The following is a 57671-nucleotide window of genomic DNA, read 5'->3' as shown; positions in this document are numbered from 1 at the left end:
TTCTTATCTAGAATACTCAATGTGACAGAGATGGTAACGCTACCGAAAAATAGTCCGAAAATATTAGCAAGTTTTAAGTTAAATATACCGTGGAATCCCCTGTGATAGATTAATTTATGGAGGTACGAGCAATGTCAAAAGGGAAAAGTATTCACGCGTTAATTATTTTATTATTTACCCAGTTCGTTTCTGGAGGGGTGACGAATACAAAGGGGATTGTGCTTGATAAAGTGGAAACGGATATTGGACTTGATATGAGTCAATTCGGATTAGTTGTCTTGATATTCCAACTAGGATTTACGCTAGCGAGTTTGATTTTCGGTTATTTAACAGATAAAAAAGGGTTAAGAATAATGGTGATCTTTGCAACGATTGTCATGGGACTTGGTTTTGCAGGTACCGGATTTGCCCCAAACATTACATTCTTCTTAGGTTTCTATATGTTAATTGGGTTCGGGCTTGGAGCGCTTGGTGTTGCTTCCAATGCGATTGTACCGGCTGCATATCCTGAGAAGCAGAATCAAATGTTCAATTTAGCGATGGGGATCTATGGACTTGGGATGATCGTCTTTCCACAAATCCTTAATTACATGTTCCAATTTGCATCATGGCGATATTTCTATCTTGCTATTGCCATCTTAAATATTCTCGTTATTTTTTATGTCACATCGGTTAAATTCCCTGATGGAAAAGCAGAAAAAATCAATTTAAAAGCATTTGTACCAATGTTAAAAGATGCACAAATGATTTTCTTAATGTTCTTCTTAATTTTCGAAGTATCTGCAGAAGTTTCGTTTACTAATTTCTTCCCGCCTTACTTAAAATCACTTGAATTAGGAGGCATATCTACCGAGGCAAAATCGGATATGGTTGCAACGATTCTATCACTCTTCTCAGTATTCTTTATGATTGGGCGCTTAGGAGTGGCTTATCTTGCGAATAAAATCAACGAACGATTGATTATGATTTCTTTCTCATTAGGATCCGTCATTATCGTAGCGGTCAGCTTCTTCTTTGCGAACCAGGTACCTTATTTATTTGCTGGAGCAGGACTTTTCTTCTCTACATTGTTTCCAACCGCTACGGCATTTGGAACGACTATTTCAAAAAATCCCGGTACTGCACTAGGTTTAATCTATGTAGCATCTGGTATTGGTGGTGGTATCGCAGGATACATCATTGGAATTGTTTCAGAAGCTTTCGGAGAGAAAGGTGGATTTGGTCTCGTCATTGTTTTCCTCGCACTAATGTTTATCGTTTCTCTATTCTTAAATTCAAATAAGACAAAGCAAACTGCAAGTGAATAATGCTCACACATAAAAAAGCCGCCGGTAGTTATACCGGCGGTAAATTTATATTCATCTATTGGGAATAGAGGAATGCAGTGTTAAGCTACTTGCGCTCGCTTTGCTGTTTTCGTAACAGCACTGTAGATGCGCGGTGAGATGAGAGCAGCTACTATTGATAAAATCACGTCTTTCGGCAGTGGAGCAACCATCCACATCCATGCCATTCCATAAGTAAATCCTTCAGGCGCTTCAGCCCAAAACTTGTATGCGTAGTACATATAGTTTGTTCCTAGAACATAATTCAAGATAAATCCAGTAAAGCTTGCGATCATAAATGTTCTTATAGTTGGTTTAGATTTTGATTCTACGATTTTCCCTGCAACATAAGCAACTAAAATGTAAGATAAAATAAATCCAAATGTTGGTTTAAATAAGACGGCAGGACCACCAGTAAACTGTGCAAAAACTGGTGCACCGGCAAGACCAACTAAGGCGTAAACAGTCAATGAAATAGCACCCAGTCGACTACCGAGTAGAAGGCCAGCTAAAATAGCGAAAAAAGTTTGGAGTGTAATTGGCACGCCACCGACAACAAGGAATTGAGCAATATTTGCTCCAACGGCCATTAATGCGGCGAACATTCCTGCGTAAACTAAATCAATTGTTTTCATTTTTCTCATGACTGATCCTCACTTTCGTTATCACTATAATGAATCGTAAAAGAAAAATCTATTTATGTCAACATAAATTTATATTCAGTTAACATTAATATTTGTGAGTGAATAAATCTAATTGGTTTTAAAGTTATTTAGTATTTAAATGGTTGATAAACAATTAAACGACACCCTTTATTTATTTAAAGTTAACATATTTTTGTTTGTGGAAACGAAAACTTCATTCAAGATCTCTTCAAGTGCGGTCAATGAATTGTTATTTTAACGAAATGTTTTTGCGGGGGAATGAAGACGATTATGAGAAAACGCACTACTCAACAAAAAATCTATGGTAAACTAAGAGCGAAAGTATGTTGAAAGGAGCCTCTGTATGAACTTGTTAAGAGGAACTCTTCTGTCTATTTTATTGCTATGTTTCGTACTTGCCGTTAGCACTGCTTTCGCGAATGGACAGGATGAACAGCTTGAAAATGTAACAGGTGAGGTTCAAAAAAAGATGATCCGCTATGAAGAACCAAAACTTACGAATGAGACGGATCAAAAAGATGAAAGTAATGCTGAAAATGAAGAAGATGTAACAAGTGAAAATGCAGAAGAGGCGACAAATACGCCAGTTGAAAAACCTTATTATTATCTTATTGTTAACGAAACTCCTTATTTAGCCGATAAATCTGATTGGGAGTCGGTTGAAGAAGGTCATATCGTTACGCTTGGTTATGAAGAAGGCAACGTGCATGTCGTGAAAACAATTGATGAAGAATAGACAATAAGGTACAATACGGTTCGATGTTTTTTTCTCTCCTGCCACTGTGCAGGATTTTTTAATACGGAAATAATCGTCGTTCTCATAGTGGGAAAACTTGAATGATCAAATAAAATCTTTTGCTAATAAAGCTTAGAGGAATCATTCCTTTTCTATTGAGACGCATTCAGTAAGAAGCTGTAAACCACTGCCTGGCTATTAAAATGACTGTGATGTGGCAATGCTTTAAAAAAAGGATAGGGTATAAGAAAATATAGAAACACCCGTTCTCATATGGTAGGCTAGTCTATACAGCAAGTTGAAAGGGGAAAAACATGGTAACAAAACAAAAGCAAGAGTATAGTGACGATTCAATCCAGGTTCTTGAAGGCCTTGAAGCGGTTAGAAAGCGTCCAGGTATGTATATAGGAAGCACGGACTCAAGAGGTTTGCATCATCTAGTTTATGAAATCGTTGATAATTCAGTTGATGAAGCTCTTGCAGGTCATGGGAATGAAATCAACGTTACTTTATATGAAGATAATAGTGTCAGTATAGAAGATAACGGTCGAGGTATGCCAGTTGGAATGCACAAACTTGGCAAACCAACACCAGAAATTATCCTTACGATTCTCCACGCTGGTGGTAAATTTGGACAGGGTGGTTATAAAACGAGCGGTGGACTACACGGTGTAGGTGCATCTGTAGTAAATGCTCTCTCTGAATGGCTTGAAGTGACCATTCATCGAGATGGATTCATCTTCAAACAACGTTTCGAAAATGGGGGTAAACCGGCAACAACTCTTGAAAATATTGGAAAAACGCGCAAAACGGGAACGACGATTCATTTTAAGCCGGATACATCGATGTTTAGCACGCTAAACTATAACTACGATACCCTTAGTGAACGTTTACGTGAAGCTGCATTTCTACTTAAAGGACTAAAGATTGAGCTGAATGATAAGCGTCATGACCGTAAAGAAGTCTTCTATTATGAAACCGGTATCGAGGCATTTATCAACTATCTAAACGAAGATAAAGAGACGCTTCATCCAGTTGTCACCTTTACCGGTGAGAGCAATGGTATTGAACTAGATTTCTCTTTCCAATACAATGATGGATTTTCAGAGAATGTTCTCTCATTCGTAAACAACGTCCGAACAAAAGACGGTGGAACACACGAATCTGGAATGAAAACAGCCATTACGCGCGTGATCAATGATTACGCTAAGAAAGTGAACCTCCTTAAAGAAAAGGATAAAAATCTTGAGGGGAACGATATTCGAGAAGGATTTACGGCCATTGTTTCTGTTCGTATTCCTGAAGAATTGCTGCAGTTCGAAGGGCAAACAAAAAGCAAGCTAGGGACAAGTGAAGCACGTTCAGCGATTGATGCGATCGTATCTGGTCAGATTTCGTATTTCTTAGAAGAGAATCCGTCCATTAGTGAAATGCTAATAAAGAAATCCATTAAAGCCGCTCAAGCTCGGGAAGCTGCAAGAAGAGCGCGAGAAGATGCACGATCTGGTAAGAAAGGTAAACGCAAGGAAACCATTCTAAGCGGAAAACTTACTCCAGCAACTTCGCGTAATCCCAAAAAGAATGAGCTTTACTTGGTTGAGGGAGATTCAGCTGGAGGCTCAGCTAAACAAGGACGCGATCGTCGTACGCAAGCAATCCTTCCACTACGAGGGAAAGTTATCAACACGGAGAAAGCGAAGTTGCAGGATATTTTCAAGAACGAAGAAATCAATACGATTATTCATGCTATTGGAGCGGGAGTCGGACCTGATTTTACTATAGAAGATTCAAATTACGATAAAGTAATTATCATGACGGATGCCGACACCGACGGCGCTCATATTCAAGTGCTTCTATTAACTTTCTTCTATCGCTATATGAAGCAGTTAGTTGAACACGGAAAGGTATTCCTTGCTCTTCCACCGTTATATAAAATTAGTAAAGGTAAAGGCAAGAAGGAAGTTGTGGAATACGCCTGGGATGAAGATGGCATGAAAGAGGCTATGAAAAAGGTTGGTAAAGGCTATACGATTCAACGCTATAAGGGTCTAGGTGAAATGAACGCCGATCAATTATGGGAAACAACGATGAATCCTGAGAGCCGCACATTGATTCGCGTAAAGATTGAAGACATTGCTCGTGCAGAACGACGCGTCTCTGTTCTTATGGGAGATAAAGTCGAACCGCGAAGACAGTGGATTGAATCCAATGTGGCATTCGGATTAAATGAAGAAACAAATATCATCGAGAATGAGAACATTTCCATTATTGAAGAGGAGGCGTAACATTGGCTAACGCAGAAAAATTCTTAGATCTCCCACTGGAAGATGTCCTTGGAGACGCTTTTGGTCGCTATAGTAAATACATTATTCAGGACCGTGCCCTGCCCGATGCAAGGGACGGTCTGAAGCCTGTACAACGTCGTATTCTTTATGCGATGCATCATGAAGGTAACACAGCAGAGAAAGCATTTCGAAAATCGGCTAAAACAGTCGGTAACGTTATTGGTAACTACCATCCACACGGAGATACGTCCGTGTATGATGCAATGGTCAGAATGACGCAGGATTGGAAAGTAAGGAACATCCTTGTTGAGATGCATGGTAATAACGGTAGTGTCGATGGAGATCCACCCGCTGCGATGCGTTATACAGAAGCTCGTCTTGCAGCAATTTCATCAGAACTTCTACGAGATATTGATAAAGATACAGTTGAGTTTGCTCCAAACTTTGACGATACACAAAATGAGCCTATTGTTTTACCAGCACGTTTTCCTAACTTGCTCGTTAACGGCTCAACGGGTATTTCAGCGGGTTATGCAACGGATATTCCTCCTCATAACCTTGGAGAAGTTATCGATGCTGCCGTTATGCAAATGGAGAATCCTGACGTAACACTTCAAGAGCTAATGGGCGTTATAAAAGGACCTGACTTCCCAACTGGTGGCATTGCTCAGGGAACAGAAGGCATTCGAAAAGCATTTGAAACGGGTAAAGGAAAATTCATTCTACGTGGCAAGGCAGAGATTGAAGAAGTTCGTGGAGGACGTCAACAAATTGTTGTGACGGAAATTCCATATGAAATCAATAAAGCGAACCTTGTCAAAAAAATTGATGAACTAAGAGTAGATCGAAAAATTGAAGGGATCTCAGAGGTCCGTGATGAAACGGATCGTACAGGTCTTCGATTCGTTATTGAGTTGAAAAAAGAAGCAGATGCTAACGGTATATTGAAATATTTATACAAAGCGACTGATCTTCAAATTACGTATAACTACAATATGGTGGCCATTTATAACAAAACACCGAAGCAAATGGGCTTAAAACAAATTCTAAAGGCTTATATTGAACATCAGAAGGAAGTTGTTATTCGTCGCTCAGAATATGACTTAAAACGTGCGAAAGACCGTCAGCACGTTGTAGAAGGTCTCATTCGTGCCATTTCTATTTTGGATGAGGTTATTGCTACGATTCGTTCCTCAAAGGATAAGCGTGATGCTAAAAACAATTTAATGGTTCAATACGAATTTACAGACGCTCAGGCCGAAGCGATTGTAAACTTACAGCTATATCGCTTAACAAACACGGATATCACAACGCTTCAAAAGGAATCTAAGGAGCTTAGCCAGCTTATTAACAAACTTGAAACGATTCTTGGAAGTGAGAAAAGACTCGTCAATCTTATCAAAAAAGAATTATTAGAAATCCGTAAGAAATATGCAGATGGTCGGATGACTGTGATCGAAGATGAAATTGAAGATATCAAAGTTAATCTTGAAGTCATGGTTCCATCTGAAGACGTGATTGTAACGGTGACAGAAGATGGCTATGTTAAGAGGACGAGCCCTCGTTCTTACGCGGCATCGAATGGAAAAGACTTCGGAATGAAAGAAACGGATACGCTGCTACGGCAATTTGATAGCAATACGACTCACACAATTTTGCTATTTACGAATAAAGGAAGCTATCTTTATTTGCCTGTCCATGAGCTACCAGAAATCAGGTGGAAAGATTTGGGGCAGCACGTTGCAAACATTGTTTCCATTGAATCTGACGAACGAATTATTGAAGCTATGGAAGTCAAAGAGTTTAAAGATGATCAATTCCTCGTCTTTGTGACTAAGCAAGGGATGATTAAGAAAACAGAGCTTTCTCAGTACAAAGCTCAGCGTTATTCAAAGCCTCTTATGGCTCTTAAGTTAAAAAAAGAAGACGAATTGATTGATATATACCGGACAAATGGAAGTAAAGAAGTCTTTCTAGCAACACACTTCGGCTACGGTCTTCGGTTTAAAGAAGAAGAGATAAGTCTTGTCGGGCAACGGGCAAGCGGAGTGAAGGGCATTAATTTAAAAGAAGATGATTACGTTGTGAGCGGAATTATTTATGAACCAACAGCTAAGCATGATATATTCCTTGTCACTCATAGAGGGGCAGTCAAGAAAATGCAGTTAAGTGAATTTGAGATTACCACAAGGGCCAAGCGTGGTGTCGTGATGCTAAGAGAATTAAAATCAAATCCTCATCGTGTCGTTGGTGTGGCCGCGACAACTAAACAAGACTTGATTATCGTTCGAACGAAAAAAGGTGAGCCGGTAGAAGTCGATCCATCTACGTACAGACCTAATGATCGCTATAGTAATGGTTCTTTTGTTTTAGATATAAGTGAAACTGGCGATGCCATCGAGATCAAAAAAATCGACAAACCCGAATAACCAACCAAAAGATCCGCTTCAGAGCGGGTCTTTTTTTAGTATTTGTGGTGATCGATTTGTGTTATACTTAATGATATGCGAACATATGATTGCACCCCCTCTAAAATGGCACTTTCCAACAATACGAACAAGAAAACACAGATAAAGGAGGAATAAAATGGAGGGGAAAACACACGCCATTGGTGGTATATGTCTTGGCGTAGCCGCTCAAAGCTACTACATAACAGATAAATTAGATGCACCAGGAATGATCGTCTTTTACGGAGCGTGTCTTTTTGGTTCACTTCTTCCGGACATATGTCATCCGGGATCATGGACGGGACGCAGGGCCAGGACATTATCCAAAGGGATAAGCAGGTTTTTTGGTCATCGTACCATCACCCACAGTATTCTTTTTATCATTCTAATCTACTGGCTTATGTCAACATTCAGCTTTCAATTCGACCACTTGATTCAAATTGGACTTCTAGTTGGCATCGTTAGTCATATTGTGCTGGATGCGATGACAGTGAGAGGTATTCAATTGTTTTATCCAATCCCTCTTCGCGTAAGGTTTCCGCTTTATCTGAAAACGGCATCGAAGGGCGAAGGTGTCGTATCAAGTAGTTTGATCATCCTAACGCTTTTTCTAGTATACAAACAAATGATGTAAGCCATGTTACAGCTAATTTCATGTTATTCAGGTAAGGTAGACATGAGAAGTGTTGAGAGAGGATGGGGAGATGAAACATCCAAAGGTATGGTTCAAGTGGTTTGCGATAGTCATCATTGTTGGTTTATTAATTTGGTTCAGCCGTTCGTACCTTGATTTTAAAGTAGAAGAGATCAGGGATTGGATATTATCGTTTGGTATACTCGCACCGATTGTTTATATGGTAATTTACACCATTCGTCCTCTTATTTTTTTTCCAGCCTCTGTCTTATCAATTGCAGGGGGGCTAGCATTTGGCTCATTGTTTGGAACCTTTTATACAGTGATTGGGGCAACAGGAGGAGCGGTGTTGTCATTTATTGTAGCAAGAAAGCTAGGTAAATCGATCGCAAATAAAGATTGGCAGGGAAAAGGACGTAAATTACAAGAACAGCTTGAGAAAAACGGATTCTTTTATGTATTATTCTTTCGGTTCGTTCCTCTTTTTAACTTTGACTTAATTAGTTATTCAGCAGGACTATCTAAAATTCGTTTTGCATCATTCTTTTTTGGTACGCTTATTGGTATCATTCCAGGGACATTCGCATACAACTTTTTAGGTAGTAGCCTAGTCTCAGGCGATCCAAAGATTATTGCCATTGCGGTAGGAGTTTTTATTTTACTTTCGGTTATTCCAATCCTCATTCGGAATCGAGTAACCAAAAAGGATCCGACGCTTGACGAGAATACAAAATAACAAAAGGAGCAGGTCGTTTACCGACGCTTGCTCCTTTTTTATTATGATTGAATTTCTTTACTTCGAGCATCATTTAACACTTTCTTTGTACGGCGCCGTTCCAGGATAAGGTAGATGATCGTTGATACGAGAACAATACCATGAGTAATACTAAACTCTGTACCATAGTAATCACGATTCCAATAAGAAACAACTCCAGGGATTACGGTATTGTTAATAGGATAGAAGATCGGCACAGCATCACTCACATGTGTAAAAAAGTCCACAAAAACATGTAAAAACCATCCCCATATAAACCCAGACAGAGGGGTCAGCTTAAAACCTCGATGAATGATCATGAGAAGAATAAAGGCAATGAACCAGATCACGATGGAATGACCAAGTTTCCGCAATACATCAACGACAGGGTGTTCAAACAAGCCGTGGATAAAATAATGGAGGGACAGTTGTATTTCTGGATTGATGATTTTCTGGATACTTCGTTCAACTAATAAGTACAAAAACATCACATAATAAATGATATCAGGTGCAATGCCACCTATAACAAGATACTTAACAGTACGCCTATTTTTTTTCCGAAAGAAAAAATAGCTCCAGAAGGCATGGTGTAATGTATTCATAATGAATTAACCCTCACTTTAAACATAGTATCTCAGTTATACCTTATTGAAATGGATATAAGCTATAACTATTCTTACTTTCATTCATTCTACCATCAACCTATGTTACTGTCTTTTTAAATTAAATGTACGATAAGATAGAGGGAAGCGCCGTCTCTGACAGATCGGATAAGTTTTGATAAAGTAAAAGATGGACTATTGAACAAATGGAGGCACACTATGAGCGTATTTGATGAACGAATTAACCGATTTGATACACATTCAGTAAAGTGGGATCACACAGATACCATATTTGAAAAGGAAAACTTGCTGCCAATGTGGGTAGCAGATATGGATTTTCGTGCTCCACAGGCAGTAATTGATGCTCTTACAAAGCGAATTCAGCATGGGATATTTGGTTACTCAATGCCGACAGAAGACACGAAGGGAGCGGTGCAAAGCTGGCTTAGTCGACGTCATAATTGGTCAATTGAACAAGATTGGATCGTTTTTACGCCAGGAGTTGTTCCAGCGCTATCCGCTGCTGTTAACACGTATACGAACAAGGGAGAGAAAGTGGTTATTCAATCGCCTGTCTACTATCCGTTTCGTGATATGGTTGAAAAGAGCGAGCGGGAAGTCGTTGATAATCCTCTCATACAAGAAAATGGCAAGTATGCGATGGACTTTGATGACCTCGAAACAAAGCTTAAAGATCCTGAAGTGACCATGTTACTACTATGTAATCCACATAACCCTGTAGGAAGAGTGTGGAAGAAAGATGAGCTTAGACAGCTTGCTGAGCTTTGTTTAGCGAACGATGTGCTAGTCGTTTCAGACGATATTCATTTTGATCTTATTTTCAAAGGGTATGAGCACACGCTTCTATCAACTCTTTCAGAGGAGATCGCAGCAAATACAATTACGTGCATCGCACCAAGTAAAACATTTAATCTTGCGGGCATGCAGCTATCGACGATCATTATTCCAGATGAGAAGAAACGGGAGCAATTTAACGGCTATATGGGGAAATTGGGTCTGTTTGCACCAAGTCCATTTGGTATTATTGCTGTAGAAGCGGCATACACTCATGGCGAGAAATGGCTTGAAGAGTTGATGGAGTACTTACAAGGTAACCTGTCGTATCTTACTCAATTTATTAATAAACGTCTACCAGAAATAGAAGTGATTGAACCAGAGGGTACTTACCTTGTGTGGTTGGATTTCAGTAACCTGTCGATGACACATGAAGAACTTGAACAATTCGTTCAGGAAGAAGCTAAGTTGGCTCTTGATGAAGGTTATATATTTGGGGAAGGTGGAAAAGGCTTTGAGCGCATTAATATTGCCTGTTCACGTTCAGTATTGCAAGAAGGCTTAGAACGTTTGGAGAAAGCCTTGAAATCAAAATAATGATTCAAAAAACGCCCTGGATCATCACGGGCGTTTTTTTGATTTAGAGGTAGCGGCTAACCTTAATACAGTTTGTTTACTGGACGTAAAGGAAGTTCAAGAACAGGTGTATAAGTTTTGGAGGCATTCACTGAAAAAATATGAATGGATTGAACCAAAAAGGGCTCGAATTCGTCTAGTGTTTGTTCTGCATCTCGTTTTATCTCATTGAATTGAATGGGATCTATTGGTTCATGTTGCTGAGTAATCGTTAAATGAGGAATAAAATCAGTTACTTCATAATACATTTTTTGTTCTTGTAGTGAAGGCTTAATAGCATCAACTAATAGTAAATGAAGCGAGATGATCTCCTTAGATAATACGCTGCTAAACAAGACATTTGACCCGAATGCAGCTGGGGCACCTAGCTTCAATTCAAAAGCGGGAAAGGTTCGACAAATATGCTCGATTTTTTCAAGCCAATCACTGGTTGCTGTTAAACCACTTTGAGCTTTTACTGTGATATGTGGTGGCGAAGGTTCATGATAATCCCATTTCTTTCGAAAGGAATGAATTCTCTCGATAATCTGGTGAGGAGGGAGGACTGCAATAAAAAATGGCATGGAATAATCTCCTTCGTAAGTAGATGAATAGAAGTGCTATACCGATTTAACAAGAATAGATGTACTATGCACTAATTCGCTATCCATTGTTTTACCCCTTTAATAGGATAAGATGATTACGAAAATAAAACAAAAGTACTATTAAAACGCTAAGAAAATTATAAAAAAACTCCCATAATTGAATGAAATATAATAAAAATTTGTTATGATGAAAGAGGTGAAGTGTTTAGGCATTTAACCACAGCATTAGCTGGAAAAGGAAAGCGGGTGATTTGTATGAAAAAAGCAACAAAAGGACTTCTAACCATCCTACTTTTCTCTGTTCTCGCATTTGGATATCTAAAAACAGCTGAAGTTTATATAGACTACAAAAATGATAAATATGCGCATACTGCAAGTGCCACAAGTCTTGAAAGCAGCTTGCATCAAAAGATCGATGAACAGAACATCTATGAAATACAGGTACATAGAAGCGATCAGCAAGAAAGTGAAGTTATCACGTCAAATGAGGATGAATCAACATTAGTTAGTTGGGTAAATAAACTAGATAACAATGATTTAACACAGTTACCGAATCATCGTGTTCAAGTTAAAGATGCTGATTTCATCATTTATTTAAAAACTGGCAAAGAACTTAGAATCAACCTAGATGAAGATACTGTTATTATTTCTAGAAACGATAATGAAAATAAAGAATTTCATTCTTATTTAATTAATAGCTATGATTTAAACGATGATCTAGCGCGTATTTTAAAAATCGGATAAAATTTCAATTCCGTCTCACTATCTTAAGTTTACTTAACGAATGAGACGGAATTCACTATTTCGAATTAACTTCCTATAATATATATTATGTAAACTTAAATAAAAATTTAGCAAAGGAGTACAAATGAACTTTTGTGTACTCCTCTACTTGCTTCATTTGGATTCATATCAATTCATTGAACGCTTATTTGCGATCTCGGTTTCGTTTTCGATCATGCAGTTCATCAGCTGTAAATGTTTCCTGAGCAAAAGCTTCATATTTACGTTTTAAATAAAGTGGCTTGTCATGATAAATCCAATCGGTGAATTGTTTAATTGGTATCCTGCCAGTAATAAAAACTCGGTAGTGTTTTCCATTTCCACTCATATATGGATCAAATCCATACTGCGTTAGCGTTGTTAGCAAAGTCTCCATATATTTACGTGACCATCGCCGTCAAAATATCCTCTTATAAAATAATGAATATATTGTTCTGATACAATCGGAAACGTGATATTGTAACTTTTCTAAGATGTAATATTAAATAGCGTTCGAAGATCGTTTTTCATAATTTTGCTGTGAAAAAGCAAACTGTATACCCCGATATTTTTATATAAAGTTTGATTTGAATCGAAAACGTTCTTGTTTTCTTCCAGAATAGTTGGATCTTTCTGCGTAAAAGCAATAGATTGTGATTGAGAGGCAATATATCCATAAAGGAGTATTTCCTTTTCCAGCTCCCTCTTGCTCGCTTTTCAACGCCATTAGTGGTCAGTAGCTGCCGAATGTGTCTGTCAGAAACTCCTGCTAATAAGCTTATTTCGCTAGTACTAGAACCGCTCTCTTAGAGAGATATCACTTCATTCATACTGAGTTTCATTTTAGACATTTTATAACCTCCTTTTCATCTATTTTATAGTATAAACACACGATAGAACAAACGTTCGCCACCTCGTAAAATTGGCACTTTTGTATCGAGAACGTCATATTTTACTAAATTCCACTCGTTTTTAGTAAAATAGCTCACCTTCACAAACTACTAAACAAATTCGACTAAGAACAAATGTTCTGTGTTCGTGAAAATGGCACTTTTTGATCTTATATCCTTCATATTTGTTATGAATTACAGTTCTTTTTCCAAAAAAGGTGCTTAGAAAACAAAAAAAGTCACTTATCTCTATTAAAATAAGTGACTTCCGCATTTATTAATTTCTATTTCAACACTGCTACATCCTTATGTACCGTCAATTCGTCAATATACTCAAGATCAGGCTCAAATCCTATACCCGGACCTTCAGGGATGTCGATATAACCATTGTTCATTGCTACTTCTGGTTTAATAATATCCCGCTTCCAGTAATGAGCTGATGGAGCTGTATCTCCTGGCAATGTAAATTGACTGAGTGAAGTGATGGCGAGGTTATGGGCTCGGCCAATCCCTGCTTCCAACATCCCGCCACACCACATAGGAATATGATGCTTTGTACATAGGTCATGGATTTTCTTAGATTCAGTTAAGCCTCCAACGCGACCGATTTTAAGGTTAATGATTCGACAACTTCCAAGTTCAATGGCTTTTCTCGCATCTTCATAAGTATGAATGCTTTCATCCAAACAAATAGGTGTATCCAATTGAGCTTGAAGTTTGGCATGATCAATGATGTCGTCATGAGCAAGAGGCTGTTCAATCATCATTAAATGGAACTGATCTAGCTTCTTAAGGTGTTCAATGTCATCGAGTGTATAAGCGAAGTTCGCATCGGCCATTAACTCGATCGTTGGGAATTTTTTGCGTATCATAGCTAGAATCTCAATATCCCAACCAGGCATGATTTTAATCTTAATGCGTTTGTACCCGCTCTGGAGATATTCATCTATTTGCTTTAAAATGTTTTCATGTGAAGATTGAATTCCTACGCTGACGCCAACTTCTATTTTATTCTTCACCCCGCCAAGTGCTTGAGCTAACGGTAGATTGTTTTCTTTAGCATATAGATCCCATATCGCACATTCAATCGCCGCTTTGGCGTTATAATTGCCGCGAATTTTCTTGAAACGTTCTGATACCTCATCAGGGTGAGTGATGTCTTGTTGATGAAGCAGCGGAATTAAATGGTCATTCATCATGTGCCAATTGGTACGAACGGTTTCTTCGTTATAAATTGGTTCCATAATGGCGACCGATTCGCCCCATCCTGATTGGCCAGAATGAGATCTTGCTTCAATTAGTATAATATCTTTGTCTCGCTCGGTTCCAACACTTGTTGTAAAAGGATGAAGTAGGTCCATCTTGATTTGTCTTAAGATAATGCTACTAATTTTCATTGTTTTGATCACCTTTCTCTAAGAGGTATACATAATGATGTGGATACTCTTCCCTTTTTAGTAAATCAGTCACTTTCCACCCTCTCTTTAGGTAGTTAGAAAAAACAAGTCCTGTTTGTTCTCTCCAGTCAATAGCTAGTGATAGATCGCACTTTTTGATTTCTTGAAAGTTTCCTGGAACAGGTACAAATATCTTACTAGCATTAAGGGAAAGGTCTAGTTTTTCAGGCTTGCTAAAAAGGTTATCTCCACCTGGTATAAGAGCATAAGGTATCGTTGGAGTCGTTTCAGTACTTCGCTTCATCTCATTCGTATCCCACTCAACTAAAAAGCGATCAGTTGGTATCCCTGCATTGAGATTATCATCCATGAGACCGTAGACATTTGGAAGGTACGTGCTCACGACTGCCCCTAACTTGTGTAAGTTTAGCGTGCCGTTAACCGTCTCTAGCGGATCATACGTCCACGTAATGAAATCGTATCCCATGTTTGACGCTGCTTTTCTTTGTTCGATTTTCAGTCTTTCACCAATTCCTAGTCTTCGATAATCTGGATGAATGCCTAAACTTTGAGAAACAAGATACACTTTCTCACCATTAAATCCTGGAAAGCTATATTGAAAAGCGATAAGTCTGTCTTGATAAAAGGCTCCTAATATAAATCCACCGTTTTTGACAACGGCCATACTTTGATTTACTGGTACGGAATCATTAAAGCTCCATACGATTGTTTCTAATCGTCTCACTTCCTCAAGCTCTTCAACCGAATGAAGGGTGCGGATCGTTAATGATTTAAGTACGTTTGCTTTCAACTCGTATCCCTTCTTTCTTACCATTCATATTGATCGGCTTCTAACAACAATTGAATGAGGATTTTCGTGCCATCGATCAATGCTTCCTTGTTGAATTGCATATCAGGATGATGTAATCCAGGCGTTAAATCACATCCTAGCCCAATCATGGTTGCAGTAAGATGAGGATACTTTAATGAATAGAAATGAAAATCCTCCGCTCCTGGTGACACACACTCATCCACTACATTGTTAGCACCTAAAGAAGAAGTAATCGCCTTTCTAGCGAGGGTAATGGCCAAATCGTTCTTAACAGCGGCTGGAGAATATTCGGCTATTTCAGACGCTATTTCTGTTTCTGTTAGCTCTCCTACTTTAGAAATGATGTATTTCGTTTGATCGATCAGTTTCTTCATTGTTTCGTTGGACCTTGACCTTAAGTCCAGTGTGAAGCGGGCTTTAGCGGGAATCGAATTAGATGCTTCCCCGCCATGAAGCTCAGTAATCTTCACTGAAAAAGGATCAGGAACATTTAACCGAATACGCTGGATTTCCTGAATTAAAACCGCTGCTGCTTCAAGCGGGTTATTACCTGTCTCAGGTCTAGCCGCGTGTGAAGGCACGCCTTTGATCCAACCTTTTATACTGGTGGTTGAGCCGTGCGAAATAATCGGTGCGGCTTTGCCATAAGAAATCTCCATCGATGGACGCAAATGAATCCCTGCTAGAAACATAACGTCTTTTAGCACATTCTCTTCTATCATTTTTAGTGCTCCTTCAGCCATTTCTTCCGCAGGTTGAAAGATAAAGCGAATGGTATGCTGCATCGGCTCTTTTATGAGTGATAATGCGGCAAATAGCACCATTGTGCTATGCGCATCATGACCGCAGGAGTGATTGGGCTTAACAACCCCCTCTACCTCTTGAACAAGCGCATCCATATCTGCACGAAGAGCGATCACATTAGCCTTTTTTCCTTTAAACTCTGCAATAAATCCAAAGTGCCCATGAAAGGTTTGGATGTGATAACCGACTTCCGCTAACTTTTCCTTTAAGTAATGAGCTGTTTTCTCTTCTTGCCAGCTTGGCTCAGCAAGTTGATGTAGCTCATGATATGTTTTTAAAATCTTATCATGGTTTTCTTCTACGAAATTCACATTCGAACTTCCTTTCTTTTAAAAGATAAGGTGAGCGATAGCAACAACGATCGGCAGTGTAATACATGTGCGAATTAAGAAAATGATGATTAAATCGACAATGCTGATAGGAAGTTTAGATCCGAGGAGTAATCCACCCATTTCAGACATGTATATTAATTGTGTTACAGATACACAGGCAATGACGAAGCGGGTTAATTCACTTTCAATGCCACTACCAATCACAGCTGGTAGAAACATATCCGCAAATCCGACAACCATTGTTTGAGCGGCTTCACCAGCTTCTGGCACTTGCATCCATGTTAGGATCGGTTCAAACGGCTTCCCTAGAATCGTAAAGAATGGGGTGAATTCTGCTGTAATCAAAGCAATGGTACCTATAGCCATTACGATTGGTAAAACGCCTAACCACATGTCTAATACGTTCTGTACGCCTTCTTTTATTACGCTCATCGGTCCTTTATTCTTTTGGGCTTTTGAAACCGCTTGATGAAAGCCCCATTTAGCGGGTGAAAATTGTTCTGGAATCCCCGTTTCTTTCTTTAATTCTGTATGTTCATATGCTTTATTTGACTTTCGAGACAATGGTGGAATGCGTGGCATGATGAGTGCCGCTACAAGTCCAGCAAATATGATGGTTGCATAGTAATGTAGAAAATACTGCTCCAAATTCAAATAGGAAATAATGACGATTGTAAATGTAATGGAAACAACTGAAAAAGTGGTTGCAATAACAGCGGCTTCTCTTTTTGTGTAATACCCATCTTCGTATTGCTTTGTTGTGAGAAGAACGCCGATTGTTCCGTCTCCTACCCATGATGCAAGACAATCAAGAGATGATCGACCAGGCAATTTGAAGAGCGGTCTCATGATTTTAATAAGCAATGCCCCAAAGAATTCAAGAAGTCCAAAGTTGAGAAGAAGCGGCAACAATAGCCCAGCTAGTAAAAATGTTGAAAATAAGATTGGGATTAAGTCGTAAATTAAAAGCCCACCAGTATTTTCGGAGTAAATCATTTCTGGTCCTAGTTGGTATAGCGTCATGACAGCAAATATTGTTCCGAGTAAACGCGCAATTAACCAGAATGGACGAACGTGTAATAACGTATGTAAAGCTGGGTTTCTTGCTAAAAATTGAGGGTTAATCGTTACTGCTACAAATGATCCTACTGTCGCTACTACCATAATGAAAACCGTTATAGCAGGTATGAGTTCGCCGATTGAAGCGTTAATTTGTCCCGCTAAAAACGCCACAGGGATCGTGATACCCCCATCTTGTGTTATCGGCACAATAAATAAGAGGATCCCTATTAATGACGGAATTAAAAAGGTTAAGATATCTTTTGTAGAAAAATGTGATACCTTAACTGTTTCGTTACGTTTTGATAATTCATTCATTCCCATTCCACCCTTATTCTCAAAGTTTATTCCACAAACCAATGACGCTCACTATAAAGTTGTTCCAACGTTTGTTGGCGAAGACTTATTCGTTCTCGATCTTTGAATTGCACCCCTTGAATGATCACTTCTAGAAGACTAATGACCGAGGCAATGGAATGGTGTCCTGAGTCCATCTTCTCTTCGGTTGTTAACGTTATTCTAGAAAGCGGACCAATTGGAGATAAATGCCGATTTGTAATAGATACCACAGGAATTCCTAGCCTTTGAGTAAATGTAGCAAGTTCGATCGCTTCTTTGTGATAACGCGGGAATGAAAGAATCACAACGACTGAATCTTGCGTAAGGTCACAAAGATCTTCAGGAGAAAAAGCCATGGGTTCAGATAGAAATACACCTGCTCTGAATTGCTTTAAGTTATAATACAACCAGTACGCCGCTCCATAGGAACTCCCAAATCCTGCAATGTATACACTTTTTGCCTCAATGAAATGATCGACTACCTTCCAGACCTCTTCTACATCCAATTGTGCTAATAATTGTTTTAAGACAGATGTTTCTTTTTCTATCGCCTGTTTGAAAAGAGTCTGCTCCGTTGGTTCTTGTACGTGTGAAGGAATTTCTTGATGATCTTGCTTTTTCTCTAACCAATGACGCCGCACGGCTTCTTGCATTTCGGAATATCCTTTAAATCCTAGTGCATAGGCGAATCGAATGACCGTTGTTTCACTTACATCTACTTTCCTCCCCATTTGAAAAGCAGTAAGCAATGCTCCTTCCTCATCATTTTGAGTAATCCATTCTGCGACTTTCTTCTGACCTGGAGAAAGTGATGAATAGTGTTTTTTAACCATTTGATTGATTGATAAATGCTTCATAACTACTCCTTTGATATTGTGAAGTATATCCTTCTTGGATGTTATTATAATGCATTAAATACTTCAAATCTAGTTTATTTTCGATTATTCTGATTTTAATCACCGTCCTATATAAGATTCTGTTTCATTACATCAAAAAAACACCATCGAGTAGTCGATAGTGTTTGTCATAAAACTGTGTGAGGAGAAGGTCTTTCTTTTATGCTTTGCTTCGCTCCATAACCGCGAAATAGTGATTTTCTGGATCTGCAAAGTTAAAGATTCGTCCTGAAGGCATTGATGCGATCTTTCCAACAGTTATTTCCTTGTCTTTATAATCTTCATATAGCCGATCGATGTCGTCAGTGAAAAACATAAGCGATGGTGTTCCAAGGTTTAATTCAGGTTCCATCTTCGCAATAAACGCTTTATCATGAAGAACGATACTCGTCGCTCCCCCTACCAAAGTAGGCGCAACCTCCATCCATTTCATTGGACTATCGTTATCTTCTTTCGAAACTAAGCGAAAACCGATTTTTTCCGTCCAAAATGTGAGTGCTTCTTCCTGATTGTCCACGTAGAGCATGATTTGACCGATTTGATTGATCATTTAAACACTCCTTTTTGTTTAAGGGAAATCTCGTACTATCTATCTATTCTACATAAGAATTGGCTAACCTTTAGTAATTGATAAAAGAACATTGCCTTCTCTTGAAACATCATTTTTTCTTAACTTTATAGGGGATTCAGTTGATCCGTTCCCTTCGATCAACAGTATAAGCTAACATAGGTAATTCGTAAGAAAAGCACCCCCAAGTGGGAGTGCTTAAATTAGCGCAAATCGTCTTTTATTGCGTTTGTAAATTGGGCAATGGCATCATTATCGATTCCTTGAGCGGAAGCCATTTGCTTCAAAGCTTCTGGATCTTGATGTTGAGAGTGCGATTGAGGTTGATGGGAAGAATTTTGTTGAGAATGATGCTGTTGCATGCCCATAAACCCGTCCTGCATCCGACTAGTTAGTGCGTAGGCAGCCGCTCCTCCTAATGCACTTAATGCCATGACGGTAGCGGTTTTCCCTTTCCCTTTTTGATTACGCTTTTTATTGTACACTTCAGGTCACTTCCTTAGATAAAAGTTTAAAGGTGTGTTTCTAATCAATTGTTAGTCACACAGGTTAGTTTAAGTCAACTCGGACTTAATATACTGGTGCGTATTCCCAAGTGTAAATACACCTTATATGTAAAAGGATAATGATCAGTACTATGGAAAATATAAATGAACTCCGTTATATCAATCAATTTTTAAGTTTTTTCCACTTATACCCTACACCCCATATGGTCACTAAATATTCGTCGATCTGGAAGTTAACAGATCGACATTTATCCCGTAAATTCCGTATATGTGAGTCAATCGTGCGTCCTTCTGTACTTGATTCAAATCCCCAAATCATTTGAATCAGGTGATCACGACTAAAAACTTTTTCAGGATTTTTCAAGAAAAGTCCAAGAAGCTTAAATTCAATGGGGGTAACAGGGATAAGGGAACCGTTGTAAGAAACAAGATGTTTATCTGCATCCCACGTGAGTCCTTTAAACACCAATTGATTTAAATCAACCTGCTTTAAGCGTCGAGAGACTGCCTCCATTCTAGCAAGGAGAACTCGTTCATCGAAAGGTTTAGTAATGTAATCATCTGCACCTAGCTTTAGTCCTTTTACAATGTCTTCTGATTGTTCACGTGCTGTTAGCATAATAATTGGAACATCTGACTGTTTTCTGATCTCTTCACATGTTTTCCAACCATCCATATCTGGCATCATAATATCTAACAAGACCATATCCACATGAGTTTTCTTTAGTTTATTAAGTGCATCTAAGCCTGTGTTTGCTTTATATATACAATATCCATGTGGCTTTAAGTAGAGAGAGATTAAATCAACCATTCTTTCTTCGTCATCTACAGCTAGAACATATTTCAATTTATTCAACTCCTGCTAAGGCGATTGTCATTGTCGTGCCTTTCCCTTCTTCACTATTAGCAGATATGCTCCCACCGTGCCTTTCAACAATTTCTTTGGCAATAGCAAGACCGAGTCCGGAGCCACCATACTTTCTTGAACGGGATTTATCAACACGATAAAGGCGTTCAAAGATGAAAGGTAAATCCTTCACAGGAATCCCCTCTCCTTCGTCAACCACTTTTATGATGACTGTCTTTTGAGAGACGCTGACATCGATTAATACATGTTTTCCTTGTTCACTATAGTGTAAAGCATTATCTAACAGATTTAACATCACTTGAGAAAACCTCGCAGGGTCAATCGTTAAGCGAATATCGTTCTGACATGATACTTTCAAATCAATTCCTTTTCGATCAAAAGCAGGCTTCACTTTCTCTCTAATTTGATGAATTAATGGACATAAATCGACTGATTCACGATCAATCGAAAATCCTTGTTGATCCATTTGGGCCATATCAAATAAATCTCGAACGAGCGAGGTTAAGTTTTCGGATTCTTCTTTAATAACGGCTAGATAAGTGTTTCTCTCGTCGAGCGATAACGCTTCTCGCTGAGCAATGTCAGCGTAGCCGTTAAGATAAGTTAATGGTGTTCTAAGTTCATGGGCAATATTAGCTAGAAAATCACTGCGATCGTTTTTTAATCGTAGCAAATCGTCGGACAAACTCTGGATCGCTTTGGCTAATTCACCTAATTCGTCGTTTCGATCTACTTTTAATGAGACATCATGATTCCCTGTACTCATTTTCTGTGTGGCTATTTTCATATCAATCAATGGGCGTGTAATGATTCTTGAAAGGTAAATAATTGTAATAATGGTAAGGAAGAGTGCTAGTCCACTAATAATCAAAAATTGGGTCGTTAAGTGGTCTCGTACGTCGCGAATACCTTGTGTATCAAGAATCATATACACGTTTCCAACAAGCTCATCATCAACAAAAATCGGAGAACCAGTTGTAACAAAAGGTTCTTCACCCCAATCTCCTTCCACAATAGCTCCTGTTACAGGGAGGGGGTTTGAGGAAGCAATTTTTTCTTCAATAGTAGGCATGACTTTATTAGAATGAACAAGGATGGTATTCTTTTCATTTGTTATGACTACCTGCGTCTCAGCTTCAGATTCCATAAGTGCAACGTGTTCCATTGTCTCACGATTGAAATGCTTCGCTAGTACATCTCTATGGCTATTCCCTCTTGCTAGAAGGGCATCCGTTTCTGCCATAATGCGTTCGTTTAAAAAACCGAAGTACAGCACCATGAACAAAATACCTTCGAGTAGTAAGATGCTTATGAGAAAAAATAGACCTAATTTTGTTGCTAATTTACTTTTCCTCTTTATTCTCATGTCTTTCTCCTTTATGAACAGCTAGTGTAACAGTATTATATCGAGAAAGTGTGCAGGCTGTCTGCATTGTACAAAACAGCTGCATAAAAAAGAAGCCTGTGTTAGTAAACAGACTTCCTCACTATCTTGATTATGATGCTAATTTCTTGCATTCTTCTGAACATTTGAAACAAGCTTCAGCGCAATCCTGACAATGTTTGTGTTCATGCTTCTTACATTCATTCCCACAAGCTTCACAAATGGTCGCACATGCTGTGGCAAGTTCAGCAACAAATGGTGTTCCTCTCACGAGAGCTTGTTCGAGGTAACCGCAAATATCAGAGCATTCTCTGTCCATGCGAATACATTCCGCCATCATGTTGACATCATCTTCTTTTAAACAAGAATCGTAGCAGTGATTACAGGCTGTCATACATTCATGAAGTGTTTGAATAACCGATCCGTAATTTTCTTGTGACATTCGCTCATTCCTCCTTAAAAGTTAAGTACACTGTCATATTTTCCTATTTGATCCAGATTAAACGTCATTAGCAAATAAAGTTGAAGGATAGGAAATTTCATTCTTTCTGCACAAATTCTTGATAAACGAAGGGAATAGAATACGGGTTCTTCTCCGAAATCAACTTATTTCTTGATTTGCCTTTCATTGATTAAAGTAGTCCACGATTCCCCATTGTCAGTTGTTTGATAAAGACTACCACTTATTGTATGAAAGACAACCTCATCCTCATTTTGTGGATTGACTGTAACATAATCAATGGCGTCTAAAGATTGATTAGGCATAGTCACTTCTTCCTCTTCACCGTCTTGCAATGATTGAACAATGAGCTGATTCCTAGGTTCCTGCACTGCATAAATAAAGCGATCCTCTAGAAAAACCATTGTACTAACAGCTACTTCTTTCGTGATTCGAGTTAACGACTCACCTTGATTACGAGAGAGATATAACCCGGAAGGAGAGGTTATAGCAACAAGGTTCGTCTTACTTGGATGAGTGAATAACCCACTTATTTGATCGGGAGTTCCTTTTAACGCGACATCCACCCACTTCTTAGCGTCCTCACTATAATAGACGCCTATTTCCATTTCGCTATTTCTTTGTTGATTTACTGCATAAATGGCGTTCGTTTCATATCCCACAGCTAAATAATGAAAATCAGCTTCGCCTTGAAAACCTAGCTTTTCTATTGTCTTGCCTCGGTCTGTACTTTTGATTAATCCAAGTGGATTTGGTAACGCAGATCCTTCTCCAGGGTGTCCACTACTATAAAATCCATCAGCTACAGCTTGGAATCCCATATAATCATTTTTGTTTGTAGTCGCTTCGTACCAGATTTGATTATGATAAATTAGAGGACCGTCGTGAGTAGCCACTAGCAGTTCATTACGGTTACCGGGATAACCGATCCCGTGGACATGATCGATTTGTTTTCTATCAGCTTCTTTATAAATGGCAGAGTTACTGATGGATGCGAGATTTGCTTGTTTTTGTCCTGTATCATTTGATTGATTTTCATTTAGTGACGATTGATCATTTTGACAAGCAGATAGTATTACAGTGAGAATTAAACCTATTGTATAGAGCGATATTTTCTTCAAAACTTTTCATCCTTTCTACTTGTATGTGACGATAGCGTTAGAAAATCTAGTGGAAGAACGGCAGATATTAGTGAACCTCTTTAAAATAACCCGAACCTAACCAGTTCGGGTTATGAATGGTCAATTATTCAGTTACGGTTAATTCGTCTTCCGTTACCCATTTATGATTCGTTACTTTTTCGCCACCAGTTGTTGGTGTGTAGTCGATCATATATACGGTAGTTTCTGTAGCAGATTCGATCGTTGCAATCGCACCTTCCATTCCTTCCATATGAGAAGCCATTAATGTTACTTCAGTTCCAGATGGAAGTGGAGCTTCATCGGGATCCTCCAGTTCTTCATGAATGACCCATTTATGATTTTCTACGGGTTCTCCGCCATCTTCAGGGGTGTAAGTTACAACATAAGCTGTCGTATCATATGCCCCCACAATAGTTGCTTCTGCACCTTCCATTCCTTTCATATGGTTCGCTTCAATGATCGCCGTGCTACCTTCTGGATAAGTGGGATTTTCAGACTTTTGTAGGTCTTCAGGTACCTCAGCAGAGCCTGAATGATTCATCCCTTCCATATTACTTTCAGAGTTTGCCTCTGTGTTAGTAGAGTTTCCATTTACTTGTTCATTGTTGTTTGCACAAGCAGCAAGAATGAGCGCCATTGATAATGTTATTACACCAATCAATTGAGTTTTACTTTTCATAATAGTCCTCCTCTAGACTTTGGAATTGTATGCCAATATCTACTTTATCCGTAAAGTATGCACTTATTGTGCAGATTTCATATGTTCACAGATTTATCGAATATCAGTGAAAGAACACTAAAAAGCCGCTCTTTTTGTAAGAGCGGCTGTCATGTGAATTATGGTTTTTCAGGTGGTTCCCCTATGACGCGAACTTCACGTTCAAGATCGACATCAAACTTTTCTTTTACTGTTCGCTGCACATGATGAATCACGTCCAGATAGTCAGTCGCTGTCGCATTATCGATATTTACAATAAAGCCAGCATGCTTTTTGGAGACTTCAGCTCCACCGATTCGTGTACCCTGAAGCTGTGAGTCCTGAATGAGCTTACCAGCAAAAAGGCCAGGAGGTCGTTTAAACACACTGCCACATGAAGGGTATTCTAGCGGTTGCTTTGTTTCACGTTTTTCCGTTAAGTCATCCATGATTGCTTTAATATCCTCATACTCTCCAACTTTAAGCTTGAAAGTAGCTTCAAGGACAAGAAGACCATTTTCTTCTACATTACTATGACGGTAAGATAAATCAAGTTCATCAGCTGTCAATTTAACGAGCTTTCCTTCTTTTGTTACAGCAAGAACGCTTTCGAGACAATCCGCGATTTCTCCACCGTATGCTCCTGCGTTCATATAAACAGCTCCGCCGACAGAGCCTGGGATCCCGCAAGCGAATTCGAGTCCACTTAGTTTGCTGTCTCGAGCAAATTCAGAAGCATCAATAATACGTGCGCCAGCTTGAGCAATAACTTTTTCTTCTTCTTTTTGAATGGCTTTTAGTGAAGAAAGATTCAGGACAATTCCTCTAATGCCTCCATCTTGGATAATAACATTAGAGCCTTTTCCTAAAATGGTTAATGGATAGTTAGATTGATAGGCGTACTCAACTGCTGCTCGTGCGTCCTCTAGCGTGTTAGGAAACACAAGGACATCCGCACATCCACCCATTTTTGTATACGTATGTGCATTTAATGGCTCATTTATCTTCAGTTCCGCACTGGGTAAAATGGAGCGGAGTTCATTTAATACATTTTGATTATTCATAGGCTACCTCGCTTATAAAACAGTTCGTTTTCATTGTGGTTTGAGTTCAATAATGTTTCATGGACATATTCAAACACATTTAAAATAATAACACAACTACTTCATAAATATGATGTTTTTCATAAAAGAAGCCTTTAATTCGAAAAGAATGTTACTTGGAAAGCAACTTATATAGCGGAAAAATCAATTTCAGACATCGTGATTGGAAAAATGCTGTTATCCTATCAAATGCAAAAACCATTGTATTCGTTACTCTTCAACTGATACTGTTACTAATCATCGCCAACGTTATCAAAAATAATCAGTTTATAGAAAAAATGTAGTAGATATAATCTCCTATGTAAAAATGGCTTTAAATACTGTAGTACAGGTCTACAAATAGGTTTTTGGTAAAAAAACAACAACCGGAGAAATTAAGTTCTCCGGTTGTTGTTATAAATTAGGCCTTTGCTCTATAAGCCGTATTGTTATCTTTCAATGTCTCATCAGTTCCAAACAAAAAGTGCTTTTCCATATTTGGAGAATATACCGAGTTTACAGTTGTTCTGCCAACTGTTTCAGCCACCTCTCGCAGCATGCTTGGAGAAGCGCCGCAACAGAGTCCCAAGTAATTGACCCCAACCTGCTGTGCCTCCTTAGCCCATTCCGCTAGCTCATAACGGTTACAATAAAGCGGATCTAAAGAGGTTGGAAAGGTCGTCTCTGTTGGCAATGTACACGCACAGCCACCGTCTGGTAAGTTAAAGAATGTTGGGTGTTCTTCTGATGTACGATAAGGAATTGGAAGAGCTCCAACGTATCCGTTAACAGACTGTCTGATTTTTTCAATGTATGGTTGCATTGTAGCCGGACCTCTAAAACAGTTCATTCCAACAACTAGTGCTCCTTGTTCTTCTAACAAACGGCAAGCCTCTTCAACGGTATAGCCATCCCTTAAAATGTTCTCACTCATGAGTCCGAGTGTAATTACAGCTTGAAGATCCTGCTTTTGAATCTCTTCTAGCGCTATTTTTGCTTCTTCATAGTAGTAGAAAGTTTCCCCATTGATGAAATCAACGCCTTCTTCTTTGCTCCATTTCACCATTTCAGCAAAAATCGATCGAATTTGTTCCTTACTTTCCTCATCTTCAGGATCAAATAAGTTTGTATTTGAAATGTTTCCTGCGACTAGCGCTTCTTCTTCAGGGTGTTCTTTCGCAACTTCCTTAGCCAGGCGGATAGCTTGTCTATTGAGCGGTTCTAACAAATCTTCTTTTCCAATAATCCTCATTTTCTCTCGGTGACCATTATACGTAAAAGCAAGTACGACATCTGAACCTGCAAGCATATAATCACGATACGTTTGTTTTAGCGCTTCAGGATTGTCTAGGGCAACTTCAGGTACGAATGATCCTGCTTGTAAATAACCACGACGCTCTAATTCAAATAGATAACCTTCCCCGCAAATAACTGGACCATCTTGCAATCGTTCTTCAAGTGTTCTTTTCATGTGTAACAGCTCCTTTTCTGGATAAAATAAAAAACCCTCTTCTTAAACAATAAGAAGAGGGTTTGCTAACATAATCCTCCTCTTATCTTCCAGGTGATATCACCTGTAGGATTTGGCACCAGCTTCAACCGTAGTTGAAAGGTTGCCGGGCATCATAGGGCCTATTCCCTCCGCCGCTCTTGATAAGAGTGTTGATTTAATTTTTGAACATGTGTGAAATTATAGACCGGTTAACTGGAAATGTCAATCACTTATCTGATAATTATGAAATGTTAAGATGATCTCTTGCTTTTCAGTCGATAGATGCGATCTTCACGCCCTATCGGCTCGACTGACATTGATCCAGATGCAACAAATGAATCGAGGTAGGTACAAACAGCAAAATAAATTTTTGGTTTCTTTGTGGAGTATCTCTTGTCTTGTACCTTTCCTTCCTTAATCAAAAGCTCACAAATCATCAGAGCACTTTCCATACCTTGCTGAATATAGGAGTCTACCGCTTCCTGTGTTGTAAATGAAAGGTCTCCTACAAAATAGGTTTCCTTAGGTTTCTCGCTTGTCTTTTCTTGTAAAGGTTCTTGAACATCTTCCGCGAACAAATCAAAAGAACCTTGTAATTCCTCTTCTGATTTCGGTTCTTCCTGGTTGCTTTTCGGGTTGACTACTTGTTCTACAGTGTTGCTCCCTCTTTGAAAAGCTTCTTGGTCTTCACGATAAGATCTGATTAAACTGTTTAGCCTTTTTTCTTGTAGATCTAGTAATGGAAGATTTAATGAAAGTGGCTGTTCAATGTCTTGTGGAAGGTTCAATCCTTCAGGAATGTCGTATGTAGGATAGCCGTTCTGTCTTTTCAACAGTAGCTCATCCAACTCATAATCTATTTCCATAAATCCCTTCACAACTTCTCTCACAATGGAAGCGGGTAATCCGGTATGCTCTTCGAAATGATTTATCCCGAAACGCCGTGTTTTTCCTGTTTTTGCATGTCGAACAACATACTGATACCGTAAAGAGCGACCGCACTCACATTTTAAATCATCTGAAACGAAGCCCGCATCGATGTAATCTTCTAGTATCCAATCATCAAGCAGCATCCTGATTTCTTCATCCGTTGCCCCACTTGGAATCATCCGCCCTTTACTTCTAGCTATGACATTCGCAAAAGCCGTTTTTTTACCGCGTTTAAGAAAATTCATTACATACGTTTGTTGCTCATTTGTCAGATCTGAAAAAAGCTCATCTCTTTGGGTGCTTGTCAGGCTTTGTGTCATATAAATCCCTTTCTGTACGATAGTAATTCCATTATATCAGTAAATATTCTACTATTGTTTGCATCGGATAAATTCTTAAAATAAGAAACGCCAATTCTGATGAATTGGCGTGAATTCGTTCTTAACGATGGCGGCCGTGCTCGCCCTTATGATTATGATGATGCTTTTCTTTTTTCTGTTTCGTTAAGTCGAGTGTATATTTAGCGAAACCATTTTCTGTTTCATCAACAAAATGAATCGTTTGAATGCTTTCCGCATAGGTTTTGGCTTGTAACGAGGATTCAAAAGTGACGTTCAGTTTCTTCTTATTAACTGTGTGAAATGACCAGTTCTGATCAGCTGTTGGATTAATTGTTTTGTTTTCAAGAATATAGTCAATTAAAATTTGTCTATTTTCATCAGGGGAATCAATGACAATATTCGAACCGTCTAAGTGCGGAAAGTGGCCCCCGCCTGTCGCTCTGTAATTATTTGTAGCAACGATAAAGGACATGTCTTTCGTTACCTTTTCTCCGTTGTATTTTAGCGATTTAATTCGATTTGCATCAGCATTTACTACACTCCCACTCATATCATATTTCGCAGGTTCTGTAACATCGATTTGATAGGTAACGCCATCAATCACATCGTAGTTATAAGAAGGGAAATCAGGATTAATTAAAGGCTGTTCCTGTTTATCTTTTTTGTTGATTACATTAAATTGGCCTGCTGACATTTCAAGCCAATCCTTCAGTTCGTCACCATTTAACAGCACCGCTTTCAGTGTATTCGGATATACGTAAAGATCAGCTGTGTTTTTAATCGCAATGTCCCCAGCAGGAATATCCGTATAGTAGGACGAACCCCCTCGACCGCCCGCTTTAAATGGAGCGCCTGCGGATAGAACTGGAATACCTTCATATTCGGTACCCTGAATATTGTTTTCTACATACCATTTCTGAGCATTGGTTACAATCTGGATGGACGGATCATCATTAACGAGCGCAAAGTAACTGTTTATGGGTGCAGTTGTTTCACCGACAGCTGTTCGCACATAATCAATTGTCGCTTCATGATCGTCTTTCACTGCATTCACGATATCCATGTCTGCTTCTACAAGTGGTGTTTTGGTTACTTTATCATAGATGGGACGAGCTTCAGATTTGGAATCGTTCACTGACCATTCCCCATTATCTTCCGTTAAAGATAGGTCGATTACCCCTAGGTGATCTCCCCAGTAACCTGGCTCGACGGAAGCGACTCCATTAATGGTTCCTTTTGTATTATCCACTCCATCAACTCCTTGAAAGCTGTTATCTCCAGGGAATACTTTGTGGGCATGTCCAAATAAAATGGCATCGATGCCTTCCACTTCGCTTAAGTAGTAAACGGCATTCTCGTCATTTCCCTGTGGTGCTGCCTTCTCAAAGCCAGAATGAGGTATGGCGACAATAATATCGGCCCCTTCTGCCTTCATTACTGGCACGTATTTATTAGCTGTTGCAACAATGTCCTTTACGATCACATTCCCTTCAAGATTAGCCTTATCCCACTGCATCACCTGTGGAGGAACGAATCCGATCACGCCTACTTTCAGTTGATGTTCCGTTCCTGAGTCATCTTTCACGGTTTTATCAAGAATTTGATAAGGAGTGAAAAAGTTTTGATCATTTGATGGATCATCATCGTGATCATCTACATACACGTTCGCATTTATGTATGGGAAGTTCGCGCCGGCTAGGCTTGTCTGAAGGAAATCGAGACCAAAATTAAATTCGTGATTTCCAATGTTCCCTGCATCATAATTCAGAAGGTTCATGGCTTTGTATACAGGGTGTGTTTCCCCTTTCTTTAGAGGGTCGATTTTTGCAACGTAGTCACCAAGCGGATTTCCCTGTAGTAAATCGCCGTTATCGAATAATAAACTGTTTTCAACTTCACCACGAGCTTTGTTAATTAATGTGGCTGTTTTGGCGAGTCCAAACTCATTCGTAAGCTGATCCTTATAATAATCATAATTTACGATATTCGTATGAATATCAGTCGTTTCCATGAGGCGTAAGTGAACATTCGCATTTGAGGCTTCTACATGAGCTGGAGTTTGAACAATAGGTCCGGCAATTAAACCGATCGATAGCGCAGCAATAAGTGTTTTACTAAACTTGTTGTTATTCATATGTATTCCTCCTTAAGTATTGAAGCATTTTACCCAATGTTAGTTTACCTATAATTGTTAATAAATGTTTGAAATTCAAATAAAAAGTTTGAAAATAGTAGAAAATGCTTCAGGAGACACGGTGAATGGACCTAATTAAACATTTTTTCAAGTTTAATCAACTTAATTCGTAAAACTTGGACATCCGTTTATACATGTACATATCCTGGGACATACATTGAGGATGTAAAGAAAAATAAAATCTTCAGGAGGAAATACATTATGTGTAATTCAAGTTCATCTTCATCATTTTGCTGTCCTGCTCCATGTTCATCACCAAACTTCTTTGGTAATAATCCAACGTTAATGGCAATAAAAAGGTGTCTACCGGTTCGTACAATATGTCAAGATGAGGCAGCCCCAGTTCCCGTTGATTTGTTTGTTGCTCCAGCAGGTACTCCAGCTCCTTCATTAGCTAGCGGAATTTTATCAATCATCAATACTAGTTCAGTAGCAAATGATTGCGTTATGACCCTCATTGTAACGGATGACACAGGCGCTGCAATTGAGTATACGGTTGATGCACAATCTTCTTTAGTATTAGAACTAACGAACGTAACATTGATTCAAATTCAGTGTACTTCTGCTACGCCTCCAACCCCAGATGTTTTCTGTACAGCTACTGTTGAAATGGATCTTCAATATACAGCAGGATTATAATCTATTGCACTCGATGAAGTCCTACGACGGAGAGTGTTTTTTTATTTCGTTAATTTCATTTAAAAATGAAAAACGAAAGCTAAATAAGCTATTTCAATAAATAGGAATAATGATTTTTGTCATACTTATTTTTGGATTGACTTGGACGCTTATCTATACAAAACAAATGTCCATGCATTTACTATATAAAAGGAAGTTTAAGGATGTGCTCTTATGTCAAGAAGTAAATCGTTGTTTCAAGAAGATCACCCCTTATGTGAAAGGCGTCGTCCCCATCAATCAAAGGGAGAGCTGGTGGAAGAAAATATCTGTGGCGTCTTTCGAATTGATCCACTCCTCAACCCTTATGCCCCAATATGGGAAGCGGTTGGAGATATAGGACCAGTATCAGGAACTCTATCAATTTATTACGATGGTGGGGTTTGTGAGGAAGTCGAGGTATTAATTGATCACTGTCATGAACCTGCATTTTATGTGCCAGAGGGAAATACGAGAACGAGAACATATCAACAACTGTGTAAAGTAACGATTGTAGCAAGAGATCGTCGAAAAGAAACCGGTTCTATTCAACACCCCCATGGACATAAGAAGCACTCCGTCTGTACGGGGCGCTATTGTCTAACTATTTATTACCATGTAAAGGGATATAAAAAGAAGTCACATAAGAAGCAAGACTGTGTGAACAAGGAGTGTCATGGAGGGTGCTGATCTATTCTATCAGCCCTTTCTATTTTCTTTCAGGCATAAACGATAAAGATCCTCTTGCACCAACGACAATTCTTTTTGAAATGATTTGTCCGTTCTCTTCTTCAAAGATAAGATACAATTTTTCATCATCAATTTCTGCATTTAGATAGGTAGCAGATGGATAGAGCTCTTTTAAGCTTTCCTCATAATAAACCTTCACAAGATTACCATTTTGATCATAAACGTCTAACCTTGACAATTGGTCGTTAAATATAATGACGTGAAGATAATTGTAACCAGACCTCACACTTGCTTCCTCTCCACTTAATTCGAAAGGTGGATTTGAGCGGTTATAATCGGAAGAAATACCTGTTGCAATCCATAAAAAGAGAAAACAAAGGACAATAATAAATCCTTTCATAATTCATCTCCCATATATAAACATCTATTTTCTAAAAATAAACGTTTTTGTTTACAGTGTATGCTTCCCCCGTTTGAGAGTGTGTCAATTACCCTACATAAAAAAAGACGCACCTTTAAAGGTGCGTCTTAATTGAATTATTTACCTGCATTTTCGAGTTTCTTTACTTGTTTACTGCGAAGCTGACCGCATGCAGCATCGATATCTGTTCCGTTCTCATGACGGATCACACAGTTAATACCGTTTTTCTTAAGCGTATCATAGAACGCAAGAATCGATTCTTTTTCACTACGCTGATAAGAGTGGTCATCAACTGGATTGTATGGAATCAAGTTTACGTAAGAAAGATGACGTTTGTCAGCGAGAAGATTCGCAAGTTGTTTCGCTTCTTCTACGTGATCATTGACGTCTCTCAACATAATATACTCAAACGTAATTCTGCGGTTGGTTTTCTCAAGATAATAATCAATCGCAGGCATTAATTTTCCAAGCGGATAAGCCTTATTGATTTTCATAATCTTCGTACGCAACTCATCATTAGGAGCATGTAGAGAAATCGCAAGGTTCACCTGAAGATCTTCATTGGCAAAGTCGTAAATTTGCTTCGCAAGACCACTTGTTGAAACCGTAATGTGGCGCGCGCCAATACAAAGTCCTTTTTGAGAATTAACGATGTGAAGGAAGTCCATCATATTATCATAGTTATCGAAAGGTTCACCGATTCCCATAATAACAATATGACTGACGCGTTCTTCATTCGCCTTTTCATCAAGTGCGTGTTGCACGTTCATGATTTGCTCAACAATCTCACCGCTTGTAAGGTCACGGCTCTTCTTAAGAAGTCCACTTGCACAGAAGGAACAACCGATATTACACCCTACTTGTGTCGTTACACAAACAGATTGACCGTAATGGAAACGCATAAGTACCGTTTCAATAACGTTCCCGTCTTGTAATTTGAACAAGAACTTGATCGTACCGTCAGAAGATTCCTGCTTGATTTCCTGAGTTAATGTCTGAATCGCAAAGTTTTCTTCCAAAAGTTTGATACAGTCTTTGTTTACATTATTCATTTGAGAAAATTCTTTAACACGCTTTTTATAGAGCCAATCCCATACTTGGGAGGCACGGAATTTTTTGTGACCACGTTCTAGCAACCATTCAGTTAGCTGATCAAACGTTAATCCGTATATAGATTCTTTCATTTATAACCCTCTTTTCAATTCTTAGCCATTCAGTCTAATACTACTAGAAGTATAACCAAGTCGCAACCGCTTAGTCCAGAATAGTGAAGAATATAGTCTAAAATAGCCTATGTTTTCAAGAAGCTTCGCTCGTTTACCTATTAGACTGTAACATATAGTGACTAAGTTTATAAAACAAAGAAAGACCTTTCCCTTCTGGAAAAGTCTTTAGTCGTGTTACTTACAGTAATGGAATAATAACTAAAATGAGTAAATCAAAGAAGATATGTGATAATAATGGCACCCAAAAGTTCTTTGTTCTTTCATAAAGCCATCCCCAGGCCATTCCACCTCCGATTGCAGCTAGTACTAATAAATACGCATCGGAATAAAGATGAGCCGTCGCATATAAAATGGTCGCTATAAGGGTCGTGTCTCCCTCTTTGTACTTCTTCAACTGTTGCTGAATATATCCTCGCCAGTAGATTTCTTCTCCCGGAATGACGATCAGTACAAGACTAATGAAATGCCAGGCTTTAACTGGTTGGACCACATCATAAAACCGCTCCATCTCTTCAAATAAAGAAGGATAAACCCACTTGATTCCTGCAATTCCTATATAGGAAAGAATATATAACAATATCGCACTAATGACGATATAAAGCCAATGTTTGAACGTGATTTTTTTAAACTTAAGTGCTCCTGTTTTCACACTTAAGAATATTAAGATGGCTAGTGTTACTGTAAAAACTGGCCAAAATGTTCCAGGGAAGCGAACAAAGCTTAAAAAAAGTAGAATATGAGCTAATAAAAGTGTGCTAAGGATTATGATTTTCTGATTCATATTTTCATCACCCTATCTTGTTGCCTCTTTTTATCATCCTACCCTGAATGTATCGAACGCATGTTAATTTGAACAGCTTAAATATGTAATGATGTGCTAAACGGAAAAAGCTAACGAAATATGCTTCGTTAGCTTTTAGGCTATTTACTTTGCGATTTGCACTTTTCTTGAATGACAGCAAGAGCACTTTCTTTGTCAAGCTGATCGCTCTGATGCCAGCGGATTTTTCTTCCGAATTCATCTGCCTTGGCATAAGCATAAATTTTGCCTTCATATTCTGCCACGCTAATTTCCCAGTAGTAAGTAACCTCTGCTCCGGTAGGCTGAGTGACTTCAACGGGATAGAAAAAATAATCTACCTTTTTTAGCATATTAGCAACTCCTTCATTATTGCTTCACAGTTATTTTACCAGACTTTTTATTGTTAGGTTTAATGGTTTACTAGAAGAGTGACTTTTATCACATATGGGGAATTGTATTTCGTATATGCTTATATGTGAAAGACGTCACATATAAGCATATACGAGAAAAGGTGATGAAAATGAACGGACTTCAACTTTTTACAGCATTAACTCCTATTTTAGCGGTGTTTATCTTACTTGTTCTTTTGCGTTTACCTGCAACGAAAGCTATGCCGGGAAGTTTACTCCTCACCGCGTTAATGGCCTATACGATATGGAAAATACCGATGATACAAATGACAGCAGCATTCATTGAAGGATTAATCATAGCTTTGTCGATTATTTGGATTGTATTCGGAGCGATTTTATTATTAAACACGCTACGAAATAGCGGAGCGATTGACGCAATTCGCACGGGATTTATGGGAATATCCGTAGATCGAAGGGTTCAGCTAATTATTATCGCCTGGTTATTTGGGGCATTTATTGAAGGGGCAGCAGGATTTGGAACGCCAGCAGCAATTGGAGCACCACTCCTTGTAGCATTAGGCTTTCCTCCTCTTGCCGCAGTTGCGATGGCTCTTATTGCTGACAGCAGCCCTGTTTCTTTTGGCGCAGTTGGAACACCAATTATCGTCGGGGTCGATCAAGGACTCCGACAGGGTTCAGCTGTCGCGGATCAAGTAACAGCTTCTATTGGACAGCAATCGATGCCTGAATATTTGCAGGCAGTCACTCAAAGTGCTGTCATGATTGATCTTTTCGTAGGTACTTTTATCCCACTTATTTTAGTCATGATGTTAACACGTTTTTTTGGTGAAAACCATTCTTGGAAGGAAGGTCTTTCTTTATGGAAGTTCGCTATATTTGCAGGAGTGAGCTTTACACTGCCCGCATTTATCGTAGCCACCTTCTTAGGCCCTGAATTTCCATCCATCATTGGTGGTCTTGTTGGACTCACAATTGTCGTTCCGGCTGCCAAAAGAGGTTTTCTTCTACCTGATGAGGCCTGGGATTTCAACAGTGCAAAAGAAACATATGTGAAACCTTCAAAAGCGCTACCTTTGTGGCTTGCGTGGTTGCCCTATTTACTCGTTGCGCTTTTATTAGTGCTAACACGCTTGGATGTATTGCCTTTAAAAGGATGGCTAAGGTCGGTTAAAATTGGTTTGAACCATATTCTAGGAACAGAGATCAGCACTTCGTTTGAACCTTTGTATCTACCTGGAACCATCTTTATTGTTGTCATAGTAGCAACAGTCTTTCTTCATAAAATGCCTCTAAAGTCGGTTAAGAATACGGTAGTGGATTCCATGAAAACGATGGTTGGTACGGTTATTGCACTTGGAACGGCTGTTCCGATGGTTCGGATTTTTATTAACTCAGGAATGAATGATGCTGATCTCATGAGTATGCCAATGGAGCTAGCGACACTTGTTTCAAATGTGGTTGGTGATGCGTGGCCACTTGTTGCCCCGTTTATCGGTGCTCTCGGTTCATTCATTTCTGGTAGTGCGACATTTAGCAACATGATGTTTTCACTTTTTCAATTTAGCGTAGCGGATCAGCTTCAAATGAATGAACAACTCGTTCTCTCACTTCAAGTACTTGGGGCTAACGCGGGAAATATGATTTGTGTTTTAAACGTTGTTGCAGCTGCTTCTGTTGTTGGCATGGTTGGAAAAGAAGGAACAATTATTCGAATGACACTTGGTCCAATGTTGTTCTATGCTATTGCAACAGGGGTGATTGGATGGATTGCAATTATGTTACTTTAAGTCTCACTAAAGAACAGCGCCTTCTCGGTTGATAGAGAACGCGCTGTTTCTTTGGTAGTATAATTATTGATCTAGTTTTTTAATATCTTCTTCTGCTTTATCAAGCATCATCTGATAATTAAATGTTGTATCTAATTTATTCAAGAATTCATCATACTCACTAAGGTCACGTTGTCCACTTATAAATTTAATCATTTCTTCTTCAGAGAATCGATCAGCATCTGCTGAATTATAGCCCTCTGGATAATCAATATACCCATTTAGAGATTCAATACGCGGAGCGTCTGCGGAAGCTTCGATGTATTCCGTTTGTTTTGAGAATTTCGTTGATAGGTACTCCATTTCAGGTCGACCAGTGAATTGGTAAAGCCAGAAGTAGCCACCTTCTTCAGCCAGTTTGTCCGTTGGGACAATCTTGCCATCTTCTTTGTTATAATGTTCTCCTTCTATACCATATTGAACGAGTTTAGATCCCTCATCAGATGCTACATAGTTAAGAAGTTTAAATATTTTTTCCAGCTTTTCTGGTTGGTCTTCAAGTGCTTTCGGAATAGCATAAAAGCCATTAGCTTGACCTATATCCCACGTTCCTGCTGATTTTCCTGCAGGTCCTTCAATTGCTGTAAGCTGTACCCACTCAGCATCTGGATCTACTGCTTTGTATTGTTCAATATAAGCATCACTCGTTAAATTCGCCCATCCATCAAATAAAATCCCAAATTTACCTTGAAACGCTTTTTGTTGAGGCTCGTTACCTGTATTACTAAAAATTTCAGGGTCCGTTACATCGTTTTCAACAAACTTCGTAACAGCAGTGAGAGCTTCTTTCATATCAGGATCATGAAATGAGTTCACTAATTCACCGTCTTCTTTATAAAAGCTTTTTGGCATTCCTACACCATAAGCACCAAGTATCGGTTGGAAAGCGCTTACTCCTGATCCAGTAAGACCATAAGTATCTTTTTGCCCATTCCCATCTGGATCATCTTCTCGAAAGGCTTTTGCTACTTCATATAAATCATCTACTGTTTTAGGCATTTCCATGTTCAATGCTTCTAACCAATCTTTCCTAACCCAGTACGTATAGAAAGGTATGCTTGCAGGAACAGTCACCGCATAAACTTTATCATTTACCTTCGCTTTTTCAACATTATCTTCTCCAATAAAATCTTGAACTTCCTTAAGGTCGTCCATATAAGGATCAAGGTCTAGTAGTAAACCTTTGTTAGCATATTCTACTAGAGCAGCTCGACTAACTTGAAACAAATCAGGATAATCCCCTGCCGATAAACGAACGTTTAATTTGTTTTCATAGTCATTAGGATTAACGGAGAGATTCACTGGAAAACCAAGTGCCTCATCTAGTTCTTGCTTAATAACGTCATTTTCTGGGTCAGGTAAGTTTACCCCTTGTCGAATGACTTCTACTTCCTCACTACCAGATTCGCTGTCAGCTCCAGACGATAAGTTACAAGCAGAAAGCAATAATGAAAGAGATAACGCAGGTATAAGGACATGACGCAACTTTTTGCTTTTCATAAAAACCTCTCCTTTTTCAATCGTAATAGATGAAGTTCATTTCACTTTTTCCTGAAACTAATCTTTTCTAGTTTATCATAATAATGAATCAGTTCTACTTTGAATTGATAGGGTTGTCGGGTCAACTTCACGGAAAAATAAAGTTCTGATTATTTAATTAAATCCTCTTCTACATTCGCTTTTAAGGTAAACTAGAGCCTTCACTTCTCACCTTGATCAATTGTGTCTTACCCCCTTTAGTCTGTTTAGCTTTTATTTTTCTAAATTTTCTAAATTAAGTATATAAATAATACAAGCTTATGAGAATAGAATATAGAGTCATTTATTTATACTTTATTTCAACCAAAATATGGATAGAAATGCAATTGAATTGAAAGTTTAGTAGTTTACCCCTCATTTGTAATTTTGAATTTACAAAAAACGTTCTCTCTGTGAGAACGTTTAAAGGGTTATCCTAAGTTTTCGATGTTCCAAGTACGAATTGAATAAAATCCAGCATCAAGCTTTTGTTTCTCTTCTAATAAGGTTTCTTGCAACAGTTCAGGAAGCTTCTTAAAAGTCTCGTGATGGACGTCAATTCCTTCATAACTTGAGTAAATCGGAATAGTTACAATTTGTTTATCATGTGTATCGAAGCAGTGTATACATAGAAATCCAACGCTCCTCATTCGATACGAAAACATAATGCGATATCGTGCTTCGCTCATAATATTCTCTCCTACTATTTTTTTAACAGTATGTACAAAATAGTAGATAAGCAAACCTCTCTTTTACGAGTAGCGAGTCAAGATAGGAGTGTTAGAGCATATTGTTTTTAAATTAGTATACCTGCTGATAAAATTGAATATGGGTTTTTCTTGAAAGAAAATCCCCCTTTTACACTCCGAATAGAGAAAGAAGATGAAATTATGTCAACTAGTCAAAAAAAATTATCTGATATTAAATACTCAGTACTAGATTTAGCTCCTGTTATGGATGGAGAAACTATATCCGATGCTTTAGAACGAACAAGAAACCTCGCTCAACACGTAGAGAAACTTGGGTACAATCGGTTCTGGCTAGCTGAGCACCACAATATGCCCTACATCGCAAGCTCTGCTACATCAGTTGTGATTGGACATGTTGCTGCGGGTACCTCAACCATTCGTGTTGGATCTGGTGGAGTCATGCTTCCAAACCATTCCCCTCTTGTCATTGCTGAACAGTTTGGAACACTAGAATCGCTATTCCCTGGACGGATTGATTTGGGACTTGGACGAGCTCCTGGAACTGATCAGCGTACAGCATTTGCATTAAGACGAGGCACTGGAAGCATGGCTCAGGATTTCCCAGAACAAGTCGCTGAACTTCGCTCATATTTTGATCCTTCTATGAGCCCGGGATCATCTCCAGTACGAGCTATTCCTGGTAAAGGTCTTAACGTACCAACATGGTTATTAGGATCTAGCCTATACAGTGCAGAGCTTGCTGGAAAATTAGGGTTGCCCTATTCTTTCGCAAGTCACTTTTCTCCTAAAAATACAGTTAGTGCGCTCCAAACGTATCACCGAAGTTTTACGCCTTCGAAAGCACTCGATAAACCTTATACAATGGTAGGTGTAAACGTGATTGTGGCAGATACAGATGAAGAAGCAAATTATCTGTCTACGACTTTACAACAGCAATTTTTAAATTTGATTCGTAATCATGAAGCGCCTATCCAACCGCCTGTTGAAAAGCTAAATGCGAGTGAATATGAGCTTGCGGCACTTGATCAGCAGCTAGCTACTTCTATTGTTGGTAGTCCTGAAACAGTCAAACGAAAAATGCAGGAATTTCTTGATGAAACGCAAGCGGATGAAATGATGGTGATCTCTTCTGTATATGATTATGAAAAGCGGAAAAAGTCCTATAAGTTGTTATCAGAATTAACGACTGATTAATCAATTCTCCTATAACACATGAGTTAAAATGTTCTGATGTTTGCAAATAACGTTATTTCTTTGAAAACCGAACGAAGTTGATTAAGAGTAAGTCATTGTTAAGATTTGTCTTTACATTGATTTGAATGCTAGTTTATAATACCAATCATAACCTGAATAAGAACATCACTCATATAACCGCAAGAATATGGCTTGCAAGTTTCTACCGGATCACCGTAAATGATTCGACTATGAGTGAGCAACCATCAGTTTAATTACTGTAGACTCTTTCTTTATCTATATTCCCGGAGGCATGTTGCTCACTCTTCTGTGAGCGACGATGTTCTTCGGGTTTTTGTATTGAAGGAGGAAATTATATGGAAAATTTAATGAACAAAATTAGTCAAGAAGGTTTAGCTTTATCTGACGCTGTCTTAAAAGTAGATTCATTCTTAAATCATCAAGTAGATCCAGTACTTATGAAGGAAATTGGTGAGACATTTGCGAGTAAATTTCAAAGAGATTCCATTACAAAAGTCGTTACACTTGAATCATCTGGTATTGCACCGGCTGTTTTTGCTGCCCTCACCCTTAATGTACCGCTTATTTTTGCTCGAAAGCGAAAGTCGCTCACATTACAGGAGGACTTGTTAACGGCAGATGTGTATTCTTTCACTAAAGAAGAAACGAATACAATCACCATTTCGAGTAAATTTTTAAATGAAGAAGATCACGTACTTGTTATTGATGACTTCCTTGCAAATGGACAAGCTGCGGAAGGTCTCATGGAAGTTGTTTCTAAGTCAGGTGCTTCGGTAGCTGGAATTGGTATTGTTATTGAAAAGGCATTTCAAGATGGCGGGAAACGCCTTCGCTCAAATGGGATTAGGGTGGAATCGTTAGCGAAAATCGCTAAACTAGAAGCTGGAAAAGTTACCTTTGTGAGTGAGGGAAGTATCGTATGAATAGCCTGAAATATTTATCACTAGGCATTCAACATGTTCTTGCCATGTATGCAGGAGCTGTCGTTGTACCACTCATTGTAGGAGGGGCCCTGGGGTTAAGTGGAAAGGAACTCACTTATCTTGTCTCAATTGATATTTTTATGTGTGGAATGGCTAGTATTCTACAAGTATGGAAAAATCGTTTCTTCGGTATTGGCTTGCCGGTAGTACTTGGTTGTACCTTTACCGCAGTTGGTCCAATGATTGCGATCGGTGGAACATATGGTATTACTGCCATTTACGGAGCCATTCTCGCTGCAGGTTTATTCGTGATCTTAATCTCACCTATTTTCAGCAAATTAATAGCATTCTTTCCACCGGTAGTGACTGGTTCAGTCGTCACCATCATCGGAATTACCCTGATCCCCGTTGCTATGGGGAATATAGCAGGTGGGGAAGGTTCGGTTGATTTTGGATCATTACAGAATATTAGTCTTGGATTTGGTACGCTTCTCTTTATTGTGTTATTGACTCGATTCTTTAAAGGGTTTATCCGTTCAGTTGCCATCCTAATAGGACTTGCAGTTGGTACGATCGTAGGCGGATACATGGGGATGGTTGACCTAACACCTATTAAAGAAGCTAGCTGGTTTCATTTAATTCAACCGCTCTATTTTGGGGTACCTACATTTGAATGGACGGCTATCTTGACGATGATTCTCGTTGTTCTTGTAAGTCTTGTAGAATCTACAGGTGTATATTTTGCTTTAAGTGATATTTGTGATGAAAAACTGACGGAGAAAGATGTAAGAAACGGCTACAGAGCAGAAGGCCTAGCGATTGTATTAGGTGGATTGTTTAACGCATTTCCTTATACGACCTATTCACAAAATGTGGGGTTAATTCAACTATCTGGTGTCAAGAAGAAGCAAATTATTTATCTCGTTGGTTCAATGCTGATTTTAATCGGTTTAGTGCCAAAAATCGGTGCTGTCACAACTATTATCCCTCCACCAGTCCTTGGTGGAGCTATGATTGTTATGTTTGGTATGGTAATGGCTTATGGCATTAAAATGCTTGCTCGCATAGACTTTCAATCTCAAGAGAACCTCTTTATTATTGCTTGTTCGATTGGAGTTGGTCTAGGTGTGACAGCGGCTCCATCTGTTTTTGAAAAACTGCCACAAAGCCTTCAAATTCTAACAGATAATGGGATTGTAGCAGGTAGTTTAACGGCAATTACTTTAAATATTGTTTTTCACGTATTTGGAAAAGAAAAAACAACTTCCGCTGCTCTCGTTCAATCCAAAGCTTCATAAAACAACAAGCGTGGATTCGAATAACTCATTCGAATCCACGCTTGCTTTGTGATAATGATGAAATTCTAGCTGTTTTTCTTTACTAATTTAATATAGTCAATATTTAAAGGGGAAAGTAAGTTGTTCATATAAATGACATGTTCACCTGCCTCAAGTTCAAACAGAAGCGGATGGTTATCTAAAGCATCCAGTCGTACATCTTCCCAATTCTCCCATCCATATGTGGACGGAAAATGAAAGCTATTCATTGGACCGTCGTCTACTTTGAATTCTCGATAAGCATTCGGCATATCAGTGGAATAGCGTACAACCGCCTTGTAAGTTCCGCCCTCAGGAACCGTTATTTTCCATTTCAACCAGTGGTTCTCATGATCCCAGTTTTTCAGAGCTACTCCTTCTGATGCTCCGGCTTTTGGAGTGATGACGACTTCTCCACCCCCCTGATCAACAAAATCTTCGCCCTCTACAATAACTCCTTCTTCTGCAGAGGTTATGGAAACTTCTCCAGTGACTTCTGGTTCTGTTTGCTGCTCTTTAAAGATAGGTTCTACATGTGAATAAAGCTGTGCTACTTCTTTCGGATTCCCGCCATCTGTCAAAATAAATTGATCATTATTCTTAACGGGTATAGTAAGTTGGTTTTTCTGATTCATTTTCAACTTTTTCATTTTCTCTTTTTCTTCATCATACATCCATACTTTTGTCTGTGGCTTTATCAAATCACCTGAAAGAGTGATCACATTCTCAGAACCTTGATAGTCGATTCGAAAGTTTTCTTCTATCTTACTAAGTTCGATACTTCCCTCTTGATCTAGTGTTAGATTGGTTTCATCCAAACTAAGATAAGTTCCTTCCTGAAGTGAAAGTCCTATTAGTTTATGATCATTTAATGAATGTCTTGTCATAGCGAAAGCACCGTCGGATTCCATTTCGTTCATTTTCTTTTGTTCTAATTTGTTTCCAATGATAATGGCATCTTCAAAATCCAAACTAGAAACAGTAACACCTTTAGCAAATTGATCGCTCACTACAGGGACTTCCATGACATTTACTTTTTCATTTTCTTCTTCATAAGGTTGAATGACAGAAACAAAATCAGTTTTTCTTGCCGATCTACGTGGCATCAACATTTCAGTGAAGACATTTCCGGTATAGATAGATGTTTGTTCTTCACCTAGCATCGTAAGGGTAAAAAACTGATCGTCTTTTTGATAGGTTGCTTCCCATAGCTCGTCTGATATCCCCTTCTTCAAACTATTCAAATGTTGATAGCCGCCTTTATCTCGAAGTTGATCGACATTACTTCGATCGTCAACAGTGATATCCTTTAAGTCTCCATCTATATGGAAAGGGAGATCGTACGTATGATTGTCTTCACTTTCAGCATGAAACCAATCTAGCACATACTCATCTAACATCGTAGTGGTGCGTTCCATGGCAACCCCTTCATAAACTGCCTCAGTTATTGCACGGGTTTGCTTCACAACTGGACCAATGAAGTCATGTTCTAAGTAACCAGAAGAAGGGTTTCCTGGTTCATCAGCTTGCCATAAATATGTTGAGTCCCCCTGCGGATACTGGCTCGTTTGATCAACAACGAGTGTATTATGGGCTAGCGTTTGTTTCGCCCAGCTCACATGCATAGGATTGTCATACCCAAGGGAACCAGCATCTTTCAGCCACATTTTCGAATCAGCATACATCATAATGCCTAATTTATCTGCATGAAGATGTCCATTTGGAGTTCCGGGAGGACTATAAAAAAGACTAACATTCATCGCTTCCTCAGCCGGTTTATGATTGCGGATAATCGTTAAACCGGAATCTCGATAAAAGGTGCTCCCGTTCTTATTTTCCCCTTCTGGAGCAAAGTCATTTGTACCAATAGAAAAATCAGCAGAAGAAAGATCTTTATCTGCAAATAATATCGCCCAAGGTTCTGTGAGTGAACCTTCACGATTTTCTCCAACGGATTGTTTAATCAGCCAGGCGTATTTTGGGTCTTGATAGTAATGGAAGCCGATTTCGTAAATCATTTTAGATTGTAAGGTTTTATATGCAGCGTTCCCGATTGCAGGGCGAGCCATATTTCCAAACGTATAATTCATTAATGAATCGAGCATTTCTTTAATAGCATATTGTTCACCATTTTTTACATGAAATAAGTCTTGATTCGATTGATAGAGTGGAACAGAAAGATACATAAGGGGTTTAATGGCATATTCATGATACGTACTTGGACCTTCCCACCATAGCCCATCTTGGCGGATTCCTTCCGAAAGCTGCTTTATTGCCCCATGCTTTTGATCATTGATAACTTGATCAAGACGTGACATATCTTTCAAAACGAGTGCGGCATTTCCTATCGCAGCATTATGCCAGACCTGCCAATTGGAGAGACCTCGTTGGTAGCGATCAATTACTTCTATTGCGTTTTTCAATACATTCTCTTCTACTTTATATCTCTCATTATCATTTAGAAAAGGATGCATCATATCGTATACCCAAGCTATATTGATCAACCATTCCGATTCTTCAAGAGTTTGTGCTGTAAGTCTCCCATCATAACTTCCTGTCAGGGGATAATCGGGGTAATGATCTGCGTATTCTTTCATTATCGTAATGGCAGCTTCTTTGTATTTATCATCCTCTGTTATCCAATAAACGAGTCCGGCATCTCTTGCGATTTCTCCTAAATGCAAGTGAAGGTTATTCTTAGTAGGCGGGAGTGAAAATTCCCCTGTGGTTCGTTGGACTGCTTCATCTGCGTTTTTCTGTAAGTCTTTAAATGCATCTTCTGCATATGCTTCTGTTTCTATTTTAGCTTTTAGTTCGTCTATGTCATTTTCACTAAAATACAAATAAGGATGATCAAGACTTATTGGTTCATCTTGGACTTTAGGGAGAATATCTTTTTGTTTAGCAGTTATGAAATCGCTCTCATTTCCTTCCGCATCAACGACAGTCATAGCGAAATACTCATCAGTAATGTCTTCATCCATCCAAAGTGAAGGATGCTGAGCTTGATCTTCGGTTACAAGAGTGGCCTCGTTTAAATTTTCAATTTTATTTGGAGAAGAATAAATTCTGATGAACTCAAGTCGCGATTCCGGAGATAATCCCCATGTTCCTACAGCGCCATTTTCTATATGAGTAAGGACGCTAAATTCCTCTGGCTTAAATGGTGGTTCGACGTTTGTGATTTCAACTGATGCAGTATTGGATTGACTACTTTCTTTTGTAGCTTTCATTATTGCTTCTATCTTATAAAAATAGGTAGCACCTAAGGAAGTTCTCGAGTCGATCCATTCGTTTGTTTCACTCTTATTTAATAGATGTTCCTCATTAAGTGGAAACTCAACTTCTGTGCTTCGATAAATGTTATATGTTAAAAGGTCATTATATCCGGGAGGGACATCCCATTTTAACTTGACAGCTCCTGTTGTGATTGTCGTTGCTTGAAACGCACTGATTTCAGGTGGCTCATCATAGTTCACTTTTACTAATTGCATATCATCAATCCACGCTTTCCCATTTCGACTATCCATCATTGGTTCGATGGATAATGTAACCGTGTTTTTCGGGACGTTCAGGAGTTTAGTTATTTTTGTCCATTCATTTGATCCTTCCATTGCTCCAACTAAAATCATACCTGACGTATTTTGCCATGTTTCATTTTTGAATTGAATACGTACGGCCATAGACCCTGTACCTTCATTAATATCTTCCGTCTTCATCCAATAAGATAGTGCATAGGTTGTTTCCGCTTGTATGGGAACTCTTTGAACGAGTGACGTTCTATCATCAGGATTTGTATTGTGTAGATAAGCAGATTGTGTTCCTTCCTTCACCTGATTTGTAACAAGCTTAATTTCTCCATTTCCCTTCGGCTTCCAGGTACTCCACTTCGGAGGGACGGAGCCAGGGTCACCATCCTCAAATGCTCCATTAAGAACATAATTAGCCTGACCGATCTCTACTGTAAGTGCGGCGGTTAACGAGCCAGATGCTGTTGTGGCTGTAATCGTTGCGAAACCATTGTTTAATCCTTTAACTAGTCCTGTTTGATTAACTTCTGCAACAGTGTTGTCAGAACTAGTCCATGTGACTTCCTTATTTGTAGCGTTCTCAGGTAATACAGTTGCTTCAGCTTGGAATGTTTCATCAATTTCCATTGCTTTATAAGAAGTATTCAATTCTAGCTTTGTCGGAATTATATTAGTAGTTGGTACAACTTGAACGTCATCGATCAATATTTGCCCTGTCCCGTTTTCAAGAAAATTCTCGATGCGTATTTTTGTGATGGTTGAAGGGATATCAAGCGTCAGGGAGGCTTGCTCCCAATCTGTTGTTCCCTTCCCTTCAAACAGCGTGAATTCTTTACTTCTTTGCCCATCCGCTTTATAGAAGGATACTCTTATATAGGCTCCCTTTGAAGAGGATTGAACATTGTTAAGTTTAATCCACTCAGAAATTTGATAACTTCCCCCTGGCTCCACAAGAATATCTTGATACACCGAGGCGCGAGCATTTTCATCAGGGCTTTGAATAGATAGTGCGTGACTTCCATCAATCGACGAGTCAGTAATAGCTTCAATCGTTGGGTTTCCAGAGGCTTTCCATACTCCCCATTTGTTCAATGAACCATTCGAATCTTCAAAGCTACCATTACGAATCATGTTGTTTTCTTCTGCATGAAGCGATGTTGAAACAAGTAAGGAGATAACTAAGGTCAAGACGGCTAGTAAAGAGTATCCAAACGGTTTCTGCATAATATCCTCCCAATTAGTGGATTGGTTGACGGATCAACTTATGCTATTTGCTCTCTTGAAGTGATCGATTTGCTAGTTGTCCTCTACATATCGTTTATTGCACATTCATATGTTCATCAACTACGAGTAAGTCTGCATCTTTATTCATTTCTATACTTTCTTTTCTCTCCCAGATACCTAATTCTTTCACTGCGTTTTCAGATGTCATCTTCATAAGGTCATACATGGAACAATGAGTAAATTCCAGCATGTTTCGGGCAGCTTCGTTCATTTTTAGTATGCTTCCAGCTAAACTACCGAAGCTCTTTAGTATGGCTTTATGATCTTTTACTTCCACTTCCTGACCACCTAAATCATAAATGCCCTCGTTTAAGCATTTAGCCCTCATCGCGTCTGTTATTATAAGAAGTCCTTATGCTCCCTTAAGCCGATAAGTTAAATCAACCATTTCTTTAGAAACATGAATCCCATCTACGATGATTTCAGCTAAGATGTTTTGATTCAATAGAATGTCACCAGCCGAACCTGGAGCCCGGTGATGAAGACCGTTCATTCCATTAAAAAGGTGTGTTGCTTGACGAATACCTGAGTTAACAGCGTGAGATAGTTGTACAAAATTAGCTTAGGAATGGCCAACTGAAGCGATCATCCCGTTTTCATATAAATACCTCGTTAATTCTGTTTGATCATCAAGTTCAGGAGCAAGTGTGACAAGCTTTATTAAATCATTTGCGAGAGATTGATAGTGTTTGAATGTTGAAACATCTGGTCTAATAATGGAGGAAGTAGGTTGAGCACCTGCACGGTTTTGTTTAATAAATGGGCCTTCTAGGTGAATCCCAATCATTTCAGCCTGGCCAGGATGGTTATTTTTTTGATGATAAATAGCAGCATTTCTTAATGCATGTTCAATATTTGAAGAGGGGTTCGTCATTGTTGTAGCTAGAAAGCTAGTCGTACCCTCTAAGGGAAGAGTTTTGGCAATCGTTGTTAAGGCTTCAGGGGTACTATCCATGACGTCTGAACCTGCTGCACCATGAATGTGGACATCGATTATACCTGGTAGAAATAGCGTATTGGGAAGGGAGATTTATCACTTGATCAACCGGTAAATCTCTTGAAATATCTGAACCGATACCGGTGATTTTATCATTTTCAATGAGAATAGTATTTTCTTGACGATTTGGATTAGGAGTGTAAACTTTTCCTCCTCTGAGTAAGATGCGCTGTAACTTTTCACCCCCTTCCGTTTCGAGCAACTTACTACCGAGCCATCCAACCGCCATCAACAATTAACGTATGTCCGTTCATGTAATTAGAAGCCTCAGAAGCTAGGAAAATGGCTGCGCCTGTTAAGTCCTCCGCTTCTCCCCATCTTCCAGCAGGGATGCGCTCTAAGATAGATTGGTTGCGTTTCTCATCTTCTCGAATGGCTTTTGTATTATTTGTGGCAATGTAGCCTGGCGCAAGGCCATTCACCTGAATTCCATCCTTTGCCCATTCATTCGAAAACGCTTTTACTAAACCGTTAACAGCGTGTTTGCTTGCTGTGTATGCTGGTACATACACACCTCCTTGATATGATAGTAAAGACGCAATATTAATGATTTTCCCTTCCTTTCGTTCAAGCATCGGACGAGCAAGATGTTGAGTAAGAAGGAATAAGGCATTGACGTTCGTGTTCATCACAGCATTCCAGTTGTCTATTGAATAATTAGAAGCCTCTTCTCGTCTAATGATCCCAGCGTTATTAACCAAGATATCGATTTGGAATTGATTTAATAGATCTTCACAATGTGCTGGAAGTGATTCAACATCCTCTAAATCAATAATTACTTGATGAGCATTCCCACCTCCTTCCTCAATCAGTTGCGTTGTTTCATCTAAGTTATTTCGATGACCAAGTAGTATGAGCTTTGCCCCTGCTTTCGAATAAGCCACGGCGATTGCTTGACCAATTCCTCCAGCTGCTCCTGTGACGAGTGCCGTTTTCCCTTCTAATGAAAACCGATCTAAGTATCCCATCATTAGCCTCCTATTTTAAGTCTTTCATATCAATAAAGTCCATATCCGTAAACGTGTAGTTCTCTCCAGCCATAGCCCAAATAAACGTATAGTTTGAAGTTCCAGCACCGCTATGGATGGACCATGATGGGGAAATGACTGCTTGTTCATTAGAAACGAGCAAATGTCTTGTTTCGTCTGGCTCTCCCATGAAATGAAAAACACGTCCTTCTTCAGGCATATCAAAATACAAATAGATTTCACTTCGGCGATCATGAATGTGAGCTGGCATCGTGTTCCACATATTATGAGGCTCTAGCATTGTCATCCCTAGCATGAGTTGGCAGCTTTGAATTCCTTCTGCGTGAACGTATTTGTAAATCGTTCGTTCATTTGACTCTTTAATAGAACCGAGGTGGTTAGGCTCCGCGTCTTCGATCGCTAATTTCTGAGTAGGATATTCTTTGTGAGCTAGTGTAGAGACAAAATAAAATTTTGCTGCATTCTCAGCGTTACCAGGGTAAAACGTAACGTTTTCCTTGCCTTTTCCTATGTAAAGACAATCACGCTTATCGAGTTCAAACGTTTCTTGATCAACCTGAACAGTTCCATGCCCACCGATGTTTATGATTCCAACTTCTCGGCGTTCTAGAAAATAAGATGTTTTTAATGTCTCTGTTGCGGATAGTGAAAGTCCTTCCTGACTTGTTGGGATAGCGCCACCGATGACCATGCGATCATCATGAGCATAAAGCATATTAATTTCCCCTTCAGTAAAAACCCTCTCCATCATGTACCGTTCTCTTAATTGATCTGTTGTATAGTGTTTGGCTTCTGTCGGGTTTGTTGCATGTCTGATTTCCATATTTTCATCTCCCAGTAATGTTATTTTTGAACTTCTTTTTGATCCATTCTACGAAAAACAAGATTGGCTACCCACATGAGTAGAAAGGCAAGCCAGCTAAAGCTGAAAATCGGTAATAACCCTGGAACTAATAAAAGAACATAATAGAAGGCAATCATGATTGCCCCCATCATCAAAGCATGTAACGGATAAGATAATGCAATGATGGCCGCGTATTTGATAACTTTAAGGGCTGATAATTTATATTGAACAAAAACAGGAGCAACAAAAAGCGCAGTTAAGCTATACAGAAATATTATTGTTAAGGTAAAGAGGTAGCATATGAGGAAAAATACTCCTTCATAGCCTCTGAATAGGGTTAAATTAAAGAGCAATAACCCTCCCACGATCGTCGTCAACCAGCCAACAAGATTGGCCTTTATAAATTCTTGTTTATAGGTAGTCCAAAACTCAGGGAAAACAGGAACATCTGTCTCTCCGAGTTGCCAGCGGCGTACGACTGCAAACATGCCCATTGTTGCAGGGAAAATTCCTGCGACCAAAAGCCCAACAATCGAGAATACGAGCCATAGACATTGAACGTATACAAGACGAGCGACCCATTCTGTAATGCGATAAAATTTGCCCCATAAGCCATTTAATTCAACCATTCAGATACACCTCTTTATCCTTCTTTTTCTCGTGATGTTTAGTTAAGTAATACCTGTACTTTGTGCCTTTTCAGAACCAACTCGCTGAGTGACCTGTACCACTTTTCCACCAGCCCGAATGGATTCTGACGCCGCACAACCAACTGCGACACTCATTCTTCCAGCATAAGGAGTTGTGAGCGGTTGTTTATTATGAAGAACAAGATTTACAAAATCCTGGCATATGACTGGATCGGCTCCACCATGACTTCCCTCTGCCGTCTTTATGTCGTACGTTTGATCAGCATATTCGTGCCAGGTGTTAGATTTTCTCGTCTTTACATATACTTTTCCATCCGGTTCGGAGTTTTCAATTCTTCCTTTTGTGCCAATAAACGTATAGTTGCGTTGATAATCTGGGGTGAAATGACACTGTAAATAAGAAGCTTTAATGCCACCTTCTAATTCCATAATGACCATGTTATTGTCTTCTACATCCACTTCATTGCGAAAAGCGCATTGATTCAATGGAGTAGTGCTAAATTCTGTGCAGTCATGTTTTTGATCACAAGTGGGGCATGTAAGATTGTTATCTTTTTCTCCTCCGAAGAAATCAAGGCTACCAAATGCTGAGACTTTTTTGGTGTAACTTCCTGTTATCCAGTGAATAATATCTAAATCATGAGAACCCTTTTGGAGTAAAAGAGAATTCGTATTTGAAGAGTTAGCGTGCCAGTCATGGTAGTAATACTCTCCACCTAACCCTACAAAATGACGAACCCAAACGGCTTTAATGTCACCTATTACACCAGAGTCCACAATTCCCTTCATCGTTCGAAACATATTCATGTACCTCATATTAAACCCGATCATAAGATGCTTTTCTGACTTCTCCCACTCATCGAGAATACGATCACACCCATCCACTGAAATAGCTAATGGTTTCTCGCAATACACGTGTTTTCCTGCTCTAAATGCTGCAATGGCATGTTCCTCATGTAAGTGATCAGGTGTTGTAATAACAACGGCATCCACGTCTTGTCGTTCCAACAGTTCCTTATAATTTGTCGTAATAAATGTTTCTTTGTTTATGTCTTCTTGAAAGGCTTTTAATCTAGAGATGGATAGATCTGCTGCTGCTACAACAACAGATTCTCCATCCGGCTGATGCCAATATTTTGCAATAGAACTTCTTAATCCAATACCGATTAATCCAATTCTTACTTGTTTCATTGTTTCTCCCCTACGAGTATGGCATTCATGCTATGTTCTGCTTCCGACATGATCGTTTTCTATCCTTTGATCGAACCTAGTAGCATCCCTTTTGTTAAATGTTTCTGAACAAATGGATAAATCACAATGATTGGTAAGCTTGCAATAATAACGGCTGCCATTTGAATGGTAGCTGTCGGTATAACTGCATCCACGTTCTCGATTTGGTCTTGATTTTGTACAAGAATATCTCGAACCACAACCTGGAGAGGATTTAGGGCAGGGTCTGTAATGTACATAACGGCCTGGAAAAATTCGTTCCAGTGACCAACGACATAGAATAAGCCAATTGTAATCATAACGGGTTTCGAAAGAGCGAGTACAATTTGCCCGAGAATTCTAAATTCGCCTGCACCATCAATTCGAGCTGCTTCGAAAATATCTTCTGGTAAGTTTTCAAAGAAGCTTTTCATGATCAGAACATTAAAGCTCCAAATTGCATTCGGAATAATCATTGCCCACACGGAATTAAGTAAACCAGTTGCTTTTACAATTAAGTATGTTGGTACGATTCCGCCGTTAAATAAGAGTGTAAAGACGACGAGGAAAATGAAGATGTTGCGACCAGGTAAGTTTTTGCGACTTAATGGATACGCCATTAATGTAGTAAGAATCAAGTTAATGATCGTTCCAACAACTGTAATAAATATGGTGACCATAAACGATTTTGGAATTTTGGGTTGTGATAAAAGGTGAGTATATGCATCAAAGTTAATCGCTTCAGGAATCAGTACAAATCCACCATTTTTCAATACTTCTTCGATCGGGGTTAGAGATACTGCAACGACGAAAAGCAAAGGGAAAACGGATAATACACCAACTAGAATGAGAGAGATCGTTACAAGTAGATCAAAGGCGCGGTCTCCTTTATTTTTCACCATATGTTTTCCCCCCATTTCTTCGCAATTTGGTTCGCTCCGATGACAAGAATAAGGCCGATTGCTGACTTAAATAATCCTACTGATGCAGCAAGGCTGAAGTTCATCTGTTCAAGTCCTGTTCGGAAAACCCACGTATCAATAATATCCGCCACTTCATACACTTGGACGTTATACATGATGTAAACCTGTTCAAAACCAGCATCAAGCATGTGTCCTAGTTTTAAAATAAACAAAAGGATGATAACGTTACGTATTCCTGGTAGTGTAATGTGCCAAATCATATGAAAACGATTCGCCCCATCTACTTTTGCAGCTTCATAGAGAGAAGGATTAATTCCGGCTATCGCTGCTAAATAAATAATGGCTCCCCATCCAAGACTCTGCCATGCTTCAGATCCTACTAATATCGAACGGAACCAGTCTGTTGATGTTAAGAAAGGAATGCTGGATGCTCCTCCTTCTGTTAACCAACGATTAAATAGCCCTGTGCTTTCTGACAAAAAAGCGATACAAATTCCATAAATGATAACCCAAGAAAGAAAGTGTGGCATGTAGCTTAGCGTTTGTATCCATCTTTTAAACCACATTGTTTTACATTCATTTAGAAAAATAGCGAGTACAATACTCGGAACCATTCCAAAAAGAATTTTGTATAAACTAATGATCAATGTGTTGGATAATAGCTGGTAGAAATAAGGGGAATCAAAGAAAATTTGAAAATACTTATACCAGGGGTCGGCCCAGTTACTTCCCGTGATGCCTTCCATCACGTTGTAATCTTTAAACGCAATAATAACACCATACATTGGTAGATACTTATAGATGAAAAACCAAATTAATCCTGGTGCAAGCATAATGTAGAAGCTTTTGTACTTCCATAAGTTTGTCATCAGCGTTTTCTTCTTTGTTTCCGATTTCGTATAAAGTGACCTCTCTGACTCTACAGCTGTTTTTGCATTCATGAATTCCCTCCTAGACTGTTCTTTGGTGACAGACTTCTTACCTGAAAATTCGATTTCTTTTGAGATATTATTACAATAGCATATCTGTACACCTGTGAGAGTTTATTAATTTAGATACTAGTAGACTCTCACTTCGATCAGTTCAGCGTGCTTTGATCCATTGGTTTCCTCGATAACCACACGTATTTTATCAGTGGTAAAAGTTTCAAAATGATGGACGCGCTTTCTTTTTCGGTTAGATTTGATTGAATCTAACGTTTGCCACTGACCTTCTAAACTCATTTCAATCCGATAGTTGGCAACTAGCTCTGGCATAATATCGAATTCTGTTTTCAAAAAGTGAAGGTTAATTAAGTATTCGTTCACATCATCATTAAAGGTTAAGTGGATTTCATCCATTTGAATCGGCTTGTCCCAGGTTAACTCGATCCACTCTTCCTGACCATTTGGTTCAGACATCCACATATGTGGAGATCCAAATGGACGGTGATAACCATTAATGACCTTATCAGGTAAGTAAGTTCCGATTGGATCATTTACTTTAAAACAAAACGGCTGTCGTGTAAGATTTTTCATTGACCACTGAACGACTAACTGCTCGGGTTGTTGGGACAAGTTAGGGTCAACGATAGGAATATCTCCTTTTTCAAAAGTTAGCACCCCGGATAGTGGCTGTTTTGACTTCCATAAAGCTAGCTGTTCATTTTCCTTAATCACGATAAAAGCATTTTGTTCTCCGTTTGGTGTCCAAGGAATGGTAACTTTGATCCACTGCTTCTCACCTTTTGGAATGGTTACTTTTCTCTCATTTTGCAATGTACGAGGAATGTAATTTTCACCTCTACCTGTATCCCAAACTTCTATAATCGCTTCTGTTTCTATAGTAGCATCGACTAAAAGTTCAATTGAAGTGAGCTTCTGATCAACTGGAAACAAGATACCCACATCATTTTTTAAAGAGTACAGTTCAGCTGGTGTGTTAATGGCGATCTTTTGATATGAGCTTGATGCGCTTATCTTTGCAAGTTTAGCTTGATCGCTTACATCTTCGTTTCTAGCTCCAATAATTGAAGCATCTTGTTTGAGTAACGTTTGCTGTACACTTTTGAAATCATTTTCATACAGTTCACGTGGCGTCAGTTGTTTCTCCACACATAGAGCGGCGCCTACTCCGGCAGCTTCACCCATAACCGCACAAGTTGCCATCACTCGTGTAGTTCCGAAGGCTACATGAGTTGCACTTATGTTACGACCCGCCATAAACATGTTCGAAACGTTGCGCGAGTATAAAGAGCGGAATGGAATGTGATATAGACCATCAGGGAAAAGGTGCTTGGATGCATTTTCTCCAGTATACATGCCCTTCGGGGGATGTAGATCGATTGACCATCCACCAAAAGCAATCCGGTCATCAAATGGTTTCTGACTAATAATATCATGTTGATTTAGCATATAATCGCCTACAAATCGGCGGTACTCTCTTTTACCTGGTACAGAGCCTACCCACTCAAGAACTAGGTTGTCAGCATCGAATTTTCCTGAATTTTTAATGTAGTCCCAGATTCCGTAAATGGCTGCCCACAATTCATCTCGTATTGCTTCGTTTTGATGAACGGTATCCATTTCGCCGCCCCATTCAATCCACCAATAATAGCAGCCAGAGTCCCCAGTTCGAATGATTCTTTTTTCTGGAATGAGAGTTTGGGTAATGTCTCTTGCAAATGCTGGTGCGACATATTTGACTGGTGTTCCGATATCCTTTGTATAAAATAGGATGGTACTTCCAAGTGTGATGTTGTCAGCTTCTTCTGGTGCCCACTCTTCGTCGTACTCATGTCTTGCTTCCCTACCTAACTTAAATTCGGCACCCGCGAGGAAACCGACTAATCCATCTCCTGTACAGTCTAGAAATACTTCGCTCTTGTAGGTAATCTTCCGCTCTGAACCCATCATCCATCCTGTGACCGATTGGATGACACGATTGTCATTTTCTCCAGTGGCTTCTACTTCATGAACATCTGTATTAAGGTGAAGTGTAATATTTGGTTCGTTGTACACGGTTTCATAAACGATCAGGTCCCAGTAATATGGGTTTCCTTCAGGGTTCCGATATTGATTTTCAACCAGCATTTCACCCATGATGCCTGTTTCTCTGGCATATCTCTGTGTTCCTACTGCGTTAGCACCGCTTACCCACACTCTTACTTCACTACTTGAATTTCCGCCAAGTACTGGCCTGTTTTGGATAAGGGAAACGGTTTTACCTAATCGAGCCGCTGATACTGCTGCGCAAACACCAGCAAGACCTCCCCCAATTACCGTTATATCAGATTCGACTGTTTCATACTTCATGCGATGAACATCCTCCTTGATGTTACCTTCAATAATTTTTTAAGTTTTCTAAATATAATTGTATCGCTTGCCAACTTCTATTAAAATGTAATATAGAGTCATTTGTTTATACTTTATTTCATAAGGAGGTGCAATTAATCCTGGACGCTCGTACGTTACAAAACTATGTACCGTCGGTCATTTATTTAGCTCATTGGAAAGAAAAACATCGATTTGTATTTGAAGAAGATGTCCACCCTAAGTGGGTCTTATTTGCGGTCGAAAAAGGTGAATTCGAATTTTCAATTGGTGATAAGAACGGTGTAGCACAGGTCGGTGATCTCGTGTTTTGTCCACCTAACACACCTTTTAAGAGGAAGTTAATTGAGCCTTTGTCATTTTTTGCATTTATTTTCGAATGGGAATTAAAAAAAGAGTATTTATCAGATCCATCATTACTAAAGCCATTGGAAGAAGATGAATCAATTATTAGTGGCAAATGGACGCTAAGAGATTTCAAAAGACTTTCTTCTAATTTCGAATATTTAGCTTTATATTCGAACCATACTCATTCTCAGAATATGTCCCGTATTAATTACATACTGAGAGATATGTGGAATGTGTTTTGTTGGGAGCTTGAAGAAAAGCATGTGAAACAAATCGGCCAAAAAGATAAGCTGATGATTGACGCGAAAAATGCTATTCAAGAGAAAGGCTTAATGTCTTTATTTAGTATGAATGACCTTTCCGTCCAATTAGGACTTAGTCCTGTTCAACTTACTAGAAGGTTTAAAGCAGCTTTTCGTATGACCCCAAAGGAATATTTAATTTCCTTAAGAGTAGAAGAAGCGAAAAAATTACTTGCCAACACGGATTGGACGATGGATGAAATCGCACGACATTCAGGCTATGAAAATCGGTATTACTTTAGTCGTGCGTTTCGAACAAAAGAAGGAAAAAGCCCATCAGAATTTAAAAAAATTCACCAAATGTAAATACAAATAAACCGCCTTTCAGGCGGTTTATTTGTTGGTATGAACATTTGTTTCAAGCTTAATTCGTTCATTTATTTCGTCTCTTTTAGCGAGAAGCCATGCAGCTTCTTTTGGATAACGGTTAAATGTTAGTGGTTTTTTCAAATCGTTCTCTAATAGATCTAGTGTTTGTTCACGTCCAATGTAGCTTTCAAGAAGTTGTAATGCAGAATGATCTTGAAAGGCTTCTCTTAACACTTCTAAACGAAGTGACTCAATTGGTCCGTTCTCACCGGGATAAACTAGAAAAGCATCCCCTGATGGAAAAGAGTAATTCGCATCTGTGTTCCGAAACGGATCAATTATTTTTTTGGAAAAAGAAGAGTACCAGAAGTTAAATCCCCAATGAAGGAAGCCCTGTAGATTAAACTTATATAATTGCATTCCTAGTATTCTATTTCTAGAGGATGGCATGTTAAAAAAACGATTGGAAACTTCTTTGTATTGAGAAGTACAGTAATAAGTCCATAAACCAGGAACGTTGTTTTCAAGAAATGGAGAAATATGATCGTTGGCTGAGACTGGATTTTTAATAAGGCCTTTTTCGTAAAATGCATAATCTGAAAGTGCGTCTATTACTGGTAGGTCACCAAGGTAATCATTCATCACACGGCTTGCATTCGTATAAGACTCCAAATGTTCCATTCGAGGTTCATCAGAAATATGAAAATAACAATAATCGGTTAGATCGGATTCTTCAAGTAATTGAATAAGCGCAGGTAAGAATTGTGCTAGAAATAAACGGTAGTCTTGACTTGTAGCGTCTGTTTCCCAACCAAATAGTTTTTGTTTTTTTCCATTTACATTACCTATAATTTTAGGTGGA

General features: G+C 38.9%; 50 protein-coding genes, 1 pseudogene and 2 riboswitches (1 of these 53 only partly in view). Of the genes and pseudogenes, 15 read left to right on the top strand and 36 right to left on the bottom strand.

Annotated elements, in window-relative coordinates:
* The first annotated feature begins 131 nt into the window (after positions 1-131).
* Positions 132-1307 carry an MFS transporter gene (locus Q4550_RS13460; RefSeq protein WP_303533412.1) on the top strand — a complete coding sequence of 392 codons (1176 nt, stop codon included), beginning with the start codon at positions 132-134 and terminating at the stop codon, positions 1305-1307.
* Positions 1308-1387: 80 nt separating this feature from the next.
* Here the strand turns inward: Q4550_RS13460 and Q4550_RS13455 are convergent, their stop codons facing one another.
* Positions 1388-1969: a biotin transporter BioY gene (locus tag Q4550_RS13455; protein WP_303533411.1), complete on the bottom strand. Its 582-nt coding sequence runs from the start codon at positions 1967-1969 to the stop codon at positions 1388-1390.
* Positions 1970-2333: 364 nt separating this feature from the next.
* Between Q4550_RS13455 and Q4550_RS13450 the strand changes: the two genes are divergently transcribed.
* From Q4550_RS13450 to Q4550_RS13430, 5 genes are all read left to right on the top strand, one after another.
* On the top strand, positions 2334-2726 hold the full coding sequence (locus Q4550_RS13450; RefSeq protein WP_303533409.1) for a hypothetical protein: 393 nt from the start codon (positions 2334-2336) through the stop codon (positions 2724-2726).
* A 314-nt stretch (positions 2727-3040) separates the two neighbouring features.
* Entirely contained in the window at positions 3041-5011 is a 1971-nt protein-coding gene (gene parE / locus Q4550_RS13445; RefSeq protein WP_194221771.1) for a DNA topoisomerase IV subunit B, read from the top strand.
* Between the two features lie 2 nt (positions 5012-5013).
* Positions 5014-7440, top strand: a complete 2427-nt coding sequence (parC, locus tag Q4550_RS13440; protein WP_303533407.1) for a DNA topoisomerase IV subunit A — start codon at positions 5014-5016, stop codon at positions 7438-7440.
* A gap of 157 nt (positions 7441-7597) precedes the next feature.
* The gene (locus tag Q4550_RS13435) at positions 7598-8092 is read left to right on the top strand and encodes a metal-dependent hydrolase (RefSeq protein WP_303533405.1); all 495 of its coding nucleotides are present in this window, start codon (positions 7598-7600) and stop codon (positions 8090-8092) included.
* 70 nt (positions 8093-8162) lie between these two features.
* Positions 8163-8828, top strand: a complete 666-nt coding sequence (locus tag Q4550_RS13430; RefSeq protein ID WP_303533403.1) for a TVP38/TMEM64 family protein — start codon at positions 8163-8165, stop codon at positions 8826-8828.
* A 41-nt stretch (positions 8829-8869) separates the two neighbouring features.
* Here the strand turns inward: Q4550_RS13430 and Q4550_RS13425 are convergent, their stop codons facing one another.
* Entirely contained in the window at positions 8870-9448 is a 579-nt protein-coding gene (locus Q4550_RS13425) for a DUF4184 family protein (protein WP_303533402.1), read from the bottom strand.
* A 219-nt stretch (positions 9449-9667) separates the two neighbouring features.
* Between Q4550_RS13425 and Q4550_RS13420 the strand changes: the two genes are divergently transcribed.
* On the top strand, positions 9668-10840 hold the full coding sequence (locus Q4550_RS13420) for a MalY/PatB family protein (RefSeq protein WP_303533400.1): 1173 nt from the start codon (positions 9668-9670) through the stop codon (positions 10838-10840).
* 62 nt (positions 10841-10902) lie between these two features.
* Here the strand turns inward: Q4550_RS13420 and Q4550_RS13415 are convergent, their stop codons facing one another.
* Entirely contained in the window at positions 10903-11442 is a 540-nt protein-coding gene (locus Q4550_RS13415) for a 2'-5' RNA ligase family protein (protein WP_303533398.1), read from the bottom strand.
* A 222-nt stretch (positions 11443-11664) separates the two neighbouring features.
* Here Q4550_RS13415 and Q4550_RS13410 point away from each other — a divergent pair, with 222 nt between their 5' ends.
* Complete coding sequence (locus Q4550_RS13410; protein ID WP_194221764.1) at positions 11665-12207, top strand: hypothetical protein; 543 nt, start codon at positions 11665-11667, stop codon at positions 12205-12207.
* Positions 12208-12391: 184 nt separating this feature from the next.
* Here the strand turns inward: Q4550_RS13410 and Q4550_RS13405 are convergent, their stop codons facing one another.
* From Q4550_RS13405 to Q4550_RS13325, 17 genes are all read right to left on the bottom strand, one after another.
* Entirely contained in the window at positions 12392-12622 is a 231-nt protein-coding gene (locus Q4550_RS13405; protein ID WP_303533397.1) for a hypothetical protein, read from the bottom strand.
* A 777-nt stretch (positions 12623-13399) separates the two neighbouring features.
* Entirely contained in the window at positions 13400-14512 is a 1113-nt protein-coding gene (gene menC / locus Q4550_RS13400; protein ID WP_303533394.1) for an o-succinylbenzoate synthase, read from the bottom strand.
* Complete coding sequence (locus tag Q4550_RS13395; protein WP_303533392.1) at positions 14502-15323, bottom strand: GNAT family N-acetyltransferase; 822 nt, start codon at positions 15321-15323, stop codon at positions 14502-14504. The genes menC and Q4550_RS13395 overlap by 11 nt, the downstream gene beginning before the upstream one ends.
* 17 nt (positions 15324-15340) lie before the next feature.
* Complete coding sequence (locus tag Q4550_RS13390; protein WP_303533389.1) at positions 15341-16459, bottom strand: amidohydrolase; 1119 nt, start codon at positions 16457-16459, stop codon at positions 15341-15343.
* Between the two features lie 18 nt (positions 16460-16477).
* Positions 16478-17857 (bottom strand): YjiH family protein, encoded by a 1380-nt coding sequence (locus tag Q4550_RS13385; protein WP_303533386.1) that lies wholly within the window; start codon positions 17855-17857, stop codon positions 16478-16480.
* 26 nt (positions 17858-17883) lie between these two features.
* Entirely contained in the window at positions 17884-18735 is an 852-nt protein-coding gene (locus Q4550_RS13380; RefSeq protein ID WP_303533384.1) for a MurR/RpiR family transcriptional regulator, read from the bottom strand.
* Between the two features lie 199 nt (positions 18736-18934).
* Positions 18935-19324, bottom strand: a complete 390-nt coding sequence (locus Q4550_RS13375) for a VOC family protein (RefSeq protein ID WP_303533381.1) — start codon at positions 19322-19324, stop codon at positions 18935-18937.
* Positions 19325-19545: 221 nt separating this feature from the next.
* On the bottom strand, positions 19546-19827 hold the full coding sequence (locus Q4550_RS13370; RefSeq protein WP_194221756.1) for a hypothetical protein: 282 nt from the start codon (positions 19825-19827) through the stop codon (positions 19546-19548).
* Positions 19828-20011: 184 nt separating this feature from the next.
* The gene (locus tag Q4550_RS13365; RefSeq protein ID WP_303533378.1) at positions 20012-20695 is read right to left on the bottom strand and encodes a response regulator transcription factor; all 684 of its coding nucleotides are present in this window, start codon (positions 20693-20695) and stop codon (positions 20012-20014) included.
* Between the two features lies 1 nt (position 20696).
* Positions 20697-22082: a sensor histidine kinase gene (locus Q4550_RS13360; protein WP_303533375.1), complete on the bottom strand. Its 1386-nt coding sequence runs from the start codon at positions 22080-22082 to the stop codon at positions 20697-20699.
* A 130-nt stretch (positions 22083-22212) separates the two neighbouring features.
* On the bottom strand, positions 22213-22542 hold the full coding sequence (locus Q4550_RS13355; protein WP_303533372.1) for a four-helix bundle copper-binding protein: 330 nt from the start codon (positions 22540-22542) through the stop codon (positions 22213-22215).
* A 164-nt stretch (positions 22543-22706) separates the two neighbouring features.
* Positions 22707-23681, bottom strand: a complete 975-nt coding sequence (locus Q4550_RS13350; RefSeq protein ID WP_303533369.1) for a F510_1955 family glycosylhydrolase — start codon at positions 23679-23681, stop codon at positions 22707-22709.
* Between the two features lie 124 nt (positions 23682-23805).
* The gene (locus Q4550_RS13345) at positions 23806-24381 is read right to left on the bottom strand and encodes a YdhK family protein (RefSeq protein ID WP_303533366.1); all 576 of its coding nucleotides are present in this window, start codon (positions 24379-24381) and stop codon (positions 23806-23808) included.
* Positions 24382-24539: 158 nt separating this feature from the next.
* Positions 24540-25463: a UDP-N-acetylmuramate dehydrogenase gene (murB, locus tag Q4550_RS13340; RefSeq protein ID WP_303533363.1), complete on the bottom strand. Its 924-nt coding sequence runs from the start codon at positions 25461-25463 to the stop codon at positions 24540-24542.
* Positions 25464-25902: 439 nt separating this feature from the next.
* Positions 25903-26952 (bottom strand): homocysteine S-methyltransferase family protein, encoded by a 1050-nt coding sequence (locus tag Q4550_RS13335; RefSeq protein WP_303533360.1) that lies wholly within the window; start codon positions 26950-26952, stop codon positions 25903-25905.
* Between the two features lie 79 nt (positions 26953-27031).
* Positions 27032-27141, bottom strand: a riboswitch (SAM riboswitch).
* An 83-nt stretch (positions 27142-27224) separates the two neighbouring features.
* Positions 27225-28223: a DUF3895 domain-containing protein gene (locus tag Q4550_RS13330; protein WP_303533357.1), complete on the bottom strand. Its 999-nt coding sequence runs from the start codon at positions 28221-28223 to the stop codon at positions 27225-27227.
* 121 nt (positions 28224-28344) lie between these two features.
* The gene (locus Q4550_RS13325; RefSeq protein WP_303533355.1) at positions 28345-30378 is read right to left on the bottom strand and encodes a bifunctional 2',3'-cyclic-nucleotide 2'-phosphodiesterase/3'-nucleotidase; all 2034 of its coding nucleotides are present in this window, start codon (positions 30376-30378) and stop codon (positions 28345-28347) included.
* Positions 30379-30639: 261 nt separating this feature from the next.
* Between Q4550_RS13325 and Q4550_RS13320 the strand changes: the two genes are divergently transcribed.
* Positions 30640-31077 carry a hypothetical protein gene (locus Q4550_RS13320; protein WP_303533353.1) on the top strand — a complete coding sequence of 146 codons (438 nt, stop codon included), beginning with the start codon at positions 30640-30642 and terminating at the stop codon, positions 31075-31077.
* Between the two features lie 213 nt (positions 31078-31290).
* Positions 31291-31785: an S-Ena type endospore appendage gene (locus Q4550_RS13315; RefSeq protein ID WP_194221745.1), complete on the top strand. Its 495-nt coding sequence runs from the start codon at positions 31291-31293 to the stop codon at positions 31783-31785.
* Between the two features lie 19 nt (positions 31786-31804).
* On the opposite strand, the gene Q4550_RS13310 is transcribed toward Q4550_RS13315, so the two are convergent.
* From Q4550_RS13310 to Q4550_RS13295, 4 genes are all read right to left on the bottom strand, one after another.
* Positions 31805-32185, bottom strand: coding sequence for a hypothetical protein (locus Q4550_RS13310; RefSeq protein WP_303533350.1), 381 nt, complete (start codon positions 32183-32185; stop codon positions 31805-31807).
* A 137-nt stretch (positions 32186-32322) separates the two neighbouring features.
* Positions 32323-33390, bottom strand: coding sequence for a dual-specificity RNA methyltransferase RlmN (gene rlmN, locus Q4550_RS13305; RefSeq protein ID WP_098443743.1), 1068 nt, complete (start codon positions 33388-33390; stop codon positions 32323-32325).
* A 220-nt stretch (positions 33391-33610) separates the two neighbouring features.
* Positions 33611-34213, bottom strand: coding sequence for a CPBP family intramembrane glutamic endopeptidase (locus Q4550_RS13300; protein WP_303533345.1), 603 nt, complete (start codon positions 34211-34213; stop codon positions 33611-33613).
* Positions 34214-34353: 140 nt separating this feature from the next.
* Positions 34354-34584, bottom strand: coding sequence for a hypothetical protein (locus Q4550_RS13295; RefSeq protein WP_303533342.1), 231 nt, complete (start codon positions 34582-34584; stop codon positions 34354-34356).
* A 170-nt stretch (positions 34585-34754) separates the two neighbouring features.
* On the opposite strand from Q4550_RS13295, the gene Q4550_RS13290 reads away from it, so the two are divergent.
* Complete coding sequence (locus Q4550_RS13290) at positions 34755-36392, top strand: L-lactate permease (protein ID WP_303533340.1); 1638 nt, start codon at positions 34755-34757, stop codon at positions 36390-36392.
* Positions 36393-36455: 63 nt separating this feature from the next.
* Here the strand turns inward: Q4550_RS13290 and Q4550_RS13285 are convergent, their stop codons facing one another.
* On the bottom strand, positions 36456-37931 hold the full coding sequence (locus Q4550_RS13285; protein WP_303533337.1) for an extracellular solute-binding protein: 1476 nt from the start codon (positions 37929-37931) through the stop codon (positions 36456-36458).
* 449 nt (positions 37932-38380) lie between these two features.
* Positions 38381-38638, bottom strand: coding sequence for a hypothetical protein (locus Q4550_RS13280; protein WP_303533334.1), 258 nt, complete (start codon positions 38636-38638; stop codon positions 38381-38383).
* 201 nt (positions 38639-38839) lie between these two features.
* Between Q4550_RS13280 and Q4550_RS13275 the strand changes: the two genes are divergently transcribed.
* From Q4550_RS13275 to Q4550_RS13265, 3 genes are all read left to right on the top strand, one after another.
* Positions 38840-39853 carry an LLM class flavin-dependent oxidoreductase gene (locus tag Q4550_RS13275; protein WP_303533331.1) on the top strand — a complete coding sequence of 338 codons (1014 nt, stop codon included), beginning with the start codon at positions 38840-38842 and terminating at the stop codon, positions 39851-39853.
* Between the two features lie 149 nt (positions 39854-40002).
* A riboswitch (purine riboswitch) is annotated at positions 40003-40104 on the top strand.
* A gap of 105 nt (positions 40105-40209) precedes the next feature.
* Positions 40210-40797 (top strand): xanthine phosphoribosyltransferase, encoded by a 588-nt coding sequence (locus Q4550_RS13270; protein ID WP_303533329.1) that lies wholly within the window; start codon positions 40210-40212, stop codon positions 40795-40797.
* Complete coding sequence (locus tag Q4550_RS13265) at positions 40794-42095, top strand: nucleobase:cation symporter-2 family protein (RefSeq protein WP_303533326.1); 1302 nt, start codon at positions 40794-40796, stop codon at positions 42093-42095. The genes Q4550_RS13270 and Q4550_RS13265 overlap by 4 nt, the downstream gene beginning before the upstream one ends.
* Positions 42096-42160: 65 nt before the next feature.
* On the opposite strand, the gene Q4550_RS13260 is transcribed toward Q4550_RS13265, so the two are convergent.
* From Q4550_RS13260 to Q4550_RS13215, 9 genes and pseudogenes are all read right to left on the bottom strand, one after another.
* Complete coding sequence (locus tag Q4550_RS13260) at positions 42161-46867, bottom strand: heparinase II/III domain-containing protein (protein WP_303533324.1); 4707 nt, start codon at positions 46865-46867, stop codon at positions 42161-42163.
* A 94-nt stretch (positions 46868-46961) separates the two neighbouring features.
* Positions 46962-48153, bottom strand: a pseudogene (gene nagA / locus Q4550_RS25170) (N-acetylglucosamine-6-phosphate deacetylase).
* Positions 48131-48892, bottom strand: a complete 762-nt coding sequence (gene kduD, locus Q4550_RS13245) for a 2-dehydro-3-deoxy-D-gluconate 5-dehydrogenase KduD (protein WP_303533314.1) — start codon at positions 48890-48892, stop codon at positions 48131-48133. The pseudogene nagA and the gene kduD overlap by 23 nt, the downstream one beginning before the upstream one ends.
* Before the next feature lie 10 nt (positions 48893-48902).
* Positions 48903-49736 carry a 5-dehydro-4-deoxy-D-glucuronate isomerase gene (gene kduI / locus Q4550_RS13240; protein ID WP_303533312.1) on the bottom strand — a complete coding sequence of 278 codons (834 nt, stop codon included), beginning with the start codon at positions 49734-49736 and terminating at the stop codon, positions 48903-48905.
* A gap of 20 nt (positions 49737-49756) precedes the next feature.
* Positions 49757-50386, bottom strand: coding sequence for a YesL family protein (locus tag Q4550_RS13235; protein ID WP_226613263.1), 630 nt, complete (start codon positions 50384-50386; stop codon positions 49757-49759).
* A 42-nt stretch (positions 50387-50428) separates the two neighbouring features.
* Positions 50429-51598 carry a Gfo/Idh/MocA family protein gene (locus Q4550_RS13230; protein WP_303533309.1) on the bottom strand — a complete coding sequence of 390 codons (1170 nt, stop codon included), beginning with the start codon at positions 51596-51598 and terminating at the stop codon, positions 50429-50431.
* 59 nt (positions 51599-51657) lie between these two features.
* A complete protein-coding gene (locus Q4550_RS13225) occupies positions 51658-52518 on the bottom strand; it encodes a carbohydrate ABC transporter permease (protein WP_048309424.1) in 861 nt (286 codons plus the stop codon).
* Positions 52512-53408 carry an ABC transporter permease gene (locus Q4550_RS13220; RefSeq protein ID WP_236690353.1) on the bottom strand — a complete coding sequence of 299 codons (897 nt, stop codon included), beginning with the start codon at positions 53406-53408 and terminating at the stop codon, positions 52512-52514. The genes Q4550_RS13225 and Q4550_RS13220 overlap by 7 nt, the downstream gene beginning before the upstream one ends.
* Before the next feature lie 189 nt (positions 53409-53597).
* The gene (locus Q4550_RS13215; protein WP_303533306.1) at positions 53598-55832 is read right to left on the bottom strand and encodes an FAD-dependent oxidoreductase; all 2235 of its coding nucleotides are present in this window, start codon (positions 55830-55832) and stop codon (positions 53598-53600) included.
* Positions 55833-55960: 128 nt separating this feature from the next.
* Here Q4550_RS13215 and Q4550_RS13210 point away from each other — a divergent pair, with 128 nt between their 5' ends.
* Positions 55961-56806 (top strand): helix-turn-helix domain-containing protein, encoded by an 846-nt coding sequence (locus Q4550_RS13210; RefSeq protein WP_303533303.1) that lies wholly within the window; start codon positions 55961-55963, stop codon positions 56804-56806.
* A 27-nt stretch (positions 56807-56833) separates the two neighbouring features.
* Here Q4550_RS13210 and Q4550_RS13205 read toward each other — a convergent pair whose 3' ends face one another.
* Positions 56834-57671 carry the 3' portion of a DUF4091 domain-containing protein gene (locus Q4550_RS13205; RefSeq protein ID WP_303533300.1) on the bottom strand. The gene runs 662 nt beyond the window's last position, so 838 of the gene's 1500 nt are visible here — the last part of the coding sequence; its start codon lies off the right edge, out of view; the stop codon is at positions 56834-56836.

This window comes from Anaerobacillus sp. 1_MG-2023 (assembly GCF_030547345.1).
Classification (GTDB): domain Bacteria; phylum Bacillota; class Bacilli; order Bacillales; family Guptibacillaceae; genus Guptibacillus; species Guptibacillus hwajinpoensis_B.
Note: the sequence above shows the minus strand (reverse complement) of the source record. Positions and strands in the feature narration are given on the sequence as shown.

Bases quoted from the DNA above. Each gene is read 5' to 3' on its own strand.
- Q4550_RS13460 (WP_303533412.1), top strand. From the start codon at position 132: ATGTCAAAAGGGAAAAGTATTCACGCGTTAATTATTTTATTATTTACC.
- Q4550_RS13455 (WP_303533411.1), bottom strand. From the start codon at position 1,969: ATGAGAAAAATGAAAACAATTGATTTAGTTTACGCAGGAATGTTCGCC.
- Q4550_RS13450 (WP_303533409.1), top strand. From the start codon at position 2,334: ATGAACTTGTTAAGAGGAACTCTTCTGTCTATTTTATTGCTATGTTTC.
- parE (WP_194221771.1), top strand. From the start codon at position 3,041: ATGGTAACAAAACAAAAGCAAGAGTATAGTGACGATTCAATCCAGGTT.
- Q4550_RS13435 (WP_303533405.1), top strand. From the start codon at position 7,598: ATGGAGGGGAAAACACACGCCATTGGTGGTATATGTCTTGGCGTAGCC.
- Q4550_RS13430 (WP_303533403.1), top strand. From the start codon at position 8,163: ATGAAACATCCAAAGGTATGGTTCAAGTGGTTTGCGATAGTCATCATT.
- Q4550_RS13425 (WP_303533402.1), bottom strand. From the start codon at position 9,448: ATGAATACATTACACCATGCCTTCTGGAGCTATTTTTTCTTTCGGAAA.
- Q4550_RS13420 (WP_303533400.1), top strand. From the start codon at position 9,668: ATGAGCGTATTTGATGAACGAATTAACCGATTTGATACACATTCAGTA.
- Q4550_RS13415 (WP_303533398.1), bottom strand. From the start codon at position 11,442: ATGCCATTTTTTATTGCAGTCCTCCCTCCTCACCAGATTATCGAGAGA.
- Q4550_RS13405 (WP_303533397.1), bottom strand. From the start codon at position 12,622: ATGGAGACTTTGCTAACAACGCTAACGCAGTATGGATTTGATCCATAT.
- menC (WP_303533394.1), bottom strand. From the start codon at position 14,512: ATGAAAATTAGTAGCATTATCTTAAGACAAATCAAGATGGACCTACTT.
- Q4550_RS13385 (WP_303533386.1), bottom strand. From the start codon at position 17,857: ATGAATGAATTATCAAAACGTAACGAAACAGTTAAGGTATCACATTTT.
- Q4550_RS13380 (WP_303533384.1), bottom strand. From the start codon at position 18,735: ATGAAGCATTTATCAATCAATCAAATGGTTAAAAAACACTATTCATCA.
- Q4550_RS13375 (WP_303533381.1), bottom strand. From the start codon at position 19,324: ATGATCAATCAAATCGGTCAAATCATGCTCTACGTGGACAATCAGGAA.
- Q4550_RS13360 (WP_303533375.1), bottom strand. From the start codon at position 22,082: ATGAGAATAAAGAGGAAAAGTAAATTAGCAACAAAATTAGGTCTATTT.
- Q4550_RS13355 (WP_303533372.1), bottom strand. From the start codon at position 22,542: ATGTCACAAGAAAATTACGGATCGGTTATTCAAACACTTCATGAATGT.
- Q4550_RS13345 (WP_303533366.1), bottom strand. From the start codon at position 24,381: ATGAAAAGTAAAACTCAATTGATTGGTGTAATAACATTATCAATGGCG.
- murB (WP_303533363.1), bottom strand. From the start codon at position 25,463: ATGAATAATCAAAATGTATTAAATGAACTCCGCTCCATTTTACCCAGT.
- Q4550_RS13335 (WP_303533360.1), bottom strand. From the start codon at position 26,952: ATGAAAAGAACACTTGAAGAACGATTGCAAGATGGTCCAGTTATTTGC.
- Q4550_RS13330 (WP_303533357.1), bottom strand. From the start codon at position 28,223: ATGACACAAAGCCTGACAAGCACCCAAAGAGATGAGCTTTTTTCAGAT.
- Q4550_RS13325 (WP_303533355.1), bottom strand. From the start codon at position 30,378: ATGAATAACAACAAGTTTAGTAAAACACTTATTGCTGCGCTATCGATC.
- Q4550_RS13320 (WP_303533353.1), top strand. From the start codon at position 30,640: ATGTGTAATTCAAGTTCATCTTCATCATTTTGCTGTCCTGCTCCATGT.
- Q4550_RS13315 (WP_194221745.1), top strand. From the start codon at position 31,291: ATGTCAAGAAGTAAATCGTTGTTTCAAGAAGATCACCCCTTATGTGAA.
- Q4550_RS13310 (WP_303533350.1), bottom strand. From the start codon at position 32,185: ATGAAAGGATTTATTATTGTCCTTTGTTTTCTCTTTTTATGGATTGCA.
- rlmN (WP_098443743.1), bottom strand. From the start codon at position 33,390: ATGAAAGAATCTATATACGGATTAACGTTTGATCAGCTAACTGAATGG.
- Q4550_RS13300 (WP_303533345.1), bottom strand. From the start codon at position 34,213: ATGAATCAGAAAATCATAATCCTTAGCACACTTTTATTAGCTCATATT.
- Q4550_RS13295 (WP_303533342.1), bottom strand. From the start codon at position 34,584: ATGCTAAAAAAGGTAGATTATTTTTTCTATCCCGTTGAAGTCACTCAG.
- Q4550_RS13290 (WP_303533340.1), top strand. From the start codon at position 34,755: ATGAACGGACTTCAACTTTTTACAGCATTAACTCCTATTTTAGCGGTG.
- Q4550_RS13285 (WP_303533337.1), bottom strand. From the start codon at position 37,931: ATGAAAAGCAAAAAGTTGCGTCATGTCCTTATACCTGCGTTATCTCTT.
- Q4550_RS13280 (WP_303533334.1), bottom strand. From the start codon at position 38,638: ATGAGCGAAGCACGATATCGCATTATGTTTTCGTATCGAATGAGGAGC.
- Q4550_RS13275 (WP_303533331.1), top strand. From the start codon at position 38,840: ATGTCAACTAGTCAAAAAAAATTATCTGATATTAAATACTCAGTACTA.
- Q4550_RS13270 (WP_303533329.1), top strand. From the start codon at position 40,210: ATGGAAAATTTAATGAACAAAATTAGTCAAGAAGGTTTAGCTTTATCT.
- Q4550_RS13265 (WP_303533326.1), top strand. From the start codon at position 40,794: ATGAATAGCCTGAAATATTTATCACTAGGCATTCAACATGTTCTTGCC.
- Q4550_RS13260 (WP_303533324.1), bottom strand. From the start codon at position 46,867: ATGCAGAAACCGTTTGGATACTCTTTACTAGCCGTCTTGACCTTAGTT.
- kduD (WP_303533314.1), bottom strand. From the start codon at position 48,892: ATGGGATACTTAGATCGGTTTTCATTAGAAGGGAAAACGGCACTCGTC.
- kduI (WP_303533312.1), bottom strand. From the start codon at position 49,736: ATGGAAATCAGACATGCAACAAACCCGACAGAAGCCAAACACTATACA.
- Q4550_RS13235 (WP_226613263.1), bottom strand. From the start codon at position 50,386: ATGGTTGAATTAAATGGCTTATGGGGCAAATTTTATCGCATTACAGAA.
- Q4550_RS13230 (WP_303533309.1), bottom strand. From the start codon at position 51,598: ATGAAACAAGTAAGAATTGGATTAATCGGTATTGGATTAAGAAGTTCT.
- Q4550_RS13225 (WP_048309424.1), bottom strand. From the start codon at position 52,518: ATGGTGAAAAATAAAGGAGACCGCGCCTTTGATCTACTTGTAACGATC.
- Q4550_RS13220 (WP_236690353.1), bottom strand. From the start codon at position 53,408: ATGACAAACTTATGGAAGTACAAAAGCTTCTACATTATGCTTGCACCA.
- Q4550_RS13215 (WP_303533306.1), bottom strand. From the start codon at position 55,832: ATGAAGTATGAAACAGTCGAATCTGATATAACGGTAATTGGGGGAGGT.